This window comes from Streptomyces sp. NPDC047853 (genome assembly GCF_043204535.1).
In the GTDB taxonomy this organism is placed as follows: Bacteria; Actinomycetota; Actinomycetes; order Streptomycetales; family Streptomycetaceae; genus Streptomyces.
In genome coordinates this window covers 1-54,229 of the sequence record NZ_JBIDCI010000033.1, presented here as the reverse complement: position 1 = coordinate 54,229, position 54,229 = coordinate 1, and the positions used below count along the sequence as shown (strand labels likewise).

General features: G+C 70.0%; 58 protein-coding genes and 2 pseudogenes. 24 read left to right on the top strand and 36 right to left on the bottom strand.

Annotation, left to right across the window (positions count from 1 at the left end):
- Window positions 1-229: 229 nt before the first annotated feature.
- The 6 genes from ACGF5T_RS34910 to ACGF5T_RS34885 all read left to right on the top strand — a co-directional run bounded on the left by ACGF5T_RS34910 (window position 230) and on the right by ACGF5T_RS34885 (window position 7,177).
- Window positions 230-1,135 carry a universal stress protein gene (locus tag ACGF5T_RS34910; RefSeq protein WP_366768975.1) on the top strand — a complete coding sequence of 302 codons (906 nt, stop codon included), beginning with the start codon at window positions 230-232 and terminating at the stop codon, window positions 1,133-1,135.
- 38 nt (window positions 1,136-1,173) lie between these two features.
- On the top strand, window positions 1,174-2,196 hold the full coding sequence (adhP, locus tag ACGF5T_RS34905) for an alcohol dehydrogenase AdhP (protein ID WP_366768974.1): 1,023 nt from the start codon (window positions 1,174-1,176) through the stop codon (window positions 2,194-2,196).
- Between the two features lie 5 nt (window positions 2,197-2,201).
- Window positions 2,202-3,065, top strand: a complete 864-nt coding sequence (locus ACGF5T_RS34900; RefSeq protein ID WP_366768973.1) for a universal stress protein — start codon at window positions 2,202-2,204, stop codon at window positions 3,063-3,065.
- A 148-nt stretch (window positions 3,066-3,213) separates the two neighbouring features.
- On the top strand, window positions 3,214-5,910 hold the full coding sequence (locus ACGF5T_RS34895) for a GNAT family N-acetyltransferase (protein ID WP_366768972.1): 2,697 nt from the start codon (window positions 3,214-3,216) through the stop codon (window positions 5,908-5,910).
- Between the two features lie 12 nt (window positions 5,911-5,922).
- Entirely contained in the window at window positions 5,923-6,654 is a 732-nt protein-coding gene (locus ACGF5T_RS34890) for a CBS domain-containing protein (protein ID WP_366768971.1), read from the top strand.
- A gap of 16 nt (window positions 6,655-6,670) precedes the next feature.
- Window positions 6,671-7,177, top strand: a complete 507-nt coding sequence (locus ACGF5T_RS34885; RefSeq protein WP_366768970.1) for a flavodoxin domain-containing protein — start codon at window positions 6,671-6,673, stop codon at window positions 7,175-7,177.
- 92 nt (window positions 7,178-7,269) lie between these two features.
- Here the strand turns inward: ACGF5T_RS34885 and ACGF5T_RS34880 are convergent, their stop codons facing one another.
- From ACGF5T_RS34880 to ACGF5T_RS34870, 3 genes are all read right to left on the bottom strand, one after another.
- A complete protein-coding gene (locus ACGF5T_RS34880; protein ID WP_366768969.1) occupies window positions 7,270-8,058 on the bottom strand; it encodes an alpha/beta hydrolase in 789 nt (262 codons plus the stop codon).
- A 168-nt stretch (window positions 8,059-8,226) separates the two neighbouring features.
- Entirely contained in the window at window positions 8,227-8,598 is a 372-nt protein-coding gene (locus ACGF5T_RS34875; RefSeq protein ID WP_366768968.1) for a hypothetical protein, read from the bottom strand.
- The gene (locus ACGF5T_RS34870) at window positions 8,592-8,798 is read right to left on the bottom strand and encodes a hypothetical protein (RefSeq protein ID WP_366768967.1); all 207 of its coding nucleotides are present in this window, start codon (window positions 8,796-8,798) and stop codon (window positions 8,592-8,594) included. The genes ACGF5T_RS34875 and ACGF5T_RS34870 overlap by 7 nt, the downstream gene beginning before the upstream one ends.
- A gap of 344 nt (window positions 8,799-9,142) precedes the next feature.
- Between ACGF5T_RS34870 and ACGF5T_RS34865 the strand changes: the two genes are divergently transcribed.
- Both ACGF5T_RS34865 and ACGF5T_RS34860 read left to right on the top strand, forming a co-directional pair.
- The gene (locus ACGF5T_RS34865; RefSeq protein ID WP_366768966.1) at window positions 9,143-10,210 is read left to right on the top strand and encodes an alcohol dehydrogenase catalytic domain-containing protein; all 1,068 of its coding nucleotides are present in this window, start codon (window positions 9,143-9,145) and stop codon (window positions 10,208-10,210) included.
- 156 nt (window positions 10,211-10,366) lie between these two features.
- Window positions 10,367-10,852, top strand: coding sequence for a pyridoxamine 5'-phosphate oxidase family protein (locus ACGF5T_RS34860; RefSeq protein ID WP_366768965.1), 486 nt, complete (start codon window positions 10,367-10,369; stop codon window positions 10,850-10,852).
- Between the two features lie 103 nt (window positions 10,853-10,955).
- Here the strand turns inward: ACGF5T_RS34860 and ACGF5T_RS34855 are convergent, their stop codons facing one another.
- Together ACGF5T_RS34855 and ACGF5T_RS34850 are read right to left on the bottom strand one after the other, a co-directional pair.
- The gene (locus ACGF5T_RS34855; protein WP_366768964.1) at window positions 10,956-11,621 is read right to left on the bottom strand and encodes a CBS domain-containing protein; all 666 of its coding nucleotides are present in this window, start codon (window positions 11,619-11,621) and stop codon (window positions 10,956-10,958) included.
- Between the two features lie 156 nt (window positions 11,622-11,777).
- Window positions 11,778-12,233 carry a cyclic nucleotide-binding domain-containing protein gene (locus ACGF5T_RS34850; RefSeq protein WP_366768963.1) on the bottom strand — a complete coding sequence of 152 codons (456 nt, stop codon included), beginning with the start codon at window positions 12,231-12,233 and terminating at the stop codon, window positions 11,778-11,780.
- A 436-nt stretch (window positions 12,234-12,669) separates the two neighbouring features.
- Here ACGF5T_RS34850 and ACGF5T_RS34845 point away from each other — a divergent pair, with 436 nt between their 5' ends.
- Both ACGF5T_RS34845 and ACGF5T_RS34840 read left to right on the top strand, forming a co-directional pair.
- A complete protein-coding gene (locus ACGF5T_RS34845; RefSeq protein ID WP_366768962.1) occupies window positions 12,670-13,368 on the top strand; it encodes a CBS domain-containing protein in 699 nt (232 codons plus the stop codon).
- A gap of 128 nt (window positions 13,369-13,496) precedes the next feature.
- Window positions 13,497-14,555 carry an Acg family FMN-binding oxidoreductase gene (locus ACGF5T_RS34840; protein WP_392890269.1) on the top strand — a complete coding sequence of 353 codons (1,059 nt, stop codon included), beginning with the start codon at window positions 13,497-13,499 and terminating at the stop codon, window positions 14,553-14,555.
- A gap of 554 nt (window positions 14,556-15,109) precedes the next feature.
- On the opposite strand, the gene ACGF5T_RS34835 is transcribed toward ACGF5T_RS34840, so the two are convergent.
- The 6 genes from ACGF5T_RS34835 to ACGF5T_RS34810 all read right to left on the bottom strand — a co-directional run bounded on the left by ACGF5T_RS34835 (window position 15,110) and on the right by ACGF5T_RS34810 (window position 20,056).
- A complete protein-coding gene (locus tag ACGF5T_RS34835) occupies window positions 15,110-16,081 on the bottom strand; it encodes a D-alanine--D-alanine ligase (RefSeq protein ID WP_366768961.1) in 972 nt (323 codons plus the stop codon).
- Between the two features lie 103 nt (window positions 16,082-16,184).
- A complete protein-coding gene (locus ACGF5T_RS34830; RefSeq protein ID WP_366768960.1) occupies window positions 16,185-17,324 on the bottom strand; it encodes a protein-L-isoaspartate(D-aspartate) O-methyltransferase in 1,140 nt (379 codons plus the stop codon).
- Between the two features lie 21 nt (window positions 17,325-17,345).
- Window positions 17,346-18,209 carry a radical SAM protein gene (locus ACGF5T_RS34825; protein ID WP_366768959.1) on the bottom strand — a complete coding sequence of 288 codons (864 nt, stop codon included), beginning with the start codon at window positions 18,207-18,209 and terminating at the stop codon, window positions 17,346-17,348.
- A gap of 133 nt (window positions 18,210-18,342) precedes the next feature.
- Window positions 18,343-18,786: an ATP-binding protein gene (locus ACGF5T_RS34820; protein WP_366768958.1), complete on the bottom strand. Its 444-nt coding sequence runs from the start codon at window positions 18,784-18,786 to the stop codon at window positions 18,343-18,345.
- A gap of 275 nt (window positions 18,787-19,061) precedes the next feature.
- Window positions 19,062-19,751: a hypothetical protein gene (locus ACGF5T_RS34815; protein ID WP_366768957.1), complete on the bottom strand. Its 690-nt coding sequence runs from the start codon at window positions 19,749-19,751 to the stop codon at window positions 19,062-19,064.
- A 56-nt stretch (window positions 19,752-19,807) separates the two neighbouring features.
- The gene (locus ACGF5T_RS34810; protein ID WP_366768977.1) at window positions 19,808-20,056 is read right to left on the bottom strand and encodes a DUF6415 family natural product biosynthesis protein; all 249 of its coding nucleotides are present in this window, start codon (window positions 20,054-20,056) and stop codon (window positions 19,808-19,810) included.
- Between ACGF5T_RS34810 and ACGF5T_RS34805 the strand changes: the two genes are divergently transcribed.
- Window positions 20,021-20,167 (top strand): hypothetical protein, encoded by a 147-nt coding sequence (locus ACGF5T_RS34805; RefSeq protein WP_392890274.1) that lies wholly within the window; start codon window positions 20,021-20,023, stop codon window positions 20,165-20,167. The two genes, ACGF5T_RS34810 and ACGF5T_RS34805, sit on opposite strands and share 36 nt — an antisense overlap.
- A 41-nt stretch (window positions 20,168-20,208) precedes the next feature.
- Here ACGF5T_RS34805 and ACGF5T_RS34800 read toward each other — a convergent pair whose 3' ends face one another.
- The 16 genes from ACGF5T_RS34800 to ACGF5T_RS34725 form a co-directional block, all read right to left on the bottom strand.
- A complete protein-coding gene (locus ACGF5T_RS34800) occupies window positions 20,209-20,628 on the bottom strand; it encodes an ATP-binding protein (protein WP_366768955.1) in 420 nt (139 codons plus the stop codon).
- 315 nt (window positions 20,629-20,943) lie between these two features.
- Entirely contained in the window at window positions 20,944-21,456 is a 513-nt protein-coding gene (locus tag ACGF5T_RS34795; RefSeq protein WP_366768954.1) for a hypothetical protein, read from the bottom strand.
- Window positions 21,456-22,235 (bottom strand): aldo/keto reductase, encoded by a 780-nt coding sequence (locus tag ACGF5T_RS34790; protein ID WP_366768953.1) that lies wholly within the window; start codon window positions 22,233-22,235, stop codon window positions 21,456-21,458. Before ACGF5T_RS34790 ends, ACGF5T_RS34795 begins: the two co-directional genes overlap by 1 nt.
- A complete protein-coding gene (locus ACGF5T_RS34785; RefSeq protein ID WP_366768952.1) occupies window positions 22,232-22,828 on the bottom strand; it encodes an AAA family ATPase in 597 nt (198 codons plus the stop codon). The genes ACGF5T_RS34790 and ACGF5T_RS34785 overlap by 4 nt, the downstream gene beginning before the upstream one ends.
- Window positions 22,825-23,427: a 3'-5' exonuclease gene (locus tag ACGF5T_RS34780; protein ID WP_366768951.1), complete on the bottom strand. Its 603-nt coding sequence runs from the start codon at window positions 23,425-23,427 to the stop codon at window positions 22,825-22,827. The genes ACGF5T_RS34785 and ACGF5T_RS34780 overlap by 4 nt, the downstream gene beginning before the upstream one ends.
- Window positions 23,424-24,617 carry a radical SAM protein gene (locus ACGF5T_RS34775; RefSeq protein ID WP_366768950.1) on the bottom strand — a complete coding sequence of 398 codons (1,194 nt, stop codon included), beginning with the start codon at window positions 24,615-24,617 and terminating at the stop codon, window positions 23,424-23,426. The genes ACGF5T_RS34780 and ACGF5T_RS34775 overlap by 4 nt, the downstream gene beginning before the upstream one ends.
- A 26-nt stretch (window positions 24,618-24,643) precedes the next feature.
- A complete protein-coding gene (locus tag ACGF5T_RS34770) occupies window positions 24,644-25,696 on the bottom strand; it encodes a nucleoside-diphosphate kinase (RefSeq protein ID WP_366768948.1) in 1,053 nt (350 codons plus the stop codon).
- Entirely contained in the window at window positions 25,693-26,715 is a 1,023-nt protein-coding gene (locus ACGF5T_RS34765) for a thymidylate synthase (RefSeq protein WP_366768947.1), read from the bottom strand. The genes ACGF5T_RS34770 and ACGF5T_RS34765 overlap by 4 nt, the downstream gene beginning before the upstream one ends.
- Window positions 26,716-26,803: 88 nt before the next feature.
- Entirely contained in the window at window positions 26,804-27,271 is a 468-nt protein-coding gene (locus tag ACGF5T_RS34760) for a DUF6082 family protein (protein ID WP_366768946.1), read from the bottom strand.
- A gap of 89 nt (window positions 27,272-27,360) precedes the next feature.
- A complete protein-coding gene (locus tag ACGF5T_RS34755) occupies window positions 27,361-28,023 on the bottom strand; it encodes a hypothetical protein (RefSeq protein ID WP_366768945.1) in 663 nt (220 codons plus the stop codon).
- A complete protein-coding gene (locus ACGF5T_RS34750) occupies window positions 28,020-28,217 on the bottom strand; it encodes a DUF5999 family protein (RefSeq protein WP_366768944.1) in 198 nt (65 codons plus the stop codon). Before ACGF5T_RS34750 ends, ACGF5T_RS34755 begins: the two co-directional genes overlap by 4 nt.
- Window positions 28,218-28,269: 52 nt before the next feature.
- The gene (locus ACGF5T_RS34745; protein WP_366768943.1) at window positions 28,270-28,701 is read right to left on the bottom strand and encodes a DUF6302 family protein; all 432 of its coding nucleotides are present in this window, start codon (window positions 28,699-28,701) and stop codon (window positions 28,270-28,272) included.
- Window positions 28,689-29,162 carry a DUF6415 family natural product biosynthesis protein gene (locus tag ACGF5T_RS34740; protein ID WP_366768942.1) on the bottom strand — a complete coding sequence of 158 codons (474 nt, stop codon included), beginning with the start codon at window positions 29,160-29,162 and terminating at the stop codon, window positions 28,689-28,691. The genes ACGF5T_RS34745 and ACGF5T_RS34740 overlap by 13 nt, the downstream gene beginning before the upstream one ends.
- 32 nt (window positions 29,163-29,194) lie before the next feature.
- On the bottom strand, window positions 29,195-29,737 hold the full coding sequence (locus ACGF5T_RS34735) for a hypothetical protein (RefSeq protein ID WP_366768941.1): 543 nt from the start codon (window positions 29,735-29,737) through the stop codon (window positions 29,195-29,197).
- Between the two features lie 172 nt (window positions 29,738-29,909).
- On the bottom strand, window positions 29,910-30,050 hold the full coding sequence (locus ACGF5T_RS34730) for a hypothetical protein (protein WP_366768940.1): 141 nt from the start codon (window positions 30,048-30,050) through the stop codon (window positions 29,910-29,912).
- A 216-nt stretch (window positions 30,051-30,266) separates the two neighbouring features.
- Window positions 30,267-31,490, bottom strand: a complete 1,224-nt coding sequence (locus ACGF5T_RS34725) for a helix-turn-helix transcriptional regulator (RefSeq protein WP_366768939.1) — start codon at window positions 31,488-31,490, stop codon at window positions 30,267-30,269.
- Window positions 31,491-31,660: 170 nt separating this feature from the next.
- On the opposite strand from ACGF5T_RS34725, the gene ACGF5T_RS34720 reads away from it, so the two are divergent.
- Window positions 31,661-32,293 carry an HAD-IA family hydrolase gene (locus ACGF5T_RS34720; protein WP_366768938.1) on the top strand — a complete coding sequence of 211 codons (633 nt, stop codon included), beginning with the start codon at window positions 31,661-31,663 and terminating at the stop codon, window positions 32,291-32,293.
- Between the two features lies 1 nt (window position 32,294).
- On the opposite strand, the gene ACGF5T_RS34715 is transcribed toward ACGF5T_RS34720, so the two are convergent.
- From ACGF5T_RS34715 to ACGF5T_RS34705, 3 genes are all read right to left on the bottom strand, one after another.
- Window positions 32,295-32,639 (bottom strand): toxin Doc, encoded by a 345-nt coding sequence (locus ACGF5T_RS34715; RefSeq protein WP_366768937.1) that lies wholly within the window; start codon window positions 32,637-32,639, stop codon window positions 32,295-32,297.
- 39 nt (window positions 32,640-32,678) lie between these two features.
- Window positions 32,679-32,918 carry an antitoxin MazE7 gene (locus ACGF5T_RS34710; protein WP_366768936.1) on the bottom strand — a complete coding sequence of 80 codons (240 nt, stop codon included), beginning with the start codon at window positions 32,916-32,918 and terminating at the stop codon, window positions 32,679-32,681.
- Window positions 32,919-32,986: 68 nt separating this feature from the next.
- Entirely contained in the window at window positions 32,987-33,262 is a 276-nt protein-coding gene (locus ACGF5T_RS34705; RefSeq protein WP_366768935.1) for a hypothetical protein, read from the bottom strand.
- A gap of 1,347 nt (window positions 33,263-34,609) precedes the next feature.
- Here ACGF5T_RS34705 and ACGF5T_RS34700 point away from each other — a divergent pair.
- Both ACGF5T_RS34700 and ACGF5T_RS34695 read left to right on the top strand, forming a co-directional pair.
- Window positions 34,610-35,258 (top strand): annotated as a pseudogene (locus ACGF5T_RS34700) (DUF2637 domain-containing protein); the annotation flags it as partial.
- 1,404 nt (window positions 35,259-36,662) lie between these two features.
- Window positions 36,663-37,046 (top strand): SH3 domain-containing protein, encoded by a 384-nt coding sequence (locus ACGF5T_RS34695; protein ID WP_366769228.1) that lies wholly within the window; start codon window positions 36,663-36,665, stop codon window positions 37,044-37,046.
- A gap of 224 nt (window positions 37,047-37,270) precedes the next feature.
- Here the strand turns inward: ACGF5T_RS34695 and ACGF5T_RS34690 are convergent, their stop codons facing one another.
- The 3 genes from ACGF5T_RS34690 to ACGF5T_RS34680 all read right to left on the bottom strand — a co-directional run bounded on the left by ACGF5T_RS34690 (window position 37,271) and on the right by ACGF5T_RS34680 (window position 41,632).
- On the bottom strand, window positions 37,271-40,651 hold the full coding sequence (locus ACGF5T_RS34690) for a LysM peptidoglycan-binding domain-containing protein (RefSeq protein ID WP_392890265.1): 3,381 nt from the start codon (window positions 40,649-40,651) through the stop codon (window positions 37,271-37,273).
- 76 nt (window positions 40,652-40,727) lie between these two features.
- A complete protein-coding gene (locus ACGF5T_RS34685; RefSeq protein WP_392890263.1) occupies window positions 40,728-41,174 on the bottom strand; it encodes a pilus assembly protein TadG-related protein in 447 nt (148 codons plus the stop codon).
- A complete protein-coding gene (locus ACGF5T_RS34680) occupies window positions 41,171-41,632 on the bottom strand; it encodes a TadE/TadG family type IV pilus assembly protein (protein ID WP_366769231.1) in 462 nt (153 codons plus the stop codon). Before ACGF5T_RS34680 ends, ACGF5T_RS34685 begins: the two co-directional genes overlap by 4 nt.
- A 112-nt stretch (window positions 41,633-41,744) precedes the next feature.
- Here ACGF5T_RS34680 and ACGF5T_RS34675 point away from each other — a divergent pair, with 112 nt between their 5' ends.
- From ACGF5T_RS34675 to ACGF5T_RS34655, 5 genes are all read left to right on the top strand, one after another.
- The gene (locus ACGF5T_RS34675; RefSeq protein WP_392890261.1) at window positions 41,745-42,869 is read left to right on the top strand and encodes a tyrosine-type recombinase/integrase; all 1,125 of its coding nucleotides are present in this window, start codon (window positions 41,745-41,747) and stop codon (window positions 42,867-42,869) included.
- A 1-nt stretch (window position 42,870) separates the two neighbouring features.
- Complete coding sequence (locus tag ACGF5T_RS34670; RefSeq protein ID WP_366769233.1) at window positions 42,871-43,299, top strand: helix-turn-helix transcriptional regulator; 429 nt, start codon at window positions 42,871-42,873, stop codon at window positions 43,297-43,299.
- A 626-nt stretch (window positions 43,300-43,925) separates the two neighbouring features.
- The gene (locus tag ACGF5T_RS34665) at window positions 43,926-45,167 is read left to right on the top strand and encodes a hypothetical protein (protein WP_366769234.1); all 1,242 of its coding nucleotides are present in this window, start codon (window positions 43,926-43,928) and stop codon (window positions 45,165-45,167) included.
- Between the two features lie 609 nt (window positions 45,168-45,776).
- Window positions 45,777-45,899: a hypothetical protein gene (locus ACGF5T_RS34660; protein ID WP_366769235.1), complete on the top strand. Its 123-nt coding sequence runs from the start codon at window positions 45,777-45,779 to the stop codon at window positions 45,897-45,899.
- Between the two features lie 322 nt (window positions 45,900-46,221).
- Window positions 46,222-47,517: a helix-turn-helix transcriptional regulator gene (locus ACGF5T_RS34655; RefSeq protein WP_366769236.1), complete on the top strand. Its 1,296-nt coding sequence runs from the start codon at window positions 46,222-46,224 to the stop codon at window positions 47,515-47,517.
- A gap of 133 nt (window positions 47,518-47,650) precedes the next feature.
- Here the strand turns inward: ACGF5T_RS34655 and ACGF5T_RS34650 are convergent, their stop codons facing one another.
- Window positions 47,651-48,367, bottom strand: a complete 717-nt coding sequence (locus ACGF5T_RS34650) for a hypothetical protein (protein WP_366769237.1) — start codon at window positions 48,365-48,367, stop codon at window positions 47,651-47,653.
- Window positions 48,368-48,748: 381 nt separating this feature from the next.
- Between ACGF5T_RS34650 and ACGF5T_RS34645 the strand changes: the two genes are divergently transcribed.
- The 4 genes from ACGF5T_RS34645 to ACGF5T_RS34630 all read left to right on the top strand — a co-directional run bounded on the left by ACGF5T_RS34645 (window position 48,749) and on the right by ACGF5T_RS34630 (window position 51,473).
- Window positions 48,749-50,020, top strand: a complete 1,272-nt coding sequence (locus tag ACGF5T_RS34645; RefSeq protein ID WP_366769238.1) for an ATP-binding protein — start codon at window positions 48,749-48,751, stop codon at window positions 50,018-50,020.
- Window positions 50,021-50,105: 85 nt separating this feature from the next.
- Window positions 50,106-50,252 (top strand): hypothetical protein, encoded by a 147-nt coding sequence (locus tag ACGF5T_RS34640; protein WP_366769240.1) that lies wholly within the window; start codon window positions 50,106-50,108, stop codon window positions 50,250-50,252.
- A 331-nt stretch (window positions 50,253-50,583) separates the two neighbouring features.
- Window positions 50,584-50,775: a hypothetical protein gene (locus tag ACGF5T_RS34635; protein ID WP_366769241.1), complete on the top strand. Its 192-nt coding sequence runs from the start codon at window positions 50,584-50,586 to the stop codon at window positions 50,773-50,775.
- Window positions 50,772-51,473, top strand: a complete 702-nt coding sequence (locus ACGF5T_RS34630) for a restriction endonuclease (protein ID WP_366769242.1) — start codon at window positions 50,772-50,774, stop codon at window positions 51,471-51,473. The genes ACGF5T_RS34635 and ACGF5T_RS34630 overlap by 4 nt, the downstream gene beginning before the upstream one ends.
- A gap of 81 nt (window positions 51,474-51,554) precedes the next feature.
- Here the strand turns inward: ACGF5T_RS34630 and ACGF5T_RS34625 are convergent, their stop codons facing one another.
- Complete coding sequence (locus tag ACGF5T_RS34625) at window positions 51,555-51,977, bottom strand: SAV_6107 family HEPN domain-containing protein (protein ID WP_392890273.1); 423 nt, start codon at window positions 51,975-51,977, stop codon at window positions 51,555-51,557.
- A 366-nt stretch (window positions 51,978-52,343) separates the two neighbouring features.
- Window positions 52,344-52,622, bottom strand: a pseudogene (locus tag ACGF5T_RS34620) (helix-turn-helix domain-containing protein); the annotation flags it as partial.
- 1,244 nt (window positions 52,623-53,866) lie between these two features.
- Here ACGF5T_RS34620 and ACGF5T_RS34615 point away from each other — a divergent pair.
- Window positions 53,867-54,187, top strand: coding sequence for a hypothetical protein (locus ACGF5T_RS34615; protein WP_366769243.1), 321 nt, complete (start codon window positions 53,867-53,869; stop codon window positions 54,185-54,187).
- Window positions 54,188-54,229: the final 42 nt, after the last annotated feature.

Sequence of the window (54,229 nt, the reverse complement as noted above, 5' to 3'; positions counted from 1 at the left end):
GCCGGGAACGTCTTCGGGCTGGGCCGGCTGTGGGCGCGGCTCCCGATCGTCCGCGACCACGCGTGGCTGCGCTGAACACGACTGGTGGGGGCGGGACCACCCCAAGGACCCGCCCCACCAGCCTGTCGGCAGGGACCGTCGGCCCCACTCCGGGACCTCAGGCCCCTGCCCCGCGGGACCGCCCGAAGAGACGCTGAGAACAGAACCAATGACACAGGAGGTGGCCGGCATGGCCCGCACGATCACCGTAGGACTCGACGGCTCGTCCGAGAGCCGGGCAGCCGCAGAGTGGGCGGCCCGCGAAGCCGCGCTGCGTCAGATGCCCGTACGACTGGTCCACGTGTGGCAGCCGGTACCGGAGCCCATGACCCAGGCCCCGCTCCTCGGCGCCGAAACACACCAGCACTGGACCGAGCGCATCCCGCGGGAAGCCGCCGAGGGGCTGAGGCTTCGACACCCCGGCGTCGAGGTGACCACCGAGCAGCGGGCCGGGACCCCGGCGGAGGTGCTGCTCGAAGCCGCTCGCGACGCGGAACTGCTGGTGCTGGGATCGCGTGCCCTGAGCGGCCTCACGGGCTTCTTGATCGGGTCCGTCGGCCAGTCCGTGGTCGCACGTGCCGAGGTGCCGGTTGTTCTCGTCCGGGCCGGTGAACAGGCCGCCGACGAACACGTCAAGGACCCCACTGGCATACCGTCCGCCGCCACCGGCTTCCGGCCCGTGGTCCTGGGGCTGGACACTGACAGCCCCGACGAGACGGTCATCACCTTCGCGTTCGAGGAAGCCCGGCGCCGAGAGGCCACGCTGACCGTCGTCACGGGCTGGAGCCTGCCGCCCTACTACGTCTACAGCCTGGCCGCCGGCGTCGACCCCCGCGAGGACATCATCCGCGAGCAGGCCGCCGCCCTCACCGAAGCGCTCCGGCCGTGGCGGGAGAAGTACCCGGACGTCGAGGTGACCGAACAGTCCAGGCTCGGCAGCCCCGCCAACCACCTCGTGGACGCGGCCCACGAGGCGTCCCTCGTCGTCGTCGGCCGCCGCATCCGCCGCAGCCCGTTCGGCATGCACATCGGCGCCGTGGCCCACGCGGTCATGCACCACGCCACCACCCCCGTCGCCGTCGTCGCGCACGACTGACGCGGCCCGCCGAAGGCAAGCACAGAAGGAGCAGGACCATGAAGGCAGCGGTCGTCCGGGAGTTCGGCAAGCCCCTGGTCATCGAGGACAGGCCCGATCCGGAGCCCGGTCCGGGGCAGGTGCTCGTAGCCGTCGAGGCATCCGGCCTGTGCCACACCGACATCCACGCCGCGCACGGCGACTGGCCGGTCAAGCCCACCCCGCCGTTCGTCCCCGGGCACGAGGGCGTCGGCCTGGTCGAGAAGCTGGGCGCCGGCGTGTCCCACCTCGCCGTCGGACAACGCGTCGCCGTGCCCTGGCTCGGCAAGGCGTGCGGACGGTGCGAGCACTGCCGGTCCGGCTGGGAGACCCTGTGCGAGGACCAGGTCAACACCGGGTACGGCTGCGACGGCGGGTACGCCGAGAAGATGCTGGCCTGGGCCGACTTCGCCCAGCCGGTGCCCGAGGGCGTCAGCGCCCTCGACGCCGCCCCGCTCACCTGCGCGGGCGTCACCACCTACAAGGCGCTGAAGGTCGCGGACGTCCGGCCCGCTCAGCTCGTCGCCATCTCGGGCGTGGGCGGACTCGGGCACCTCGCGGTGCAGTACGCGAAGATCGCCGGAGCCCGGGTCGCCGCGATCGACGTCACCGACGACAAGCTGCAACTGGCCCGGGAACTCGGCGCGGACATCGTCATCGACGCCCGCACCCAGGACGTCGGCGCCGAGCTGAAACGACACGGCGGTGCGCATGCCGCCCTCGCCCTCGCGGTGAACCCGGCCGCGTTCCAGGCCGTCAACTCCGGTCTGCGGCGCGGCGGGAAACTCGTCATGGTGGCCCTGCCGGCGCACGGCACCCTCCAGGTCCCGATCTTCGACACCGTCCTCAACGGCACCTCGGTCATCGGCTCCATCGTCGGCACCCGGCAGGATCTCGCCGAGGTCTTCCAGCTCCACGCCGAGGGCCGCACGAAGGTCATCCGGGAGACCCGTCCGCTCGCCGCCGTCAACGACTGCATCGAAGAGGTCCTCGGCGGCCAGGTCAAGGCCCGGATCGTGTTCGATCTCAACGCGGGAGGCTGAGAACGATGTACCTGCCCATGGTCGTCGGAGTCGACGGCTCCGAGTCGAGCTTGCGGGCCGTCGACTGGGCGGCCGACGAGGCCGCCCTGCACGGAGTACCCCTGCGGATCGTCCACGCCTACCGCTGGGACCGCTACGAGGGCGCTTCCCTCGCCCGCGAACTCGGTAAGCCGTCCGGTCACGTCACCTCCGACGACATCCTCGTCGTCGCCACCCGCCGAGCCCGTCGTCACCATCCGGACCTCGCCGTCACCACCGCGGCGGTGGCCGAGGAACCGGAGTACGTCCTCCTGCGCGAAGCGCGCAACGCCTCCGCCGTGATCGTGGGCACCCGCGGGCGCGGCGATCTCGCCGACCTCCTGCTCGGCTCCGTCAGCCTGGCCGTGGCCACCACGGCGGACTGTCCGGTCATCGTGATCCGCGGAAACCACGACAACCGGGCCGCCGGCGGCCGGCGCGGCCGCATAGTCGTCGGCGTGGCCGACGCACCCACCGCGGCGGTGCGCTTCGCCTACGAGGAGGCCCGGCGGCGCGGCGCCGCCCTGGACGCGGTACGGGCATGGCGATGCCCCACCCACGACACGGTCGACCACCCGCTGCTCGCGGGCAGGCCCGAGCGGGTGCACGAGGAACGGGCGGCCAAGGAACTGGAGGCCGCGCTCGCCGACGCCCTGGCGGACGTACGCCTGCGCCGTCACACGGCCGAGGGACCCGCCCGCCGAGTGCTGCTGACCGCCTCGCACGAGGCGGACCTGCTGGTCCTCGGCCGACGGCGTCCAGGGCAGTTCGGGCACCGCCTCGGCCGGGTCGCCCACACGCTCCTGCACCACTCTGCCTGTCCGGTCGCGGTCGTACCCGACACGGCGTGATCGCCCGGAGGTGCCGCCCGGGACGACCGGCGGGAGACCGGGGACCGACCGGCCCTGCGGGCATCCCCGGTCGGTCCCTGGGCGCGAGCGACGTCGTGACAGACGCTCGACAGGCCAAAGGACCCGAGCGGCTCGAAGGAGAACCGTCATGAAGGACGACACGCCACACCGCCCCGCAGTCCACGCGCTGCTCACGGACGGCACCACCGTCCGTATCCGGGCCGTCGAGCCCGGGGACCACGACCAACTGGAGGGGCTCTACGCGGAGATGTCACCGGACAACCGCCGCCTGCGCTTCTTCTCAGCCGGCTCCCGATCCGCCGGCCTGGCCGCGGACACCGTGTGCGCGCCGGCCCGGCGCGGACACCGGGCCCTGCTCGCCGAACGCGCCGGACAGGTCCTCGGCCTCGTCGAGTACCACGCCGCCGCCGACGCGCCGCACACCGCCGAACTCGCCGTCGCGGTCGCCGACGGCCTGCACCACCGGGGCGTAGGAACCCTGCTCGTCGAACACCTCGTCTCGGCCGCCCGGACCGACGGCATCACCGCCTTCACCGCCGACGCCCTCAGCGACAACCACGAGATCATGCGACTTTTCGCCGACCTCGGCCTCACCGCGACCCGGCACTTCGACGGTCCCGAGGTGCACTGCGCCATCGACCTGCACGTCGACGAGACCTACCTGGCGGCCTCGGAGGCTCGGGGACGGACCGCCGACGTGGCCAGCCTGGAGCCGCTGCTGAAGCCGCGCTCCATCGCCGTCGTCGGGGCCGGCCGCCGTCCGGGCTCGGTGGGACGCGCCCTGCTGCACCACCTTCACGAGGACGGCTTCACCGGCCGCCTGTTCGCGGTCGATCCCGCCACCACCGGCACCCTCGGGGTGCCGTCCTACCCCTCTGTCGGTGCCCTTCCCGTCGTCCCTGACCTGGTCGTCGTGGCGAGCCCGGCCGGGACCGTGCCGGCCGTCGCCGAGGAGTGCGGCAAGGCGGGCGCACGCGCCCTCGTCGTGGTCTCCGCCGGACTGGACACGGAGCAGGCCGAGGCCCTGCTCACCGCCTGCCGGACCCACGGGATGCGCCTGGTCGGCCCCAACTGCCTCGGCGTGTCCAACACCGCCCCCGGGTACCGTTTCGACGCCACCTTCGCCGCCGCACACCCCCGCGCCGGGGCCGCCGGGGTCGCCGTACAGTCCGGCGGCATCGGCATCGCCCTGCTGGAGGGACTGTCCCGGCTGGGCATCGGCGTCTCCACGTTCGCCTCGCTCGGCGACAAGTACGACGTCAGCGGCAATGACCTGCTCCAGTGGTGGGAGAGCGACGGCCACACCGACCTCGCCGTGCTCCACCTGGAGTCCTTCGGCAACCCGCGGGCCTTCTCCCGCACTGCCCGGCGGGTTACCCGGCGCATGCCGGTACTGACCGTCGATGCCGGACGCACCGACGCCGGCCGCCGCGCCGCCGCCTCGCACACCGCCGCCGCGGCCACCGGGACGATGACCCGCCAGGCACTGTTCACCCAGGCCGGCGTCACCGCGACCCGCTCCGTCGGCGAGCTGCTGGAAGCGGCGGCCCTGCTGCACGCACAGCCGCTGCCGGCCGGCACCCGCGTCGCCGTGCTCACCAACGCCGGCGGCGCGGGAGTCCTGGCCGCCGACGCCTGCGCCGAAGCGGGCCTGACCCTCAACCCGCCCAGCCCCGAACTGGCCGACGACCTGCTCGCCCTGCTGCCCGCCGGCGCGAGCGCCGGCAACCCCGTGGACGCCACCGCAGCCGTGACCGAGGACGCGTTGCACACGTGCGTCGAGCGGCTCGCGGGCCACCCGGCCGTCGACGCGGTCCTGGTGGCCCTCGTCCCCACCGCGGTCGCCGCCGCGACGGGCGACGACCTGGTCCGGGCCGTCACCCGAGGGCCCGGCCGCCGGGCCAAGCCCGTCATCGTCGTACGCCTGGAACAGGACCTGCCGGTCACCCTGCTTCCCGTCACCGACGGCGAGGCGATCCCCTCGTACGCCGAACCGCAGGCGGCGGCACGGGCGCTGGCCCACGCCGCCCGACGGGCCGCCTGGCTCGCCCGGCCCGTCGGCACCGTGCTGGCTCTGGACGACATCGTCACCTCCCGCGCGAACGCCCTGGCCAACGACTTCCTCGGCCGGCGACCGGAAGGAGGCTGGCTCGACCCGCGTGCCTGCGCCGAACTCCTCTCCTGCTACGGCATCCCTCAGCTGCCCTGGGCCTGGGCCGAGACCGAGGACGACGCCGTACGCGCCGCCGAGCGCCTGCGCGGCACCGACGGCCGAGTGGTCCTCAAGGCACACTGGCCCGGACTCGTGCACAAGAGCCTCCAGCACGCCGTACACCTCGACCTGCGTGACGAGGCTCAAGTACGCACGGCCTTCGAGGACCTGCGAACCCGCTTCGAAGGACTCATGACCGGAGTCGTCGTCCAGCCACTCGCATCCCGCGGCACCGAGCTGTTCGCCGGCGTCGTCCAGGACGGCGTCTTCGGCCCCCTCGTCGTCTTCGGCCTGGGGGGCACGGCGACCGAGGTGCTCGCCGACCACGCCGCCCGCCTCGCCCCGCTCACCGGCCAGGATGTGCACGACCTGATCACCGCCCCGCGCTGCGCCCCCCTGCTCTTCGGCACGCAAGGCGGCGGCCCCGTCGACCTGGAGGGGCTGGAACAGGTACTCCACCGGCTGTCCAGGATGGCCGTGGACCTGCCGCAGCTCGCCGAAGCCGATTTCAACCCGGTCCTCGCCACACCCGGCGGGATCACCGTTCTCGACGCGCGGATACGCCTGCTGCCCCGTCGGCCGCAGGACCCCTATCTGCGCCGACTGCGCTGAGGAGGAACAGACATGAGGAACCAGAAGGTCGGCTCCGTGATGACCACCCAGGTGATCCGCGCCGAGTACGGCACCCCCTTCAAGGCCGTCGCCGGGCTGCTCTCGGAACACCGCGTCAGCGGACTGCCCGTGGTGGACGACGACCAGCACGTCATCGGTGTCGTCTCCGAGACGGACCTGATGCTCCATCAGGCCGCGACGCCGCTCGCCTACGAGCCGCCCCCGCGGTTCCGCCTCGCACGGCTGACACCGCGCGCCCGCCGGCAGGCGGCCAAGGCCCGGGCGCGCACGGCCGGCCGCCTGATGACCGCGCCCGCCGTCAGCGTGCACGCCGAGGACACCGTCGTGGAGGCCGCCCGCACCATGGTCGAGCACCGGGTGAACCGGCTCCCGGTACTCGACGAGGACGACCGCCTGGTCGGCATCGTCACCCGGCACGACCTGCTGCAGACCTTCCTGCGACCCGACGCGGAGATCCGCGAGGAAGTGATCCGCGAGGTGCTGCAACGCGGACTGTGGCTGGTCAACGGCAGCGTCGACGTCACCGTCACGGAGGGAGTCGTCACGCTGGAAGGACAGCTGGAGCGGAAGAGCGAAACCGAGATAGCGGTGGCCATGACCCGCAGGACCGACGGAGTCGTCGACGTCGTGGACAGGCTCACCCACCGCTTCGACGACATCGAGTTCCGGAACGACACGCGCGTGCCGGGCGGCGTCGCGGATGACTGGCTGCGGCGCCTGTGAGAGGAGGCGGACCACCATGGAGCAGAAGGTGCTGGTCGCCTACGGGACAGCCAACGGATCGACGCAGGAGATCGCCGAGACCGTGGCGGAGGTGCTGCGGACGACGGGGATCACGGCCGAGGTGCTGCCCGCCCGGTCGGTGACGGATCTGGACCGCTATGAGGCTGTGGTGGTCGGCGGAGCCCTGTACGCCGGGCGCTGGCACAAGGACGCCAGGCGCTTCGTACGGCGGCACCGCGGAGCTCTGGCGCACCGGCCGGTGTGGTTCTTCAGCTCCGGACCGCTCGACTCGACGGCCTCGCAGCGGGACATTCCGCCCGTTCCAGGTGTCAAGAGGGCCATGGCCAGGCTCGACGCCCGCGGGCATGTCACCTTCGGCGGTTGCCTCACCGAGGGCGCGCAAGGCCGCATCGCCCGCATGATCCTTCGCAATGGCAAGGGCGGTGACTTCCGCGACTTCGCCGCGATCGAGCACTGGGCAGCGGGCCTGGCGCAGGAACTCGGTGCCATGGCGCACCGGTGAACAACAATGGCGGTACGGCATGGCGTGCCCCCGACGTCCGGTGTCGCGGCGTCGGGGGCACGGTCATGACCACGAGCCGACGGCGTGGATGCTCAGGCGCGCCTGGCCACATGGTCGGTGAACCAGCCGGTCGTCAGCCACAGGACGTGGTGCAGGGCAGCGTCCGAGGAGACGGGATCGGCGACGCCCGGTATCTCGACTACGCGGTGGGGACAGCGCAGCCAGTCGGCGGCCAGGCGATTACGGCTGAGCAGTGGCTGGTCGAGGTCACCGGTGACCAGCAGAACGGGAATGGACACCCGTACCAGCGCGGACGGGCAGGCAAGTCCTGGCCGCCCGCTGACGGAGACCACCGCACGCAGGGTGTCGTGTTCCGCAGCGGCCTCAAGCGCTGCGGCCGCCGACGTGCCGCTGGCCGTACACCCCACGGGGAGGCTGGTGCGCTCGTGCAGCCAGTCGCAGGCCGCACCCAGGCGGCGAGCCACCATGACGACATCGAAGACGTTGCGCCTCTCTGCCGGCCGCCCTGTCTCCCACAGGCTCAGTGACAAGGTGCCCAGGCCGGCGCGGTGCAGCGCGGCGGTGAAGTCCTGCCTGGCACAGTCACCCGTGAGCAGGACCACGCCCCGGGCCGCCACGGGCACGGCCAGCCACCCGGTCAGTTCCGCCGACCCGGCGGACACCGTCACAGCGTGGTCCCGCGCAGGGTAGCGGCAGGGAGCCTGCTCGATGGCCGGTGAGTCGACGGCGGTCGTCGCGCGGACGTCATTCAGGGCGCAGTGGCCTCCCTCATGGCGGTCGCGACCGTGCGCGGGAATCACAGTGCGCTCGACATCGACGGGCCGATAGGTCGGGCCGCCCGTGGGGGTGTGGTAACGCATGCGCCGCCACCTCCTCCGTACTGCGGCGGCGTTGTGGGCTGCGCCGCCCTAGTACCAGTGCAACGCGCCGCCGCGGCCCGCACCAGAGGCGACCGGCCCTCGGGGACGAGGGCCGGTCGGGCCTTGCCGGGGGCCGAGAGGACAGGGCACGTTCCGCCCGCCGACGGTTCAGCCCGCTCTCTGGCTCCACCGCGGACCGACAAGCCGCCACTCCGCGTCCCACTGGGCCATGCGCCGTCGGTCGAGGCGCCGCCGGGCGAGGGATGCCGTACCGAAAGCGGCACCGGCGAGGACGAAGGCAGAGCCGAGACCGAGCAGCACGGACGAAACGAGGGCGTCGACCGGTCCGGCCGGCGGGGAGGCGAGCTTGTCGCGGGCGTCGACCCAGACCGTGACGTGCGCGCCGGGCCGTACCTGGCTGCTCACCAGCGTCCGGCCGATGCGGTAGGTGCCGTCCGAGTGCGGCCAGCGGACGGTCGCGGAGGTCCGGTGGGACGAGCTTTCGTCCGACGCGGGGCCGCGCACGGCGTTCGTCAGCACGACGGCCCGTACGGGGTCCAGTTCGGCACGCTCCCGGGCGAAGCCGTCTGAGCCGTCACCAGTCCGGCGACAGCTCCTCCGCCCACGATGACCGCCCACGTCACCAGCACCATCCAGGCTTCGATGACGTCGTCGTGCCGCCGCAGGGGATTGCTGCGCCAGCGCCACAGCCACTTCCGCGCAGTTCCGTACACTCCCATCAGCTCCACCTCCTCGTCCGTAGCTCCTCCGAATCTGGCAGTCGGCCCGTGCCGATGTCATGGGCCGTCCGGTGCCTCCAGAGACCGACCGGCCTGCCTCGCACGCTCGCGAAGGGATCCCCGAGAGATGCGTGTACGGGCACGTGACCGGATGAGTGGCCGGTGAGCGGACGGGACCGGCCGGCGAAGCGCGGGGGCCGTCCGGCCCAAGCCACGGCGCAGGGAGAGAGGCACGGTGGGAAGCAAGAGCCGAAAACCCGTGATGACGGCGACCCGTACCGCATCTGCTGGCGCCGTTCGCAGTCTCCCGGTTTCCGCCGCGGACAGCGAGAGGGTGAGAACACATGAAGGCATATGTCTTCCACGGCCCTGGAGAGGCCGCCTGGGAAGAGACAGCCGATCCGGTTCTGAGTGATTCCACGGACGCGATCGTGCGGGTCGATGCCGTCACCGTCTGCGGAACGGACCTGCACATCCTGAAGGGCGACGTGCCCGAGGTCCGGCCGCGGACGGTCCTCGGCCACGAGGCGGTCGGGGAGGTCGTCGAGACCGGCCGGGACGTCCGTTCGGTGCGACCGGGGGACCGGGTACTGATCTCCTGCATCAGCGCCTGCGGACGGTGCCGCTACTGTCGGGAAGCCATGTACGGGCAGTGCCGGGGCGGTGGCGGCTGGGTCCTCGGACACCTCATCGACGGCACCCAGGCCGAGTACGTACGTGTGCCGCACGCGGACTTCTCCGTGCACCCCCTGCCCGCGAACGTCACCGACCAGGACGCCGTGCTGCTGGCGGACATCTTCCCGACCGGCTACGAGGTGGGTGTGCTCAACGGCCGAGTCCGTCCCGGGGACACCGTCGTGGTGGTCGGCGCCGGCCCGGTGGGTCTGGCCGCCATCGCCACGGCCCGGCTTCTGGCACCCGAGCGGATCGTCGCCGTGGACGTGGCCACAGCCCGGTTGGAAGCCGCCCGCAAGGCCGGGGCGGACGCGGTCGCCGCTGCCCAGGAAAGCCCCGAGCAGCTGGTCGCCGACCTGACCGAAGGGCTCGGTGCGGACGTCGCCATCGAGGCGGTGGGGGTGCCCGAGACCTTCGAGATGTGCACCCGCATGGTGCGGCCCGGAGGACGCGTCGCCAACGTCGGCGTCCACGGCAAGCCCGTGACCCTGCACCTCGAAGACCTCTGGATCAAAAACGTCACCATCACCACGGGTCTGGTGGACACCCACTCCACGCCCACGCTGTTGCGGATGGCGGCCGCCGGCCGCCTGCCCGCCGCCGGGCTGGTCACCCACACCTTCCCGCTCGACCGCATGCAGGAGGCGTACGACGTCTTCGCCCGCGCCGCCGACACCGGCGCACTGAAGGTCGTGCTGGGCGGACCACGACGTGAGGTCGTCGAGGCCACCGCATAGTGAACGCGGCACCGGCGGATACGTCGGAGGGCGGGCCCACAGGGACGAGGGCCGTCCCGCGACAGATCAGGGACTGATGGCCCTCGCCGCCGGCCGCTCACGCCGTGAAGGATGGGAGTCCGCGCACCGGACGACACACGGAAAGACGACCGGCTGATGTACCGCAACGACGGATTTCGCGAACTGAACCGGCAGGAGAGCCTGAGCCGGCTGGCCACAGCGGTGGTGGGCCGCATCGTGCACACACGCGAAGCCCTGCCTGCCGTCCTGCCGGTCAACTTCCTCCTGGAGGAGAGCGGTGCCGTGCTGTTGCGCACGTCGGCCTCTTCTGAGCTGGTCCGCGCCATCGACGGCGCCGTGGTCGCCTTCGAAGCCGACGAGGTCGACGCTGCGGCGCACAGCGGCTGGAGCGTTGTCGTCACCGGCCCGGCCTCGGTGGTGACCGACCCTGACGAGCATATGCACCTGGTCCGCATCGGCCCTCGGTCGTGGGTGCCCTGGCCCGTGGAAGTCTTCGTGCGCATCGAGCCGGAACTGGTCACCGGCCGGGAGCTGGTCGGCGGGCGCACTCTTTACGGTATGGACATGCCGCCGTCGGTTTCGGCGCGGACGTCCGAACCACCGACGACGAAGGAACACTGACCCTGCGGGCCGAGGGCTGGCTCCCGGTCGAAGCACTCGCGACGCGCCTCCGAATACCCTTGATCGGAAAGCGCGTCGCGCGTCCTGCTTCGTGCCCGGCGTGTCAGTCCGCCTGACGCACCACATCGCCGTTCGACGGATCGAACTCGACACCGACCACTCCCTCGACCGCGTGGACCAGGCGGGCGGCCACGGGCACCAACGAGGTGTCCCGCATGCGGCCGCTGAGCGTCACCCTGCCGCCGGAGACGCGGACCTGGACAGGTTGCCCAGAGGCGGCGAAGAGGGGGGAGACGATCTCCTGGCGGATCTCGGCGGCGAGTTCCTCGTCGGACCGCAGGAAGACCTTCAGGAGATCGGCGCGACTGACCACGCCTTCGAGAAGCCCCTCGGCGGTTGTGACGGGCAGCCGCTTGACCTGCCGCTGTGCCATGACCCGGGCGGCTTCCGCCAGTGTGGCGTCGGCGTGGACGGTGACGGCCGGTGTACTCATCAGTTCGCCCGCGGTCAGTGCGCCCGCTTTGGCCAGGTCGGGCAGCCGCCTCAACTGCGTGAAGCGGTCAGGGTCGCTGTCGCGGAACTCTTCTTTGGGCAGCAGATCTGCCTCCGACACGACACCGACGACACGCCCCTCGCCCTCCAGCACGGGCAGGGCACTGATCTTCCACTGCTGCATGAGCTCGACGATCTCTTTGAACGAGGCGCCGCGGCCCACGGCCACGACGGTGTGCGTCATGACATCGCTCACGAGATGCGGACCATGTGACATGAGGTTCCTCCTCGATGCGCCGCGTGTGCCGACGACGGTTTCTGTAAGGCTTCGTTTTCCGGGTTCAGCAGCCGCGCTGGTCCAGGACCGAAGCGGTGGACACCCGGTGTCTCCGCGCGCCACGACCGGCTCGGCTGACGGTGCAGGGCGACGTACTCACACCCGGTGCCCGCTGCCGTAGGGCGCGTACAGATCGAGCAGGCGAATCCGCGCTGCCTGCAAGCGGTGGGCGACCACGGAGCCGACCCAGGCGGCGACGGCCCGCCCGAACTCCGGATCGCGGGCGCACAGGGCCCGCACGGCCTCCGCGTCGAATTCCCAGGCCCTCACCGGGCTCAGCGCCTGGGCGCCCAGCTGCCACTGGTACGGGGGAAAGTGCCAGGACCAGCCGAGGAGTTCCCCGTGACTCACCGACTCGATGGCGGCGGCCCGCCGGCCGGGAACCCGCGAGTCGAGCGTGACGGTGCCGCTGCGGATGACCCAGAACCGGTCGGCCGGCCGGCCCTCTTCGAACAGTCGGGTGCCCGCCTCGAAAGAGACTTCGCGGGCAGTGCGCATCAGCCGGTCTCGGTGGCCGACGGCCAGAGCCGTGGTGATGTTGTTGATCATCATCCTGTCCCCTTCGCCTCGTGTGGCTCGTAGTTCGGTGACGTGTGACCAAGCACTCGCCGTGACGGTGCGCGTCATGTCGAGCGCCCAGTCCGGCTCGAGACCGGCGAGAGCTGCCGGAGGTGTATTCCCGGCCTTCCTCAAGGCTCCTGCTTTGAGCCTGTACGACAGGCGGCTGCTGCGGCACGGGTCACCCGGGCCCCATCGCAGGGTCAAACGGCCCCCAGCGCTGGCCTGCGACGAAAAGCGCAGGCTCATGTGCCGTGAGTGTCAGGCGGCGAAGAGCAAGAAGGGCAGGACGGAGAACCACTTCTCACGGACCGAGGGACGGCAGGGCGGGTGGCCCTCTGATACGGCCCATTCGGCCCAAGCCGCCGCAGGTTGGACAGGCCGATCCTGGACACGTGGAGAACACCGCCCACACGTGCGGGAGGAAGCGATGTACGGCTCCGTATACACCGTGAGTGACGTCATGACCCGTTCCGTCGTGGCGCTGGCCGCCGGGGCGAGGTTCAAGGAAATTGTGCGGACCATGCGAACGCAGCGGATCAGTGCGCTCCCCGTCATCGACGAGAGGAACCGGGTGGTCGGCGTCGTCTCCGAGGCCGACCTGCTGCGCAAGGAGGAGTTCCGCGACAGCGACCAAGACGTGCACCCGAGGACCGGGCCCGTCCCGGCCCACGACAAGGCACGCGGGGTTACCGCGACGGATCTGATGACGTCCCCCGCCGTCACGGCGCGCCCCGACGAGACCCTGGCCGGGGCTGCCCGCGTCATGGCGCGGCGTGGAGTCAAACGCCTGCCCGTCGTCGACGCCGACGGCGTGCTGCGGGGGATCGTGAGTCGTGGCGATCTGCTCAGGGTCTTCCTCCGGCCCGACCCGGAGATCGCTGAGGAGGTCCGGCACGAGGTCGTCGGCGGCCGCCTTCCGGACGGTATCGGTCCGGTCCGGGTCGAGGTCCATGAGGGCGTGGTCACACTGGCCGGACGGGTCCGCGACACGTCGGTCGTCCCGCTGGTCGAGCGGCTGGTGCGCTCGGTCGAGGGCGTGGTCGACGTCCGCTGTGAGCTGGCCGGGTCCCGCCACCGGCCGGCGCTCGAGCCCGACCTGGCGGCCGATCGGCCGAGCGGGCCGTGACAGCGCTCCCGCGACGCGGCCCGCAGGCAGCGACGGTGGCGGCGCCAGTCGCACCCGCGGAGGCAACGGCGGCCGGGCGCCTAGCAAGGTCTCGCCCGGTGACGAACGGACTCAGGAGATGGATACCGGTGAACGTTCGACCACCATCCGACGAACACGTGATCAGTCTGGTCGGTGACGCTGTCGCCGCGCCCTCGATGCACAACGCGCAGCCGTGGCGTTTCCGCTACGTGCGTCAAACGCGTACGTTCGAGTTGTACGCCGACTTCGAGCGCGTCATGCCGTACTCCGACCCACGCGCCCGCGGCCTGCACATCGGCTGCGGCGCCGCCCTGCTGAACCTGCGGGTAGCCGTGGCCCACGACGGCTGGCACGCGGAAACGCGGCTGCTGCCCCGCCCCGAAGATCGGGCGCTCCTCGCGATAGTGCGGCTGACCGGCCCGGGAGGCGACGACAGCGACCTCGCCGCGCTGCACCCGGCCATCACCGAGCGGCACAGCAGCCGTTTCCCGTTCGAGGAAAAGCGCATCCCGGAAGACCTGCGCGGCGAGCTGGTCGAGGCCGCCCGTCGCGAAGGCGCCATCCTGACCTTCCCCGCCCCCTGGCATCTACAGCATGTGCTGGATCTCGTGCGGGAGGCCGGGGCACGCGGTCTCACCGACCGCGCGTCCGAACGGGAACTGGCGGAGTGGACCCGCACCGACGCTCCGTCGGTGAACTGTACGGACGACGGCGTCCCGGACTACGCCTTCGGCCCCGTCAGAAGCGGGGGTCGGGCGCCCCTGCGGGACTTCGCGGGCACACGCCGCGTGGCGGGGCGGGGCACCGCGGTCTTCGAAGCGGCACCCCAGCTGGCTTGCGTCAGCACGACTCACGACCGCCCGGAGGACTGGCTACGGGCCGGCCAGGCCATGGAACGTGTTCTGCTGCTGGCCACAGCCGAAGGTCTGGTCGGTTCCCTGGCCACACAGCCCCTTGAACGGCCCGACCTGCGATGGCTCTTGCGCGATCCGGTGACCGGTGCCGGCCACCCGCAGATGCTGCTACGACTGGGATACGGCCCCAAAGGACCTCGGACGCCCCGGCGGCCGGTGTCGGATGTGCTCGACGTGCAACCCCGGGCACTCCAAGGAGAGGCGCGATCGGAGACCGACGACGACTTTGGCCGGCGAGGGCCGATGCGCTGAATCCGAGGGCCGTCCGCTTCTTGCGTTCCCTCGTCGCACGGTGCGTGGTCTCGCTAACTCCTCCGCAGGCCGCTCTTGCATCCGGCGCATCTTCACAGTCGGTGGTGCCCTACGGGACGCTGTAGCCGTCGTCCGACTCGTCATGCGGACTTCGTGGCGGTGCTGCCGCACGCGGACGAGAGCAACGCCGTTCGTCTCGCGCCGTCAGCCGCCATCCCGCCTCCCCCTCCCCGCGAACGGGTCGGGGAGGCGAAAGGCATGTTCAGCTGGGCGAAGGCACGTTGCCTACGGCGGCGTGGTCGAAATGGTCGACTGACAGGAGGGTGTGGTGACCGCACACTCTCCGGCGGCTAGGCCGGGGACCATCGTCTGGGCGGTATCGGGCGCAACATAGACGTTGATCGCCGGTTGGCCAGACCGGCGAGAATGGCGACCCTTGAGGGAGTTCATGTTCACTGGGTGGTGAACGCCGGTACCAGCGAGGCGGACTCCCACTGCGAGTAGTAGGGGACGGGGTGGAGGATCACCGGGACGCTCATGCGTCCCAATCTTTCCTACGGGAGATACCCGGGTTTGGTGAACGCGGTCCTGACGAGGTGTTGCATCAGGTCGGGGTACGGGATGCCCCCGGCGCGCGCCATGGTGGCGAGGCTGCCGTACTCGGACAGGCCGGGCAGCGTGTTGACTTCCAGCACCGTGGTGCGGTGGTGGAAGCTGGCCAGGAAGTCGACGCGGAGCACACCGTGCGCGCCGAGGAGGTCGAACGCGCGGCGGGCGAGCGTCTGCAGGTTCTGGGTGGTCGTGTCCGGCAGGATCGACGGGCGGCGCTCGACGCGCAGGTCGGGGATGTGCTTGGCCTCGTGGTCGTAGAAGTCGTTCTTCGGCTCGATGTCGTGTACGGGGAGCGTCACCAGATGTCCTTCGACCTCGATCAAGCCGACCGTGCAGGGGATGCCTTGCACGCATTCCTCGACCATGTACTCGCAGTACGGGTCGTCCTTGGTGGCCTCGATCATCGTCCGCAGCTGTGCTTCGTCGTGTGCGATGCCGGCGGCGAGGCTGCCGCCGCCGGAGGACGGCTTGACGAAGGCGGGGAAGCCGAGGGAGTTCCGCACGGCCGCCAGCGTCGACTCGATGGAGGTCTTCGGGTCGATCACGATCCAGGCCGGGGTCTCGATGCCGGCCTGGAGGAGGAGTTTCTTGAAGGTCGGGTTGTGCATGCCGAGGGCGGATGCCAGGACACCGGAGCCGGTGTAGGGGATGCCGCGGATTTCCAGGGCGCCCTGGATCTTGCCGTCTTCTCCGCCCAGGCCGTGCAGGCCCAGGAGGGCGACGTCGAACCGGTTGCGGAGGCTGGACAGAGGGGTGTCCGCGAGGTCGATCAGGTCGGTGGTGAGGCCTGCGTGGGTGAGAGCCTTGGCTGCTTGCTCGCCGGAGGCGAGGGAACCGGGCCGTTCGGGGGAGTTGCCTGCGCACAGGACACCGATCCGTAAGGTGGTGATGTCCGGCACCGTTGGCGCTGTCACGTCGTTCTCCTTTGCACGCGAGAGTGAAGCGGTGGTGGACCGGCGCGGCGGCTGCTTCTTGGCGGGGGCTGGCCGTCGCGTCGGCGCCGTAGTGGTGGAGGGTCTACAGCGTGGCCGTCCACGGTCCGCGGGCCAGGGTGGTGGTCCCGTCGGGGGCGATGGTGACGCTGGCGCCGTAGACGGGCAGGGCGCCTTCCCGGTTGAGGCGGTTGCGGATCCTCTCCAGGTTCTCCCACAGCCGTCGTGGGCCGCTCTGGTGCACGGTCGGCGCGTTGAGGTGCCCGGTGGTTGTGGCGCGGGCCCAGGAACCGTCGGGGTGCAGCAGCCACACCGTGCGGGTGTCGCCGTCCTCCTGTTTGCGGTACTCGATACCGGGGAGCTGCAGCTCGAGCATCGACATGACGTCCCAGGCGTCGGGTGGGTAGAGCAGTGGGTAGCGGCTGGTTGCGATGTCCTGGCCGTCGTCTTCGGCGGCGCTTTCCCACAGGTTGTCGGCCGGCTTGGGGTAGTCGTGGCTGTGTCGGGTGCGCATGAAGCCGGCACGGTCCCATTCGATGCGGCCCATGGCCCCGCCGTCGGCGGTCTTGTCGGCGGTGAGGATCAGACCGGTGCCGGCGATCGTGGTGACGAGCCGGCCGCCGGTGCGCAGCGCTGTCAGCCAGGAGGCAGGTATGGGGCGCACCGACACGGTGGAGATGATGCGGTCGAACTTTCCGGGCAGGAGGGGGCCTGTGATGTCGCAGACCTCCAGCCGGGGGGTTTCGCCGAGGAGCAGGAGGCGTTCTTCGGCGAGGCTGACGAGGTGCTCGTCGATGTCGATGCTCGTGACGTGGTCGCTGCCGAGTCGTGTGCAGGCCAGGGCTGTGCCGTAGCCTGATCCGGTCGTGACGAGGACCTGGTTGCCCTCGTCGATCATGGCGTGCCGGTACATCTGGACGACGAGGCTGGGCAGCGTCGACGACGAGGTCGGCGTACCGCTGTTGTGGACCTTGTCGATTCCGGCCGTGTCGGCGTGGCAGGCGCCGACCTGTGTCACGAGGGTCTTGTCCTGGTACGCCTCCTCGAGCCAGAGGCTGGCGTCTTCGAGGCCGGTGCGCAGGCGCCATACGCCACCGTCCGGCTCCCACCACCGGGGCACGAACTGGTGCCGGGGCACACTGGCCACGGCCGTATGCCAGCGTGATTCCGGCCGGGCGACCTGGTGGGCCAGGCGCCGGGCGTGCGGCAGCCACTTCACGGTCATCGGGTCTTCGCCCCTCTCGTCCTAGTAGGCAGGATCACAGGCCGGCGTGTTCGCCGGGTCGCAGTCGTTGGAGTCGGCCGGGGTGCAGCCGGCCGTCGGCACGGGCCGCCGGGGGATCCTCGCCGCGGTGTCCGCCCAGGGCTGTCCGCTGAAGACGTTGGCCAGCCCGTCCGTCTTCGCGTTCCCCGTACCGAGGAAGCGGCCCAAGACGCACGGGGTGACCGTGCCGTCCGGCATGACCGCGGCCCGGCCCTTGTCGCACCGGCCGCACAGGTCCGCGGTGCTGGGGACGTGGACCTCGCCCCGGCCGACGCTGCGGACACGGTCGATGTTCACGGTGCGCACGCCGAGCGCGAGCAGCTCGTGGCGGGCCTGCGCGGTGCGCTGCCCGTCGAACACTTTGACGATGCCCACCTGCAGCGCGATGTGCCGGTGCACGGCCTGGACGATGTTCGCACGGGTCGCTGCGTGGGAGCCCCTGTGGCCGGTCACCCGCTCGTGTTCCTCGGCGAGGTCGCTGTAGTAGGACGTCGCCAGGGACACCTTCGGATGCGCGAACAGAACCCAGTGCTCCAGCTTCACGCGGTACAGGTTGCTGTAGACCTGCACGTCGAGCCCAAGGGCGAGGGCTCGGTGCATTAGGGCCTCGAAGTCGGGGTGCATGGTCGGCTCACCGCCGATGAACTGCACCTTCTTCACGCCGATGCTGGCGGCTTCGCTGATGAGGAGCTTCCAGTCGTCGGTGGTCATGCTGCCGTGTCCCTCGGTGGGGCCGGCCTTGGCGTAGCACAGGGACGGACAGGTGAGTTGGCATCTTGCGGTGATCTCCAGCTCGAGGAACTCGGGTACCGCTGTGTGGGTCGGGGACTGGGGACTGATCGTCATGGTGCCTCTCCTTTGGGCGGGTGCTGCTGAGTGCCGTCGCGGGCGGGGCTTGGCCGTCGGGGGAGCACAGTCGGGGCTTGCCTCGCGCCGGTGCCGGTGCCGCCGCCGGGCGCGAAGGTGGGAGCGGCGGTGATTACGGGGGCGAGGGTTCGGCGGTGATGGTGGCGCGTACGGTTTTCCCACCGCACTGGGGTGTGAGGAACCAGCTGAGGTGGGCGCCGTGTTGCCTGACATGCCACAGGCTGCGCCCTGAGCGGCTGTTGACGGCGTCGGTGAAGTGTTCGAAGACGGGGCGTGGGTCGGCGACGTCGATGATGAGTTCGTGGGCTTCGGTGACGCGGAGCCAGGCGCGGATCTCGCGGAGGCGGCCTGTCGTTTCGGGGGTGTGACCGTGCTGGAGGGCGTTGTCGACGAGGTGGCCCAGGACGTCGGTCGCAGCATGGATGTTGCCGGGCCAGTCCAGCACGGTGAGCAGAGTGCGGCCCATGATGCGTGCCATGGTCATCGCGCCGGTGTGGGTGGGCAGCTTCAGGGTGGCTGTGCGTACGACCGGTGCGGTCACCGCTTGGGCCTTCACGTGTGGAACTCCTCTACACCGAAACGAGGGGAGGGGGTCTGGGGGTGGCGCTGGGGAAACGCTTCCGTGTGGCGGTAGCTGGGTGGGGCGGGTCCGTGCAGAGGTGGAGTCGGGGGAACTCCGCGGACCCGCCCCTGTTCACCGGCCGCCTGTCCTTCGCGTGGCCGGCCGGTGAGTCTTTGAGGCCCTGCGCTGCCACGCTCCTGGGCGGTGGGGGCAGCAATGCCTGGATCCCGGGTCGGGACGGCGGCCGTGCCGGCCTGGCTGGCAGGGCTTCAGCGGTGAGCCGCCGGGTCACGGGCCGAACCGTGTGCGGCGTGGTCGGCGAGTTGGTGCAGAAGTTCGGTCATGTCGAGGACGCGGAAGCTGCTGAGGCGTCGGATGAGCTGGGAGGCGAGCAGGGTAGGAACGTTGGGGTGGGCGAAGGGCAGGGCGTGGTCGGGTTGGGCGACGACCCGCACCTGTGCTTGTGCGTCGAGGCCGTAGAGGGTGCCGTGCACGCCGTACAGGGGCGCACTCCGGGCCAGGAAGACCATGGGGTTCTGCTCCAGGTGGGGGCAGAGCGCGGCCGCGGCGCGGGCGTGCTTGGCGCACACCGGCGGCTGGTTGGTGAGGATCTCTGCCCTGATGGGGTCTTCGTCCCGGGGGCCGGTGAGGAAGATGAAGCCGAGCGGAGTGCGGGCGGGCCGTGCGCAGACCTGGCAGTGCAGTGCCTGCATGGTGAGCATCTGCCGGTAGGGATGCATGAGCTTCCACTGCGGGACGCCGGTCGGCATCTGCCGCTCGTCGACGGGGTTGAAGCCGCACCGCGCCCACAGAATGCCGCGCAGGGGCCGGTCCCTGGGGTCCTCGTCGCCGTAGTACAGCCGGGGCCCGGCCGCGTGCCGGTGGATGAGGAGGTTGTCCGGCGCCGCTTCCTCGCCCTCGCGCTGGGTGATGAAGGGGACCAGGCCCTGATCGGACACGGCATGCACGGTGCGGTTCTTCTCTCTCGTTGTGCCAGATGGGAGCGGGGGAGTCCTCATGCCGCCGCCCTGAGACATCCGAGGGCTGTCAGGCGCTCCAGGAGTTCGTTGACGGCCCAGGCCAGCCGCCGCAGTTGGCCCACCGTCGGCACCTGAGCGACGGACCTCCGCTGAGCGCACACGGCTCGGGCCTGCTGGACCAGTCGCTCCGCCTCAAGATCCTCTTGGTCGGCTTCGGAGGCGACGGCGATGTCCGCGAGCCTGGCCAGGTGCCCACTCAGGCGCACCGCAAGGGCAGCGAGCACATCCTGGTGTGGGAGGACGTCGTCCAGTACTGCGCCGACGTCATCGAGGACCGTGTCGCCGTCGTAGGGGGTCCACTGCCGCAGTTTGGCCAGGACGCCGGCCAGCTCTGACGTGCCCAGCGGCGCAGACCATGAGGGGGCGGCTAAGACAGTCACGGCTGTCCCTGCGGGGGAAGCGGCAGGCAGCACCACGTCTCTGCCCCGGCCTCGCTGGTTCCCCAGGTGCCGCCGTTCTCCTTGGCCACGGCGTCGACGAGCAGCAGACCCCGACCGGACTCCGCGATGGGACCGGGGCGCCGGGGTGCGGCGGGAGCCGGCATGCCATCTCGCACCCGCACCCGCAAAGCCCCGTCGGCGACGGTGATGACCAGGCTGATCTCGGTGGTGCCGCTGTGCTGCAGGGCGTTGGCCAGCAACTCAGAGACGATCAACATCACGTCATCCGTCATCGCCTCAAGCCCGCAGTAGCGCAGCCGCGCCGCCGCGATGCGACGCATGATCCCCACCCGCAAAGCGTCCTCGCCGCGTGGGGGCAAACCGCTGGGTGCGGAGACCTTGAAACGTTCACTCATCACGTCTCCGCCACGGGCCGGGAGCGCGCGAGTCTTCTGTGGGGCTGTCGTGGGACGTGGCGTTGCCATCACGGTCATCAGGACCTCTGGGTGCGGTTGTCGTGCGGCCGTACACGAGTGAACGACGCTTTGCCTTCTACGGGCAGGAAAAGTCCGTGCCATGTTTGTCAGACCCATCCGGAAATGTCTCGTTCGTTCCTACTGACAACGGCAACCCATTCATTGGCCACTCTGGGAGACGTGTCCGCGCCGTGATCCGTTACGTCAACTCCCGGGCGCGGCCGCCACCGATGCGGATGGCCGCGCCCGGGAAGATCACGCGCCGGGGACCGAGGGGACTGCAGCTCTGACGGCACCGTCCTCCAAGCAGGCTGTCTCTCCAGTAGCCAGGGCCTGGAGACTGACCAGGAGTCGTCTCCTGCTGGATGGCCATGCCTGGTCAAGGAACTGCAGGGTCGGCATGACGCGCACCGACGCCCGCGGGTCGCGGTATACCAGCCTCGTCACCGCATCGCGTGTCATGGGTGCAGTGGCCACGACGTGGATGATCACCTTCCTGCGTCGCGTCTGGACCCAGTCAACGGTGACTCGCCGCAGCAGCCGCAACTCGCCGGACGGGTCGTTGAGCGTGTGGTAGCCGGCTTCCTTCGGCGTCTGACCGTCGTATACGCCGCCAACGGGGAGCATCAGCATGCCGCTGAGGTCGGCGACAGTGATGCAGTCGGCCCCGACCGGGACCAGTAGGGAGACGCCAATCACTGGCGGCCGCCAGTTCTCGTAGGGGGCGGGAGGGTGGGGCACGGGTGCGAGGGTCGTTGCGGTGGGCATCAGGCCAGGCCGTCCTGCACGGCCGTCACGATTTCGTCGAGGTGCCGGGGCTGGGTGGTACTGGGAATGGGCGCGACGTGGGAGCCCTGAGAGAGAAGCCAGTTCAGCGGCGCGGCGGGCCCGTTGGCGTGGGCCAGGTTGCCAGCGTTAAGCGGTCGGTAGGCCACGTACGGGATGTTGAGGTCGCGGCACATCTCCACGGCCGGGTCATCGCGGTCGGTGGTGTTCAGCACGTTCTGCACCGCGGCGACGGGCCGGTACTTGAGGACGTACCGGATGTCCTCGGGCGTGACCTTCGACAGTCCAATGTGCCCGATCTTCCCCTCGTCCTGCAGGGCGTGCAGCACCGCGATCTGGTCGTCGCGCGAGACTTCGGGGTCGATGCGGTGCAGGTAGCACAGCTCCAGTCGCTCCACCTTCAACCGGCGCAGGCTCGCCTCGACGCAAGCTCGCAGGTAGAACGGGTTGCCGAGCGGCTTCCACTGGCCGGGCCCGGGCCGGACCATGCCGACCTTCGTGGCGATCAGTACATGGTCGGGGTAGGGGTAGAGCGCGTCGCGGACGAGGTGTTCGACGGTGTGTGGTCCGTAGGCGTCGGCGGTGTCGATGTGGCTGACGCCGTGGGTGTGCACGGCCTGGCGCAACACGGTGAGGGCCATGAGGCGGTCATCCGGGTCGCCCCACGTGCCGGGGCCGGTCAGCCGCATGGTGCCGAAGCCGAGTCGCGAGACGGTCTTGCCGGCGATGGTGATGCTGCCAGCGGGCGGAGCGGGGATCATACGAGCCCCTCGTTCAGGCAGCGCTGGACGGCGACGTCGATGGCGTGAGCTTGGTTGTCGGGGTCGCTGGTGACCCGCTGGTGGGGGATGATGTCGTTGGCGAGGAGCCGGTGCACACGGTCGTCGACGAGGCGCCGGAACGCGACGTCGTAATCGTGGCTGGTGTCGACGGGGACGGTCTCGTCGAGCACGGTCGCGAACAGCAGGTCGTACTTGGGGAGCTGTGTGGAGGCCAGGGTCAGCAGCCGTTCGCGTTCGAGCCGGGTCGGGGTCTCGGCCCGGAGCGCCGTCGCGGCCTCGAAGTAGGCGACGGCGTCGTGGGCGGCTCGGTCGATGAGGACGACTTCGGCGCCCTGAGCGGCGGCGTGCGTCTCGTCCAGGATGCCCTGCGCGATGACCCACTCGGTGGACTGGACGGTGTGGTGCTGCATCTTGGGTAGGCCAGCCGCGGCGGCGCGCTTGCCGAGGCGGCCGGTGCGCGCGACGGTGAGGCCGTGGCCGCGCAGCTCCATCTCTATGCGCTTCAGGAGTGTCGTCTTGCCCGTGGAGTGAGTGCCGAGCACCGCGATCCGCAGGGGCTTGGAGGAGGTCACCACAGGGTGGGGTCCTTTTCTGGTTCGGGGGCGCCGGGCAGGCCGGGCGGCACGGCCGCGGCGACCAGCTGGTCCCAGGTGTCGTAGCGGGAGGCCATGGCGATCAGGAGCTGCGCCGTGGCGTAGGCGTCGAAGGTGGCCCGGTGCCGGGCACCGGGCGCCTCGCTCAGGTCGGGTCGTACGTGCTCGATGAGCTTGTCCAGGCTGTATTTGCCGAGTTCGGGGAAGGTGGCCTTCGCCAGACGAAGGGTGTCCAGGACGCCGGCGGGCTCCCAGCCGGGCAGATGCGCGGCCAGCACGCGGTAGTCGGTGTGCGCGTTGTGCGCGCAGATCCACGCGTCGCCCAGGAAGGTGTGCACCTTCCCCGCGATCTCGGTCCATGCGGGCTTGTCGGCCAGGTCGGTGTCGGTCAGACCGTGCACACGGGTGGCGAAGGGGGTGACGGGGCGGTTCGGGCAGGTCAGCCACCAACCCGCGGTGCTCTTGTCGGGGCGTCCGTCCCGGATGGGCAGCGCAGCGACTTCGACGAGGTCGGGCGGGTTGGTGCCGTTGCCTTCGACGTCGACGACGAGCAGCGCGGGCCAGGTGGCGAAGTTCATGCGGTCTTGGGTCCGTCCTCCGCCTCCCAGCCGATGGGGGCCCGGCCGTGCTGGCGGTAGTGGTGGGGCTTGCTCCGGTCGTGGCACTGGTAGCTGAATCCGTGCTGCAGGTAGTAGCGGGGCGGCTCGTCCAGTCCCTCAACGACGATGGCACGGTCGTTGACCGCGATCTCGCCAACAGCCCCGAGCGCACGCGCTTCGTGCACGACGGCGTCCAGCGGCGGCTTAACCCACGCCTTCTTGCACAGGGCGATCTGTTCGGGCGGGCAGATGTCGCACAGCTCCCTGACGCCATAGTGGCCGTTGTAGTCGGCCTCGCCCCAGGCATAGGCCACGCCGCAGCTCGTCTTGCGGAACAGCGTTCCCCACTCGGCTCCACCTGCGGCCTTGTGCAGGTCGAAGGCGTCCAGGATGCGCTGCTCCGCCTGCTCGGGCATGATCTTGCGCCGGGCGGTGTCCTCGTACGGCGTCGGCATGCCGTGGCTCTCGTAGTACGCCTTGATCTCGTCACGGAAGAACAGGCCCGTGAAGACGGTGGCGTGCGCGTGCAGGGACAGCTCGCGGGCCCGCTCGATGTGCTCGTCGGAGTCGTTGAGGCCGGGCACGATCGGCCGCCAGTACAGGACGGTGCGGTAGTTCTCGGCGTGCTCGTACAGCATGCGGAGACTGTCGGCCGCGTACGTGGAGTTGACGGGCTCGATCTCCGGGTGGTCGATGCCGGAGTGGGTGACCAGCACCGTAAGGCGCAGGTTCTTGAAGGAGTTGAGGACGGCGCAGTCCTCGGCGCTCACCCGCCAGCGGGTTATGACGAGGACGTGGTTGGTCAGACCTCGCTCGTCGAGCAGGCGCAGGACCTCGAAGGTGTGGGGTTTGACCACTGGCAGCATCGGGTCGGTGGCCCTGTTGAAGATCTGGATGGGCGTCTTGTACGGCCGGAAGTAGGGGTGGCCGACCATCTGGGCGACGGCGTCTTCGTCGCTCATCAGCGCCCGCGGCGTCTTCATCTCGAAGTTGCCGAACAGGTGCCGAACGCAGTAGCCGCAGTCCAGCGGGCAGCCGACGACGTGGTTCAGCGACAGACCCGACTTGCGGTATTCGATCACGTCGGCGAGGCCGGGGTTGAGGCCGCTGATCTGCTCAGCGTTCAGGAGGGGCAGCGGGCGGCGACGCGGTATCGACGGTGCAGTCACGAGAGACCTCCAGGGCAGAAGAACGGTCAGCGGTCGATGTGCGTGGGCTGCAGGGGAACGCTGGACGACGGAGCCGTGAGCAGTACGCGCCGACGGGCGCCGTACCAGGTGCCGAAGTCGCGGCGGGCCGCGTCCGCGTCGTCGGAGGTGTGCACCAGGTTGTGCACGAGGCGCTTCTGGTCGAGCGCCGCCTTCAGGCTGTCGTTGCCGAGATCGCCGCGGATGGTGCCGACGGCCGCGCGGGTGGGGTCGAAATGCCCGATGAGCTGCCGCAGCCGGCCGTGGATGCCCGGCTCGCCGTACGCGAGGACGGTAGTGACCTGCTTGCCCGCGTACGCGTCGTCCAGATACGCGGGGATGTCCCGGTCGGGGAACCAGTCGGCATCCACCAGCAGGTCCCAGTAGTGCACGTGGGCCTGCCACGGCTGCACGGTGACGTCGATCCGGTTGGCAATCGTGGCGCCCGCGGCCGCGATCCGCTCCAGCACCGAGTCGACCAGGCCCCGCGCCACGGCGTCGGGCTTGCACAGCACGACCGAACAGCGGTCGAAGTCGCTGACATGCAGTCGGCGGCCCGGACCGTACCAAGTGCCGTACTCGCGGCGGGCCCCTTCCGGGTCGTCGGAGGTGTGCACCAGGTTCCGCACGAGCCGGTTCTCCCCGCGGGCAACGGCGAGACTGTCGTCGCCCAGGTCGCCGCGGATCGTCCCGGGCACGGCGCGGGTGGGGTCGGTGTGGCCGATGAGCTGCCGCAGCCGGGCATGGATGCCGGGCTCACCGTGCGCCAGGGCCAGCGTGACGGGCTTGCCCGCGTAAGCGGCGTCGACGTACGCGGGCAGGTCGCGCATATCGCGGCGCCCGGTGTCGGCGAGCAAATCCCGGTAGGTGACGTGGGCTTGCCACGGCTGAGCGATGACGTCCATGCGGTCGCTGACGGTGAAGCCCGCGGACGAAATCATCTCCAGGATGCGCGCGGTCAGCCCGCGCGTCACGGCGTCCGGCTTGCACAGGATGACGGCCCACCGGTCGAAGTCGACCCCGTCCACCACGGCGCCGTTCATGGGCTTGCCCGCGCTCACTGCGCACCGCCGTCGACCGCTGCGGCGCAGGCCGGCCACTTGCGGACCATCAGCCAGCGCAGGCCCGGGTCCAAGGCGTGCAGGAGCGCCAGGTCGACGGCCTTGACCTGGTCGTGCTGAATCTGCCGGTACAGCTCGAACAGCATCACGACCTGCTGCCAGTACGGATGCAGATCGAGACGGTTCTGAATGTGCGCGGCGGTGTACCGCAGCTCGTTGGTGCGCAGCGCCTCTTCGTGGACCAGGAGGCGTTCGAGCGTCGCCGCGGTGGTGTCCTCGGGCATCGCCGGGAACGTGAAGGTGACCGCAGGGCCGGTGGCGGCCTCCTCCAGGACTCGACGGACGCGGTCGGCGTTGTGGTCGTTGACGTGGGCGGAGCCGATCGTGTGGGTGTAGGTACCCAGGCGCAGGCCGAGCTGGATGGCCGCGTACTCCTGGATCATCGTGAAGGAGAACACGTCGGACAGCAGGCCGCAGTCGAGATCGTTCGCCCGCATGTTGCAGACCATGAGCAGGTGGCCGTCGCGCGGCAGCAGGTGGAGGCCGGCCAGGCACGCGACGTCCGGGTTGGCGCGGTCGGCGAGCTCGGACGCCGAGAACACGGGCAGGTAGCCGCGCTTGCTGTCCGGCTCGTTTAGCAGCAGTTCGGCGACGAGGTCAAAGGGGGACTGACCCCTGTCGGCCGGGTGGAAGAGGGTGTAGCCGTACGCGGATCCGCCGAGGTGGACGCCGTCCGCGCTGCTCGCACGCATGGACGGCGCGTAGTAGCCAATCATCTCCAGGTCGCGGCGCCCCGCGAGGTACCAGAGCGCTTCGGCGAACTGGAAGACCGGGTTGGCCTTGCGCTGAGCCAGGTACGGCAGCCGCTGCCGGGGGTCGGGCAGACGGAAGCTGACGCCGAGGATCTCGCGGGCCGCGTTGCCGCGCGCGTCGATCTGGTGCTCGGGTTCCTTCGTAGCGAGCTGCAGTAAGGCGACGTACGCGCCTTCCACGCTGGGAAAGGTCGGTGCGGTGAGCAAGACACCCTCCTGTTCAGGGGACGGTGGTGCGGTGGGTGGTTGGAGCGCCGACGGTCCGGGCGTGAGGGCACCGGGCCGCCGGCGGGTCTCATGCGGTGACCGTGTCCGCGGGGGCGACAGCGGTGTACTCGTCCGCCAGGACCCGGTTGATTGCGCGGTCGACGCGGTCCTTCGCCTCGGACTCCCGGAAGGCACCGAACTCGCGCCAGTACGCGCGGCCGAGCTCGCGTTCCATCAGCCATTTCGCCTGCACCTGCAGCGTGCGATGGTCAAGCAGGCCCGCCCGGAACTCCGAAGAGAGCAGGCTCACCTGCCGGTTGGCTTGTAACGAGGAGTGCGTATTTGCCGCTGGGCGATGTGTCCCGGTCCGGCGCGAACCATGCGGTTCGCAGCTCCTCGTTCGATGCGATCTCGGACAACCATGCCTGGTGCATATCGGTTGCGTGCAGGGCTGGCTTCCTGCGGTGGTATCGCTCGGCTTGCACGATCTGCACGATGCCGACCGCAGCGAGGACGAGGACCGCGCAAGAGGTCTTCGAGACTGTGGGCAAGGCACTCTCCTGGTCTGGAAGGGAAGGGAAGGGAAGAGAAGGGGCGGGCAAGCCGACGGTCCGGGCTAGGGGGAGGCGCCGGACCGCCGGCGGTCTATGCCGTAAGCGCCAGGAGCTTGTCCAGGTTCACGGGCTTGCAGCCGTGGAGGGAGACCACGTCGAGGTGGGCCACCGCCCACAGCAGCTTGAGAGACGTGTACGGCAGGAAGGTCAGTCCTCCGCGCCTGGTGGACGGGCGGGGCGCAAGGGTTGCCGGGTCGTGCAGCATCCCGGCGATGCCCCACGGCTCCGGGCGTTCCACGCGGGCGGCGACAGCACCCTCACGCAGGTGCGGACAGTTCCGCAGTGCCTCCGCGGCGCAGTCCTCATGGATGGGCGGGGAGGCGGTTTGCTCACCTTCGGTGATGGGCCTGCCCTCCCGTTCGGCCAGGAGGTAGAGGTGAGTTCCGTCCGCGCGACCGTAGGTCGCTGCTCCGCAGACCTGACAGAGCTGGCGAACCATGGCCTGCCGCTGGCGCTGCGAGTTGACCCCGGCGAGGATCGGCGTGCCGGCGCCTCGCACCGCACCCATCCGCAACCACAGGATGCCGACGTGTCGGTCGTACAGCCGGTGCTCGTCGACGTACGCGATGCCGCCGCCTCTGTTGAGTGGGCGCCTCTCGAGCCGGGGCTGTTCCCGGATCTCACCGGTCCAGGGCGCGATGTACGGCACCCGCACGCCCTTCCAGGTGAACATGGTCGGGATGGCGGTGCTCATGCGCTCACACCCGCAGGGACGGGCCGGTGCGGGGCAACGATGCGGCCGTCCGGGAGGACCTCGCCGGTGTCGTCGAAGCGGACGACACCGTTGCACAAAAGCACCCAGCCCTGTTCGTCGTGGCGGGCCCCTATGGCGGCCGCATCACGATCGGCCGCGTGCGCGGTGGGGCAGGGGCGTTCGTGCCGACACATGAAGGTTTTCCTTCCGGACGTGCAAGGCGGGTTGGGGGCCTCTTCGGCCGTCCTACGAAGCTGCGGGCGAAAAGCCGGAGGCAGCCGAAGAGAGGGCGTGGGGGTGGCCGGGGGACGTGAGGCCGTAGAAGGCCCGACGCTCGTCATCGTCCGACCACGTGGCTGGGGGGCGGTCGCCCCATTCGACGACGTAGGCGCTGTGAGGGGCGTCATGCCACGTGATGCGCAGATCGGGGAATCCACCGAAGGGCGTCAGGACGTCTCGGACGGCGAGTGCGATGGCAAGGTTGTCGACGCCGAAACATCCGCCGCGCCTGGTCCCGCCCGTTGGCATGGCGAGGAGCGGAATACGGAACACGCGGATGGCGATGCTGGCCGACAGCAGCTCGGGGGCGACGCGGGTGCTGAAGTAGTCGAAGTCGTAGGCCTCGGCCGGCGGCATCACGGTGATGGCTGGCTTCGTTATCGAAGTCAGGAGGGGCACGGGGTTGCCTCCGGCTCGTCGTCGGGCAGAAGGATCTCCAGCAGATCCTCGGCGGCGGAACCCAGTCGTCGGAGGTATCCGAGCGGAGCTCCGGCGGCGTCGGACACCATCGGCTGCGCCTTCACCTGTCGCGCTCGGGCGAGGCGCCGTTCTCGCTCGCGATGGTCGTTGCCGTGCCGCTGCCTCTCGACGGCGTCGACCAGGACGGCGAGGTGGCCGGGCGAGGTGGCGGTGCCCAGGAAACGTTCGATGAGGGCCGGGATTGTCTCCTCGGCCGGGGTGGATTCGTCCCCGACGACGGTCGCGACGTCGTCGAACGCCTTGTCGATGGGAAGGCCTGCGCGGAGCAGCGCGGCGATACGTTGCAGGTCCTCCTCCCGCTGCGTCCAGGACGGTCGGCGCCAGCTCGTGCCGGGTTCGCGAATGGCGATGCGCTCTGTGGCTGTCGCGGCAGGCGGCATGGGGCCGGTTCCTTCGGGGGGTGAGGGAGAAGTCATCGCGCTACCGCCGAAGCGAGGGGGGCGGGCCTGGCGTGCGCGATGAAGCTGAAGTGGTCGGAGAGCCAGCGCAAGGTCTGTTCGTATGGCTCATCCGCGGTCGACACCGCGGACCGGCCTTCGGTCACCACGCCCTGCGCGAAGCCTCCGCGGAGCTGACGGAGGACCTTCGGCCACTCCTCGCGCGTCCACGGCTGCGTGACCGTGGTGGCGTCGACGAAGCGACCGACCACGCGCCACCCACGGTCGTGTGCGTATGTCTCCGCCGCTGCGAGGGCGTGGGCCGGCTCGTCCACCATGGTGTTGGCGTACAGGAGGACCTTGTAGGGGGCTTCCGGGAGCGCGATGGCGGCGTCGAGCGTCGAGCGATAGAGCTGGACGAGACGCGTCTGTCGGTTCGCCGGGATCTTCGACTCTTCGGTGAAGTCCCACCAGGAGTCATTGAGGCGACTGCTCGCAAGGGCTGGCCAGTTGGGGGAGGGGATGCCGTCCAGGTAGGCGGCGAGCCGCTCGGCGAGAGTCTGGGTGGGGGTGGTCATCTGCCCTGCCTCCCGGCCTCCGGCTCGCTGAGGGAAGCGAAGAGTTGTCTGCGGCGACTCCGCTGCAGGGGAAGACGGTGCAGAGTCGGGGCCTCCGGGGACGCGGGGGCCATAGCCGCGTCGGCCAGGGCGAGACGTCGGAAGCGGTCGCTGGCTGTACGGCGAGGGCCGGTCATGACGCGGCCTCCGCCGCCGGGGCCGGGTTGGCCACACAGCGCGGGTAGAGGATCGCGCCGATCTCCTCGTAGAAGGCTTCCATCTGCTCGGCCGTGAGGACGAGCGCCGTGTCTTCGACTCGCTGCGTTCCGCGCATCAGGCTGAGCGGGACGGCGATTCGGCCGGCCTCGGTGTGGTGGAGCGGAGTGCCCTCCGCGCGCTCTACCCGCAGAGTGGGTAGGGACGCGGCGGAGGCCTCATTCGCAGGGTGACCCTTCGTCATGACTCAACAACGTAGGGCCATTTCCCCAGGTCGCCCCTGAATCCAATTCAGGGCTGACTGGGGTTCAGGGTCGGAACGGCTTGTTCAGGGTCAAGCCGCGATGCCCATGTGGGTGGCCACTTTGCGTAGGTCGTCGCGGAACAGAGGGCGCTCACGCTTGAGCAGGTCGGTCACGGCTTCCCTGACCAGTGGTGAGAAGACGATCTCCTCGGGTGACTGCTCCAGCAGCTTGGTGAGCACGTGCACGGTGGCGTAGTCGTCACGCTGGATGCGGTTGCAGTTCATGACCTCGATCAGGTACCGCGTACGACGCTCCAGCGGCAGCTCGGGGTTGATCTCCACCGTGTCCGCCAAGCGCAGGGCTTCGCTCGCGTTGCCCTCTTCGGCGGTCAAGTGCACTTCGTGCATGGCCACGTTGGTGGGGCCGAAGCAGGTATGCCAGTCGTTGCGGTCCGAACCGACGCGCTCGGCCGCGGCCTTCGCTCCACGGTAAAGATCCCAGGCGGCGGGCCCCTTCGTGGCGCGCACCGCGGCGATGGCTGCCTGCAGATGCAGTGCTCCGTACGCGGACCAGTGCGCGGTGTGCGAGTCGTCGTTGGGAGCGCAGTTGGCGATCGTCGCCCGCGCGAGTTCAACGCTGTCGTGGACTTCTCCGGCGGAGGTGAGGACGCAGGAGAGGTTCCAGGCGGCGGCTGCGATGAGGGCAGGGTCGCCGGCGTTGTCGGCGAGCGACAGGCCTCGGTCGGCGGCGATGCGAGCGAGGGTCGGTTCTCCGACGCGGCGAAGCCAGATTTGATGGAGCCCGTACAGGCTGACGAGCTGGCGCAGCGCCACGTGCTCGTCGGGGCCTGATGCGTCGCGCAGGGCCGCATGCCCCTGGCGCAGAAGTACGGGGAGGCGGGCGCCCACGTCCTGGTACCGGCCTTTGGACTGGGTCTCGTACACCTTCCACGTGTCGGAGACGTCCTTCTTGAAGTCGTCGACGGAGACCGAACCGACAGCAGCGGGCAGCAACGACGAGGGCAGCGACAGTGCACTGCGGATCTCGGGGACGTGCTCGTGCTCCGTGTCCAGGCCGGCACCGACCCCAGACAGGAACCCGCCCGTGAGGTCTTCGAGGGAGCAGCGCAGGACCCTTGCCAGGTCGAAGAGCAGGGACAGCTTGTCGATCGGGATCTGCTCGTGCTCTACCTTGTAGACCCAGTTCTCCGAGCGGCCGATCAGCTCACCCAGACCCTTTTGGGCCAGTCCGCGCCGCTCGCGGTAGTACTTGACCCGTTGGCCGATAGTGAATAAATCCCGTGCATGCAACATTATTTGGCCTGTTCTCCGCAGGGGTAGGGCGCTCGAAACCAGCGTAGGCCGGTTGGCCGTCTAGAGGGGGGATACTGGATGTCTCTCCCCCTGCGGGAGGGCCCTCAAAGGTTCCTTGCCGAATACGGCAGGGATCACCCTTACGACGCGCGTCTCGCAAGGAGCCCCTCTTGTCCTCCTCCTACCGCGGCCTGATCCTCGACTTCGGCGGAGTCCTCACCACACGTATGCGGTTGAACGGCCAGGCCTTTGAACGGTCCGAAGGCCTGGAGCCTGGCGCCTACTTCCACGCCCTCAACGAGAACCCCGAGGGCGTGGCCGTGTACTCAAGGCTCGAAGTCGGCGAGGCCACCCAGGAGGACTGGAACCGGGTGATCGGCGGCATCCTCGGCATCGACCCCACCGACCTGATGCGCCGGGCGCTGGCCAACCTCCGCCCCGAGCCGGCGATCGTGGCGGCCGCGGACCGTGCCCGTGCTGCGGGGATCAAGGTGGCGATGCTCTCGAACAGCTTCGGCCTGGAGCCCTACAACCCGTACGAGGCCCTGGGGATGTGGGAGGACGCGTTTGACGCGGTGATCCTCTCCGAGCGGGAAGGCGTCCGGAAGCCGTCGGCGTTCATCTACCAGCGGGCGCTTGACGCTCTGGGGCTGACGGGTCCGGAATGCGTGTTCGTCGACGACCACGCTGAGAACCTGCCGCCGGCCGAAGCACTCGGCATCCGCACCATCCACCACACGACGGACCCGGAGGACACGGCCGCGCAGCTCGACGCCGCGCTGGAGCGTACGGCCGCAGCGTGAGCTACGGCAGCCGCAGGGAGCGCAGCCGCTCGGCGATGGAGAAGGAGTCGAGACGCAGGGCGCGGGTGTCGGCGATCAGCTCACGCCACAACTCGAACTTTGCGTTCACACGCTCGTCGTGCATGGACAGGTAGGCGAGAGCCACGGTGTACCCGTCCAGCTCGTTGCGGGTCGGCAGCGGCCGCAGCATCATGCACTCCTCCAGCTTCACCGCCGCCCGCCAGAACGCGTCAGGGCGGTGCTGGCCGTGGCGGGGCGGGTCGACCTTGTGGCGGGCCGCCAAGCCGACGAACACGGAGTAGTCGTTGACCGTGAGGTCATGCAGCAGTTCTTCCTGACGTTCCAAGAACCACCGGTAGTCGACGTATTACTCGGCAGGCACAGGTCAGGCCGCCCGCGGTGTGTGCGCGACTTGCGCGGGGCCGCCGTACTCGGTGTCGAACGCAGCGACGGTCTCCGGGTCGGAGATCACTCGCCGGAATGTCTCGGCGCCCTTGGCCAGCGCGCGCTCGCGCTGCTTCTCCTCGGCCACCCGGTCGAGGTAGACCTCCAGGGGAAGTCCAGCGTCGTCCGCCAGAGCCTGCAGCGTGGCCACAGTGGTGTCGTCGATTTCGATGCCAGCCATGCATCGAGTATGCCGACTGAGACCGCACCAGGACCAGCGACCGGAAAATAGGGCTCTGACCTGCGCGTTCATGGTCTATCCAACGCGGCCTGGTCCTCGAAGGCCCAGAGCGGCACGGCGTCCAGGGGGTCGTCCTTGCTGGTGTCGATCGTGCCGTCGGGCCGGTTGTAGACGTCGTCAGCGAGGGTGAAGTCCGGCGTCCAGTCGCCGGCGGTGTTGCGGTCGGCGAGCGGGACCAGGGCCTCGGCAATGTCGGTGTTCGGGCCCGCGCGAAGGCTGTGGGAGGTGACCTTGAGCCCGTTGATCAGCGCGACGCCGGCGTTCTCGGCGCGGGCCTTGACCATCTCGTTGACAGCCCGGCCCGTGACGAAGACCCCCTGGGCGGTCGCGTTCTGCCGCCGCTTCAGAATGCCGGTGGCGGCCAGGGCCGGGAAGAGCGGCTTAGCCGGCTAATAGCCAGGCTCGCCGTCCGCGAGATTCTTATCGTGCTGGTTAGGCTATCCGGAGATCAGCGAGCCAGGCCCGCACGCGGGCGACGATCGCAGGTAGGACCGGTCGCGGATGAAGCACCACCGTCCCGTTCCCCTGCGCCTGGTCTTGCTCTTCGCGGTCCACACCCGTACGCAGTCGGTGTCCACGCGGATCTGCTTGACCAGAGCATCCCGTACGGCAGGACGAGCATGACCCGGTCGCGGCGCCCATGGGGGTGCTCTCGTTGATCTTGGCGAGTAACCTTGACTAGGTACTTCAGGGTGAGGTCAGCGGACTGCCCCTTCTCCCCTCCCGCCGGGATGCACTCCTCCAGCCGGTAGTCCTCGATCATCTCGCGGACCAGGGAGGCGTCCGGCCGCTCCCCCTTCGCGTATCAGGAGACGATCCGGGAGCATTAGGCGGCCGTCCGTCTTCCCCCTCTCCACGGCGTGGCCGAAGTACGCGGCGACGTTCGCCGTGGTGGTTGAGGATTGGGCGAGCCGCCCTTCCGTCACGCCCCATTGATTCGAAGCGCGTGCGGTCGCGGTTGACTCGGTTGTGCAGGCGCCGCGCGCGGTGATCCGCCGCTTCAATAGAGGCGGACGGTGAAGTCCTTGGCCGGGCCTGTGCTCTGCCACCTTCAGACACGACCGACACTGATCGACTGATCCGCCCGCGACAGGCGTCAGGCCTTGGCCGCCGACCTCCATGGGAGTGGGGGGCCGCACTTGGGTTTCGCCGCACGTCTCCAGGGGGCCGTGCGGCTCTGCTGTACCTCCGACGCGGTCTCGCAAGTGCACGCTGCCTGGAGCGCCTGTGTAGAGCTTGGCCTGGACGACGGCGCAGAGGTGACCACCGTCCGAGACAATCCGAGCTCGCTCCTCACCGAACAAGGGGTGCTGGACCAGGTGCAATGCACGATGCGGCCCTGCGCGACGCTGCGTGCTGGCAAGCCTGCGGGGCGATGAAGCGGCTTGCCGGCACGCATGCGCTCACCGGGCTGCTCACATGGACGGCAGAGTTCTGCTTCCGGGCAGCGCTCGGTAGCGATCGCTTTTCGCCAGGCAACGGGGCCGGACCGGGGGTCACAACGCGTCGTGTGACATGACAGTGTGGTACTTGCTCAGTTGTGAGAGGCGAGTTGTCAGGAGGAGTGGGGCGTGGCAGCGGGGACGGGTGGGGTGCCTCAGCTGACCCGGGCACATCGGGTCCTCATCGGCATGGTCGTCTTCGGTGCCGTCATCATCGCCGGGATCGGCTTCGCCGGTTCGTACGCGGCGGTGCGGGAACTGGCCCTGCAGAAGGGCTTCGGGAACTTCAGCTACGTCTTCCCGATCGGCATCGACGCGGGCATCTGCGTCCTGCTGGCCCTGGACCTGCTGCTGACCTGGATCCGCATCCCGTTCCCGCTGCTGCGCCAGACCGCGTGGCTGCTGACGGCGGCGACGATCGCGTTCAACGGCGCCGCCGCCTGGCCCGACCCGCTCGGCGTCGGCATGCACGGCGTGATCCCCATCCTGTTCGTGGTGTCCGTCGAGGCCGCCCGGCACGCGATCGGCCGGATCGCCGACATCACCGCCGACAAGCACATGGAGGGCGTCCGCCTCACCCGCTGGCTGCTCTCGCCGGGGCCGACCTTCCTGCTCTGGCGCCGCATGAAGCTGTGGGAGCTGCGCTCCTACGAGCAGGTGATCAAGCTGGAGCAGGAGCGGCTGGTCTACCAGGCCCGGCTGCGCTCCCGCTTCGGGCGCGGCTGGCGCCGCAAGGCCCCGGTGGAGTCCCTGATGCCGCTGCGCCTGGCCCGCTACGGCGTCCCCCTGTCCCAGACCGCCCCGGCGGGCCTCGCCGCCGCCGGCATCGAAGAGCCCTCGGTCGTGTTCACCGCCGAGCGGATCCCTGCCCCCGCTCACCAGCCCGACGACACCATGCCCAGCGCCGCGCCGGACGGTAAGCCGACGCCGGCGGAGGTCGCGCAGGTACGCCCGGCAGGGCATCCGGCAGCGACGCCTGAGGGACTTGCCGGCGCAACGGTCGTCTCGGGGGCAGAGGCCGAACGGTTCGCGGACGCCTACCAGGCGTTCCTTGCACGTTATGAGGTCGAGCCGACCCCCATGCAGTGGGCTTCGTGGCTGCGCGACGTGTACGGCATCACCACCGCGGCAGGAAACCCCCTCGCCGACAACCAGGTACAGCCCCTCCTCCTGGCCCTTCGGCAGCGCTACGCGGTACCGGTCGGCTCTGACGGGTCGGGGCCGGGCGACGAATCCATCGACTGGCACGACTACTTCCACAGCGCCTGGCTCGCCTACGCCGATGAGTACGGCACCTTCCCGGACGCCGAGGCCCTGGCAGCCTTCGTCTACCAGCGGGACGCCATCACCGGGGACGGCGGCCTGCCCATCACCGGCCACGACCTGGTCGACTTCGTCAACCGCTTCCAGCAACAGGGAGCCGCCGGCGGACAGGATGCCGGAGGACCGTCCGACCATTCCGACGGTCAAGACGCGGACGAAGCCACCGTACCGCAGGCGCTCGAGACGTCCGCGGCCGGTGCGCAGGCCGCGAAGGAGAGGCGCAGCCCTCGGGTGGATGCACTCATCGACGACCCGCCGCCGGGACCGGAATCATCACCGGAAAACGCCGTCCTCACCACGGCCGACCGCTACTACCTCGGATGGATGGAGTACCAGGCCGAGCACAATGCCGAGCCCACAGCCGAGGAACTGTCCGCCCACCTCGCACAGCACGGAACCTACGGTCGCGGCGGAAAACCGGTCAGCCCCGCCAACCTGCGCCGCTATTTCCTGCCCGCCCGCGTCTACCACGTCTGGGCCGAACACCGGACGGCCAGTGAGAACCCCGCAGCGGACGCCGTCGCGCAGCATTGCACGGCCCAGGGAATCACCGGTCAGTACAACAAGCCCATCACCACCGCCTACATCAACGAGCATGCCGAGGAATTCGAGCGACGCTGGCAGGCCCTCACCCATCACCACGCCAACGCCCAGCACGGTTGACGCCCCCGGGCTGTTGATCAAAGTGTCTGACGTCTCAGTTACGTTGACTCAGCGTCATCCGGACTCCCCAACCGGAACGGGCCACTCCCCGTTCCGGTTGAGGAGTTCTCGTGTGTCAGGCGGCTGTTCGCCCCGATGGCGCTAACGTCGTGCGCGGCACCGGTGTCTTTGAGCGGTGACACCGTTCGGCCGACCGGGCCTGCTCCTCCGTACGTGTTCCGCACCCAGAACCGACGACGCAAGGGGAACCGATTCCATGACCGTCCCAGCAGCACGCCGCACCATGTCACTGCGTCGCGCCACCGCCCGCACGGCAGCCGTGGCGGCCCTGTCCGCCGCCGCGCTCCTCGGCGGCGGTCTCACGGCCCAGGCCGCCGCACCCGCCCGCACGACGGGAGCGGCCGTGGAGCTTGCGCCGACCGGTGCGCTCGCCACCAAGTGCTACTACAGGGTCAACGCCAGCGGCGGTCTGCTGATCCGCAGCGGTCCCGGCACCGGCTACTCGGTCGTCGGGTCCTACTCCAACGGCGCCACGATCCTCGCGTCGGCGTCCACCACCAACGGCTTCCGCAACGTGGGCACCAACCGCTGGGTCTCCTCGGCGTACACCGTCCGCATCACCAGCTATCCCTGCGAGTGACAGGGACCCGCGCCGAGGACACCGCTCCCCAGCCCTTCAACGGGCCGTCGGCCGCCGGGAGATTCCTGTGGCGGTCGACGGCCTGTCCGCTGCCTCCGACCGGCCTCCGAATTCATCACTGAGCTTCTTCAGCGTTGCAGCTCACGACTGCTTGCGCACTGCCCGCAGCTGGGTTGACCCCACACTTGATTCGGACAGTCCGCAGCTGGCCGCCGGAGCGGCGATCACAGGATCTTGCGGGCATCAACGCCGGCGTCGTTGAGCAGTTCCTTGATGAGCTGTTCGGTCTCCGCCTCCATGGAGCAGTCGAGTTCCCGGTTGACCTGTTGGATGCGGGTGATCGCGGTGTGCAGTCCCTGCCGGTTCCCGGCCGTGTGCTCGAGGCGGCAGAAGTCGCGGTAGAGGAGTTCCGCGGTGTGGTCGACGTCGAGGCCGGTGACGAGGGCCTGGCGGGCGGCGCTGAGGTCCTGGTGAGGACCAGGCTGGGTGCGGTAGGTGGCCACGGTGTGCGCCACGTCGACGATCCGGGTGGTCATCTCCTGCTGGTAGGGCTCGGCCCACGGCAGCGGGGCGCTACCGAACGGCCTGCCACGTACCAGTGAGAGCGCCTTCTCCAGATCGGGCAAGCCGGCGGGACCTGAAGGCAAGGCGCGTTCGACGAGCTGCAGGAAGCGAGTCCAGTCGCAGCGCACGGCCGGGGAGAGACGATAGGGGTCTTCGCCCGTCCTGCGGCGCGGCACGTAGGGGTTGCCCTCGGGATCGTTGCCCAGCGAACGCCGCAGGCCCTGCATCCGAGCGTTGAGGGTGTTCAAGCTCCAGGGGTTAACGGGGTCCATGTCGGAACACAGGACGTCGGAGCCGCGCCCGGGCCGGAAGAACAGCAGCGTGGCCAGCTGCGCGAGCCGGGGACCGTGGCCGGTGCTGGCCACTCCCGTCACCTCGATGGGACCCAGGACCCGGATCTCCGGCGCGTGCAGGTCACGGGCTGCTTCCTCGACCGCTCCCGACTGCGCCGTCGCCGCCGGGTTCGCTGCGTTGGCCGTCTGCCCGGTGCCGGGCTTGTCTGCGACGGTGCCCGGGGAAGGCGTGGTGCGGGCGGCTGGAGTGTCCGTGCATGGGGAGCTTTCCCTCTGTGCCTGGGGGCTCGGTGCGGGTGCGGGTGCGGGCAGCAGGCGCAGGCTGGCCGGATCGGTGGCGGCGGCGAGCAGGGCCGGAAAGACCCCGCTACCTGCCTCTGATTCCTGCGCCCCCGCGTCGACTGGATCCGTAACGGGCCCGGGCGCGGCCGGCTGCTCCTCCTGCCCGATCTGGTTCACGCTGGTGGGTTCTTCCGGGACGTCCTTCCACGCGCCTTCGGCCTGGTGGGCGGGTTGTGCGGCCACCTTCAGCGCGGTGGTGATCTGGAGGTAGGCGGCGTGTGCCAGGCGCTGGACGGTGACCTCTTGGCCGGTGGACTCGAGGGGCTGCGGGGTACTGAGGGAGGCGTTGACGATCTCCGCGTCGGGAAAGTGCGGGGCGGCCATGCTGGCCGGGGCGACCAGGGTGACCGGGATGTCGCCGGCCTTGTCGATGACGTCGGCGAACTCCCAGGCGGTGTCGGCATCCAGGACCGACGCGCACAGCAGCAGGTAGGGCTGGTGGACTGTGTCGGGCAGTTGGTGGGCTTCCAGGAGCCGTTCGGTCAGGTCGCGCAGCGCGTGCGCGGGCTGGCGCATGTGGGCGATCCGCGCGGTCGGCAGCAGCTGAGGCAGATCCTCACCGAAGCCGACGGTGACCACCTCAACGTCGCCCGCCCACGGGCTCATCCCGAACTCCAGGGCGAGCGACGTGCACACCTCCGTGATGTGCACCGGGTTGCCGTCCAGCAGCAGAGCAGAGGCCCGGGCGAGATTGAGCAGCACCAGGTCCCCCTTCTCGGTGCAGCCGATGGTGACCAGGCCCGGGCAGGGAGCCGGCACGTCACGGGCGGCGTCCTCGTCCAGGAGGACGGCATCCGCGTCCAGATCCCACCACCCGTCCTTCCCCGACACGAACGGCGCCGGCGGCTTGTGGGAGAGGTCCTCGGGCAGCACGTGGAGGGTGCGGGCCCCGATCCGCGCAGCACGCACCACCGGCACCCCTGCCTCACCCTCCTGCTGGGCTGCCTGGTCGGCCATGGTCCGCAAGGCCACGTCCAGGCGCGCGGCACCGCCGGGTTCCGCGGCCGCCGTCAACTGCGCCTCGGCCGGGGACGTCTCGGCTGCGATGGCGATCGTCTCGCCGGGCTTGCGGCGGCGCCGCTGCAGCGTGCGGCGCAACGCGAGCGCACCGGTGACGGCGGCGGCCATCAGCGCCCCGGCCCCCAGCACTATCCGCAGGTTCAGCGGACCGTCGGCCCGGGCTGCCGCCGGCGCGGCGGGGTCGGTGGAAGTGGCTGCGGTCTCGGGCGTCTGCGCCGGCGAGGTCGGCGGGGACGGCGTGGGCGGGGGAGCACTGGGGATGGGCTGCGGCGCCTGCGGCGCCTGCGGAGTTGTGGCGGAGGGGGAGCGTTCTGGGCTCGGCTGTTCGGCAGGCGGGCTGCCCGGCGTGGCGGGAGTCGACGGGGTCGCGGGTACCGGGGTGTGCTCTGGTGGGGGTGCCTGCCCGGTGTCCGGCGTCTGTTCGCCCTCGGGAGCCTGAGTGGGCGGGGGAGTGCGCTCCTGGTTGTCGGACTCGCCGGGCTGGGGCGGCGTCTCGACGTTCTGCTGCTCGGGCACGGTGATCTGCTGGCCTGCGTAAATCACATCGGGGTCGGTGACGGGGAGCAGTCCGTCGGGCTGCGGCTTGCCGCGGCTGGCGGCGAACAGGTCGGGCCACTTGTCACTGTCGCCGAGCTCCTCCTCGGCAATCTTCGACAGGTTGTCGCCCTCGTCGACCGTGACCACGTGCACGCTCGCCTTGTCGTCGGCTGCCGAATTGGTGGTCAGCTGGGTGCGGTCGCCGCCCGCGAAAGCGTGGTTCGAGGGCATCTGCAACTGCCAGCCGGCTCGCAGGAAGCTGTTCGACCGGAAGACCGTGCCGTCGGCCATCGCGCGGCCCTCGTTCAAGGCGGCGACCTGGCGCCACCTTTCGCCGTCCCCGAGTTCCTGTTCGGCGATGCTCCACAAGCTCTCGCCCGCCCGGACGGTATACACCGACACGGCCGAGCTCGTCCCGGAGACTGCCTGCACCTGCTGGGAGGACGACGGCTCGGTGGCAGGTTGCTCGCTGACCTGGCCGGGCAGTCGGGCCGCGGTGGCGCTGGTCGCCGCTTGGGCGTCCGAGGCGAGGGCCGAGCTGGTGGGCAGGAGCACCAGGATGCCGCCGATGAGCGCGGCCGCGGCCCGCTGGGAGGCGCCGAACCCGCGCGGTGCCCTCCACGTGCGGCCCCGCAGTTGCGCGACCAGCTCCCGCACCGTGCAGAACGCGAACTGGACCCAGCCCATCCAGCCGACGACGAGCAGCAGCGCCAGGAACGCGGCGCCGGTGTCCTGCCGGTCCAGCAGATGCGCCAGGTCGTCGTGCGTGGCGGCCCAGATGACCGGAGTCGCCCAGGCGAGCAGCAGCGGCAGCCCGACCAGAGCGCCGGCGAGGATGAGCAGGCTCACGATGCCTGTGATCACCCGGGCCGGGGTGCGGCCGGTTGCGGCAGGAGTGTGGGCGTGGCGCATCAGGGGTCTTCCTCTACTCGGGTGCGGTGACGCCGTGCAGGAGCGTGGCGGAGCCGTGGCCGGTGACCGGCATGGACCCGACCCCGACCACCGGCAGGAACCTCGTGGCATAGACATCGCTGGTGTGCACGGTGAGCCTCTTGCCGTCCGCGGAGACGCTCACCGTGCCGGTAGCGCCGACAGACCGGAGATAGGCCTGCGCCGCGGCGACGGCATCCTGCGGCCTGATGATGACGCTCTCGCCGCTAATGGCCGCGGTCGGGTCGATGGCCTGCCCGCCAGCCCGGGCGGCTTCCCCCGCGACATGGTCGGCACGCTCGGTGGCCCGCATCTTGCCGCCCCCGTCGACAGCGACACCGATGATCCCGATCAACGCGACGACACAGACCGCCACGAACACGGTCACACCCCCGCGGTCGTCCCACCTGTGCGCGCGTGCGTTCACCCAGGTCATGGTCATGAGGAACGGCCTCTGAAGGCATCGACAACGGACGTGGCCGTCGAGCTGAGGCTCCTGGCCCCGGGCACGCCGGGCAACAGGAGATCTGCGAGGCTCACGGTGCAGTTCACGGTCACCGTGACCGTGCCGACCTGCCCTACCGGCACGTTCAGTCCGCTGGTGTCGATGGCGACGCTGTTAGACGCGCAGGCAATGCCCTGGTCATCGAGGGATTCGGCGGCCGCCGCCTGGGCTGCGGCCTGGGCGGAGGCGGCCGTGCGGTGAATAGACGCTTCCCGGGCAGCGTCCTCCGCGGCGGCGTCGATCTTCGCACCGGAGGTGACCAGACGGCCGCCCGCGAGCGCCAGGCACACGAACATGATCAGCGGTGGGATGACGATGGCTGCCTCGATGGCGACGCTGCCCTCATCGCCGCCCTGCGTTCCGACCAGACGTCGCATCACCCTGGAGATGGTCATCACGGTACCTAATGGGCCAGGTTCGGGCGGGTGTGGTCGTTGCTGGTCGGGGGTGGTGGGGTGCTGGTCAGGGGTGTGGTCGGGTTTTCGTGATTGGTGAACATTCGTCGGGATGTGGGGTGGTGGGGGTCATGCTGGTGGGGTGAGTGTTGATGTGGGGTTGGGTGGGTTGGGGTGGGTGGATGAGTTTGTGCTGGCGTTGGCGGCTCGTGGTGCGACGGATGGGTGGGTTGGCCGGCAGCGGGGGTGGGTGCTGGGGTTGCTGGCGTTTGCGGGGGTGCCGGTGTGGGGGGTGGGTCCGGGGGATGTGGATGGCTGGCTTGCTGCTGCGCGTGCTGGGGGGACGGGGCCCAGGACGAGGGGGGAGATGGCGCGGGCTGTGCAGCGTTTTTATGTGTTTGTTGAGGTGCGGCATGGGCGGGAGGTGGAGGCGGTGACGGGTGGGCCGGTGGTGCAGCCGGTGGATGAGTTCAATCGGCCGGCGGGTCTTGCCCGGGTGGGGGTGCGTATTCCTCCCTCGCCCGGGGAGGTGGAGTTGTTGTTCGGGGGGTGGCGGGCGAGTCTGCCGGGTCTTGGGGGGAGGGGGTTTTTGGCGGGGGCGCGGGATTATGTGGCGGCGTCGTTGTGGCGGCGGGTGGGGTTGCGGATCAATGAGAGTGTCCAGTTGCGGGTGGGGGACTGGTATCCGCGGGCTGGGGTGTGCGGGATGTTGCATGTGCGGTGCGGGAAGGGTGCGCGGGGCAGTGGGCCCAGGCAGCGTCTGGTGCCGGCGATCGATGGTGTGGACCGGCTGCTGGCGTGGTGGGTGGGGCAGGTGCGGGGGCAGTTCGGTGATGATCTGGATGGTGGGCGGGCGGTGTTGCTGCCCAGCCGGTGCCACAGCGCGGGGGGTGGTGGGCTGCGTGCGGCGTGTGCGGTGACGCTGCGCCAGGGGCTGGCGCGGGCGGTGGGGTGCTGGTTGCCGGGCTGGTCGGGCCGGCTGACGCCGCATCCGCTGCGGCATTTCTGTGCGTCTCATCTCTACCGGCAGGGGATGGGTCTGGAGGCGATCGGGGCGTTGCTGGGGCATTCGTGGATTTCGACGACGGCCCGGTATGTGCATGTGCCTGCGGAGCGGGTCGAGTGGCACTGGCAGCAGGCCAACGCCCGTCTCACCGGGCGCCTGCTGCCCCCTGCACCGCCCGCACCGGCTGCCGGCACCGCGGGCGACGTGGACACCGTGGGCGGGGGGTGGTGAGGTGCGGTGGCAGTTGCGGCTGCGGGCAGCTGAGCGGGGTGTGTTCCGGGCGGTGGAGATGCGGCGGTTGCTGGCGGCGGCGGGTCTGCCGGTCAGTGCGGGCAAGATGTCGGCCCTGTGGTCGGCGACGGTGGCACCGGTGTCGGTGCGGCTGGATGATCTGGAGGTGATCTGCCGGGTCCTGGGCTGCGACGCGGCGGGTCTGCTGGTCCTGGACCCTGTACCCGGCACGCCCGCGCCCGCGCCCGTGGCCGCGGCCGCGCCCCTGCCCGGGCATGGGCCGGTGCCCGGGCAGGTGCCGGTGGTGCCGGTGGCCGGGGAGACCGGTGAGGGGTGGGCCGATCACGCCGGTGGGGTGGGGGTGTGGGGGTGCGGTGAGGGGGCCGGGCGGCCGGCGGGTGGCGTGCGGCCTTCGCTGCCGCCGGTGTGAGGGCGGTGGACGGCTCCATGGCATCGGGCACCGGGCCGCCGTCGCCGGCGGGAGCGGGGGCGGGGGCGGGGGAGCGGGTGCGCCTGTTCGTGCGGCATCGTGGCCGGCCTGCGGTGTGCGGGGGGTGCGGGGTGCGGCCGGTGGCGTACTCGCTGCCGCGGGTCGAGGTCTGTTTCGTGTGTCTGCCCGGTGGCCCGCATACGCCGCCGCCGTGTCTGGTGTGCGGGCGGCAGGGGTTCTTCTACCACCAGGGTCTGTGCACGGCGTGTCATCCCTTCTCGCCCGAGCGCCGCGGATCGTGTCCGGACTGCTTCGCCTGGGGCACGGGCAGGGAGTCGAAGTGGCGGTGCTGGGGCTGTCTGTCCTGGCACCGCAAGTTCTCGAAGTCGGGGCCGGGCGGGCCGTGTGCGTGGTGCCGGCGCACGGTGGCGGTCAATCACGACCGGGTGTGCAGGATGTGCTGGACCCAGCGGTGCCGTATGCGCCGTGCCTCGGGTGACCTGCACCTGTCCTATGCCCGCGCGCTCGAGCGCGGCTGTATCCAGCTGTCCTTGGCCAACACGCGTGCCCAGGAACGCCACCCCCGCCCCCGCGCTGCAGCCCCGGTACCGCCGAGGCCGTTCCCGGTGCCGCACCGTCACCGGCAGCTGACCCTGTTCCCCGCCCCCGAGCGGGTCATGAAGGCCGGCCTGCACGGCCGTTTCCTGCAGCCGCCGGATCCGGTGCTGGCGGGCCGGCTGTGTGAGGAACTCACCGCCTGGGCCCGCGAGCACGGCTGGAGCCCGCGCAAGGCGAGCAAGGCCCGCCACGGTCTGCGGATCGTCCTGGCTTTGCAGGAGACCCCCGGGGCCCGGGTACCGGCGAGCCTGATCGGCCGGCTCACCGACCTCGACCTGCCCGCCAGCCGCGTCCACGCCTTCCTGGCCGCCCACGACTTCACCGAGGACGACCGCACCCCCGCCATCGACCTCTGGTTCACGCGCGTCACCGCCCACCTGCCCCCGCCGGTGATCACCCAGCTCGCCCACTGGCTCCACGTCCGGGTGAGGGGTCACACCTCACCGCCCCGCAGCCTGCCCCGCTCCCCGGTGACCGTGCGCCACCAGCTGCACTTCGCCCTGCCCGTCCTGACCCGCCTCACCACCACCACCGGCACCGGCACCGGCACCGGCACCGGCACCGGGGTCGGCGGCCTCGGCGACGTCACAGCCGCCCAGCTGCACGAGGCCCTGGCCGACTGCCGCCTGAAGGGCACCGACTACGCCCACACCGCCTCCGCTCTGCGCTCGGTCTTCTCCACCCTCCACGCCCACCGGATCACCGGCCGCAACCCGGCCGTCCACCTGACCGTCGGCGTCCACTCCCGCACCGTCCCGCTGCCCGTCGACACCGCCCTGATCCGCGACGCCCTCACCAGCACCGACCCCGTCCGGGCTGCCGTCACCGCCCTGTTCGCCTTCCACGCGCTGCGCGCCGCCGAGATCCGCCGCCTGACCCTCACCGACGCCCAAGACCTCGATACGGGAGTGCTGCACCTGCCCGGGCGCACGATCCGCCTGGCCGCACCCGTCCACGTACGCCTGGACGCCTACCTCGCCCACCGCCACCGGCGCTGGCCGAACACCGCCAACCCGCACCTGTTCGTCACCAGCCGCAGCGCCCCGTACACCACACCCGCCAGCACTGCCTGGCTCCACCGCCAGCAGCCCCTCTCCAGCGACCTGCTGCGCGCCGACCGCATCCTGGACGAGGTCCTCGCCGCCGGCGGCGACGCCCGGATGATCTGCGAGCTGTTCGGGCTGGGTATCGAGGCCGCCGCCCGCTACGCCGCCGCTGACGACCCCGGCCTGCGACGGGGAACGCGGTGACGCTCACCGCCCTTCCCCCCGGGGGCGAGGGCACGGAGCCGGCCGGGGGAGTGCTGGAAGCCGGCCCGGGCTGGTGCCTGCTGCCGTCGGCCGGGGGCGGTCCGGCCTGTCGCCTGCCGCGGGGTGGCCGGTGGGCGGCCTGCGGGGCGGGTGTGCAGGCGGTCGTCGTGGGGCGCCTGTTGTGCTTGGGTAGGCGGTGATCGGGTGTGCTGCCGCTTACCTCCCGCGCGACGCACCGGGCGTGACGGACGCCACATCGGTGAGATTCGGTGAACCGGACGATGATCGTGACTGCGTCATACGACGTAGACGCCGTCCACCCCCTCAGGTCGCACGCAGGGTGACGGGCTGCCCAATCCAGCCCTCAACAGCGGCAGCACGGACGCATGTTCGCATTTCACGGCGATACCGGACGGTAATTACGTAAATCAACTACCCGTCAGGCGACCCCTCTTGTACCGAAGTTGGCACGAGGGTGGCCGCTGGGGGACCGGTGTTGTATGCGGGACCCGGTAAGCTCTTACCCAGCATCTTCTCTCGCGGCGTAACCGTCGATCGGGCGACCCGATCGGGGCCGATCGGCTCCGCGAGTGAGAGGAGGTGTTGCGTATGGAGAACCCGCCCACGGGCGGGGAGCGGAAGAACCGGAAGATCGTCAAGAAGGCGTTCGGCTGGCTGACGCTCCAGGCACTCGGTGCCTGGCTGCGTCATCTGATCGAGAAGTTCTTTTAGACGCCTAAGGCCCCCTGCTGCAACAGAGGGCCTCCCGGGACAGTCGCTCCCAGACGCTAGCCCTGTGCCTCCAACAACGGCGTCTAGACCCGTGGAGGTGCAGGGCTTCTTCTTCTTTAACCAGTGCACGAGGACCGCGGTCCCCAAACCATGCGGCCAACAGCGTCTACCGTCGCGCATTTCCGCCTCAGCATCCACCAGTTCTGCCACTAAAAGATACGGCAACCCTGGTCACGGGCGAAAATGATCGTTGCTGACAACCCGGCCGTGGTCCCCCGATGGTACCCCTAAAATGGTCCCAGAGATGAGGGAGAGCAGGCCGATGACACGGGGACAGAGCCACTTCAGCCCCTCCCGGCTGCGGGCGCACCGCACCAACGCTTTCGGGCGTCCGGACCGGACCTATCTGACAGCGCAGCAGCTGGCACAAGCCGTGGGAGCCACGAAAGCCCAGGTCCTCGCTTACGAGAACGGGCACCGGGTGCCAGACCCCGTACGCGTCCGCGCCCTCGCTGATGCACTCGGCATCCACCCGCCGATGCTCATGGACCACCGCACCATCCAGGACTGGACCCTGGCCGACCACCGCCGCGCCGTGGGCCTGCGCGCCCAGGACGTCGTGGACAAGCTCGGCATCTCCCCCAAGAACTACCGCCGCTTCGAGAACGAAGGCATCGTGCCCAGCCGGCGCCCCCAGTTCATAGACGAAGTCGCCGCAGCCCTGGGCATGTCACGCGAGAGAGTCGAGCGGGCCATAGACCGCACACCGGCCGTCCGCGCCCGCCAAGCCCGCGCCTTCCACCTCGTCGTCGCCATGGCCGACCGCTACATCCCCCAGCCCGGCGCCTGGCGCGGCCCCGCCCCCGACGACCCCGACCTGACCGAACTCGCCGCCTCCTACGGACGCCCCGTCCAGCGCATACGGCGCGTCCTCACCCACGAACTGGGCGAACTGCGCCAAGCCCACGTCCGCGCCCAGCGCGAACGCGTCATCGCCGACTTCGACACCGACCTCGCCCGCCAGGCCAACGCCCGCTATGCCTACGAACGCTGGCAGGACATCTTCGACCGCGACCTGCAGCGCATACCGCGCCGACTGGAACGCTTCCACCGCACCGCCCAGCCCTCCGACGCGTGGCAGCTCCTCGTCGACCTCTACAACATCGACGCCATCACCATCCGCCGCGACGTCGGCAACTGGGCCGTCACCAACCTGCTCACCAACAAACCCGAGACCCTCCCCCCGTACCTGGTCGTGCACGGCCAGGTCGACGACGTCCGCGTCTGCCGCCTGTCCGCCGAAGGCACCACCCACGTCCACAGCTACGCCGGCCTGTACGCAGCCCTCTTCCCCGGCGTCCGCCGCCCCATCCGAGGCACCAACCGCAGCAGCTCCAAGCCCCGCCCCACGCCCGGGCAGGAGACCTTCACCCTGCCCAACCGAACCGAGCGCCTCGCCGTACCCCAGCCCTTCCTGACCACCACCCGCATGGTGGCTGCCGACACGAAGTCCACCCTGCCCATCTCCCTCAGCCCCACCTACGTCCTCACGGTGGGCGCGAGCTCCATGTCGGCCAGCACCTTCGACATCCTCTACCCCGGCGACGAACCGGACTGACGTACAGCGGTTACCGGCACAGCGCACCGCCCTGAGGCCCGTTGTCCGGTGCCGGGCTGAGGCGGCAAGTCCGGACAGGCCCAAACCGCGTGAGACAGCCGGAAGGCCCTCCTGTTCCCGCGGGAGGTGCGCCTTACGGGAGGCGACGCAGGGCGCCGGCGGAGATGGTCGCGACAAGCAGACAGGCGATGTGCACGGCCTGCTCGGCAGCCTCCTGGCTGATGGGTGCACTGGTCGGTCCGCCCTCGTGCCGATCGCGCTGACCGTGCCACAACAGTCCCACCAGAGCCGTGATGGCTTCGATCGAAGCGGGCGCACCGCTTTTGTCCGAGATCACCATCGTGTACTTGTCCGCAGACTGCTGCAGGTGAGCGCGCACCTTGCCCAGAGTGGGAACCTGCTCCCGCGGAAGGAGGAGAGGGCACGCCACATCTTCGACAGCGGCCACTGCATGCCGATAGCCAGCTCCCGGATCCGGATGCCTTCCGTAGACAGCTGCCCACGCCTTCTGAAGCCGCTCCGACGCTGCGGTCCGGCCTGTCTCGCGCGCGGTTTCCGCAGCCTTGACCTGCGCCTCCTTCACCGTGGGGTCTACGCGACGCTGCAGTCCGTCAGCAGCTTCCGAGACCTCCCACGCAGACCCTGCATCGAGGAAGATCTCGTCGAGATCAGCGATCTCGTATTCGTCCAGAGGCTCCACCCCGGCAGCCATGAAGTGCAGGACAGCATCGGTAATGTCCAGCCACCAGTCATCGCTGCGCCGCGCGATAGAGACGGCCGTCTCCCAGCCGGCGGGGTGCTTGGCGATACCGAAGCGCAGCGCGATCCGGCGCCAGATGTTTTCACCCATCGCGGCTCTGGCCCACTCGCTGAGCGCCGCCTCAAGGAAGGGCGGGCAGTCCTCACGCAATGGCTCAGGTATGTCCGCAGCCCCCGGCGCGAGCAGGCGGGAGCTCAGAGGGCGCCAACCATCGCTTCTCATCGTCGAGGGCACTGTGCTTCGAGATGAAGGAACATCACTCATGCAGAAGAAGGTACGCACGCAAAAGCGTCCGCTGTAGCGAGATTCCACCGGCCCGCGTGCGCTGAGTGGGTTCGGGCGGGGCGGGGCCTCAGATTCGGTGCGAAGCAGGTGTACACCCGAATGTCAGCCCTCCTCCGTACTCTGGCCCTCAGCCGTCTGGGCTACGGCCCGTACTGGGCCTTGGATCGCGGGAAGCGGGGCCGTGCAGTGACGTCGATCTACCTCTCCTCCGACAACCCCCGGTGGATGCCGAAGACCGAGGCCGACCTCCAGGCCGCCATCGACGGCGGTCTGTTCGAGGAAAGCCATCACCTCGATCTGAAGAAGGCCCCCAGCGGCAAGAGCGACAACAAAGAGCTCGCACGCGACCTGTCCTCGTTCGCCGTCGACGGCGGCACCCTGATCATCGGAGTGCACGAGAACAAGGAAGCACGCACCTTCGAGCTCGACGCTCAGCCCCTCAACGGTCTGGCAGAGAAAATCGAGCAGGTCGCCCGGTCGATCCCCGATCCGCCCCTGACCGTCCTCACCCAGGAGATCCCCGCCGCGGACGCCGAGGGAGTCGGCTACCTCCTCGTGCACATCCCAGCCAGCCCCGTTGCCCCGCACATGGTCGACAACCGCTACTTCGGCCGCGGCGACAAGACGAAGTACCAGATGGGTGACGCCGAAGTCGTCGCGCTGCATGCCCGCCGCCGCAACATTGAGGCCGACACACTCACCCTGCTGCACAAAGAGATGGACGAAGACCCGCTGCGTCATGTCGGGTCCCAGTCCCACCTCTTCCTGGTTGCCCAGCCCACAGCCGGACGCCGGGACATGTGCCTGTCCATCACCGGCGCCCCCGACTGGAACATGCGCCTCACCACCATGATCCGGCGTATCCAGGCGAGCCAGAACCTGCACCCGGCACTCGCCATCGGCTTCGACCCAAACCTTAGCCACGCCCACCAAGGACACCGGCGTGCCAGGGGCGTGGCACTCAGCTCCCCGAACCTCAAGCCGGACCGCACGCACGCCGCAGACGGCAGCTGGGGCGAGGAGCATGTCCTTGAAATCCAGCTCTTCGAGGACGGCGGGCTGCGCCTGTTCATGACCCGTCTCTCCACCGGCATCGAGCCCCGCCAATACCAGTCCCAGGACGAGGAAGAACAGGTCCTCTTCGACGACGGCGCTGTCCTGCACACCCGATACATGTTGGAGCTGATCCGCCTGGTCTCCGATGAGGTCGGCTATCACGGCAACTGGGCACTAGCCGTCGGGGCTAACCGACTCCGTGGCCGCCGCCGGTACAGCGGCCAGTCGCACTGGCCGAGCAACGACAGGTACAGCGCTGACACCTATGAGGAAAGTACGGAGGCCACCCGGGCGGAGCTGAGTGGCGCACCGGGCACAGTGACCCGCAGGCTGCTGGGACCTCTGCTCCGCTCGCTGGGCTCTGAGCAGCTGTTCGCCGATGCCCTGACCGACGCCGGATGAGCCTTGCGGCCCCACAGAGAGGTGCCGGTGGGACCGGCTGGCAGCCGTAGCCGCCGCCCAGGGATTGTCGCTGCGCGCCTTCCTTATGCGGTTCGCGCAGACGCTGCTGGCGCCGGCCGAGCGGGCACGCGCCGCACTGCATGACTGGAACGGCTACGCCCCCACGACTGCCCGGGAGCGGGACCTCGACCGTGAGCTGGAGAGCCAGCTGGCCCGGGCGACCGCCACCTGAACGACGAGCGGCGCGCGAAGCGGCGGAAGGCCGGCACGCGGTAGCGGCGCTGCCGCCGGTCACCCGCGCCCGACAGACCTGTCGTCCCGCGCAGGCGCCGGATGAGGCCGCCCCCGCGGCTTGTCCGACCTGGCCTGTTCTCCCCTTCCTTGATCACCCGGGGTGCTGATCTTCTGACGCGTTGTCAGTGGCTGCTGTCAGCATGTCCTGGTGTGGGGGAAGTTGTGACGAGGGGGAGGCTTGCATGCCTTGGGTACGGCCGTACGTGCGCTCCGACGGGACAGCGGTCCGCGGGCATTCGCGGTGGGCGCCGGGCGCCCGGCGGGAAACGATGATCTTCAGCGTGGTGGCCCTGGCCGTCGTCGGCCTGGGCAACAGCAACATCTCCACCGGCGACGGGACCACTCCCCGGCCGCAGACCACCGTCCAGTACCCGGTCCGCTTCGAGGACGCCCCCGCCGCGCGGGCACCGCAGCCGCGTCCGCGGCCGACGGTGTCGTACCCGATCCGGTGGGAGCGGTGACCCGCCGGCGGCCGCCCACGCGGCGGCGCACCCGGCGGCCCTCCCGCAGACAGCAGCAGCGCGACGCCCAGCTGCTCCTCTACGCCGCAGCGGCCGCGGCCGGCATCACGCTGGTCGTGACGGTCGTCAACTGGCTCCTCACCCACTGGTGGGTCCTCGCCGCCCTCCTGGTCCTCGCCGTCCTCGCGGGCGCCGGCTGGCTCTACCACCGCCAGCAGCAGGCCCAGTGGGAAGCGGTACGGGCCCAGGACCTGCGCTACGGCCTGTCCCAGCTGGACGCACTGCACTACAGCCACTTCGAGGACGCGGTCCGGGAGCTGATGCACCGCGACGGCTGCCAGGACGCCCGGCGGGTCGGCGGCCGCGGCGACCTCGGCGCCGACGTGAAAGCCACCGACCCGTTCGGGAGGCGCTGGGTGATCCAGTGCAAGCACCGCCGCAACGGCGCCCAGGGCACGCCCGTGGGCACCCCGGACCTCCAGGTCCTCAACGGCACCGCCCGCCAGGTCCACGGTGCCGACATCGCGGTCATCGTCACCAACGGCCGGGTCACCGCTCCGGCGGTGACGTTCGCCCAGCAGCAGCGGCTGCACGTCGTCGACCGCCAGACCCTCGCCGTCTGGGCATCCGGCTCACGGCCCCTGTGGGAGCTCTTGCGGGCGGTACCGCCCCCACGCCGCCCCACCTCGCTGAGCTAAGCCGCCTCCCGTACTCACCGGGCCGCGACAGCCAGAGCTGCAATGCCCGCCCGCACGAGGTTGTCCCGTCCGGGCGGGCTATCAAGCAGCCAGATTCTCTCTGGTCGGGAGCAACAGAATCCGCTCCACCAGGCGAATGAACATCCCAACGTCCCGCACAAGCTCTTGTACCTCTTGTGGGGACGCTGCATCTGAGACGCCTGCCTCGGCGCGAGCCCTTTGCATGGATTTTGATGCGAACAACGCCGCCCAGGAACTGAGCTCAGGAGCGACCTCAGGCAGGACTTCCCAGGCACTGCGAATGCGGCGCCTGCCGGATGTCGCTTCTGGACGGCCCCGCACGGCCAAGACTGCCGCGGCTGTGCGCAACGCCGCCAGGTGCGCGGTAGCGAAACGCTCGTTGGCCGTGCCTGCACGAGCTTCCCGTAGCCCCCTGCGGGCATGGTTCAGCAGCTCCGCGGCCGCAGGCGGGGGTGCCGCCCGGTTGTTTCCGCGACTGGTCATGTGTACACGCGACCACGCGCTGAGCCAGTGCTGAGCCTCCAGCGGGGTGAGACCCAATGCCAGAAGGTAGGTACGGAAGAAGTTTTCCGAAGGCAGCTGAGTGCCACGCAAGACATCCGACAGCGTGCTACGCGCCAGTCGGCACCCCAGGTCACGCCGTGCTCGTCGCTCAAGGTCCCGGAAAGTGGGGTTACCTCGATTGATGCGCAGCAGTCGCATGGCTTCGATCAGGGCTGCCGGCGTCCCGATGAGGTGGGGGTTCAGTCCCGGACGAGCAGCATGGGCGGCTGCTCTCGGAGGACGAGGCTGCTTCTTTTTGATCAGCGAGGCTTCGAACCACAACTTCCTCGCAGGCCGCACGTCCGCCCCGCAGGCATCCAGAAAGCCTGCCACGGTCGCCCACCGAACAGAACTGCTGCCACGCTCTGCCCGACACAGCGAGGGAGCCGAACACCCTGGGCGCCCCTCCAGCCTCGCAGCCAGCGCGCGCAGAGAGAGGCCGGCCAGCTGCCGTTGCTCCCTGAGGTGAGCTCCCAGTACGGCGTAGGCGTCCGGTCCCGACTGCGCAGAACCTCGCTTCCGCAGTGCCCTCTGTACCAAGGAAGGCGGTATCTGGGGCCCCTCATCGAACCTCGGGGCACCCATCAGCGCCCCGATCGGGAAGCAGCGATCAACTCCCGAACGATCCAGATGCCCAGTCCAGCGCCCACTGCAACGACCGTGACGACGCTCTCCAGGGGCATCCCGGACCAGACAAGGCCGGCCACAACCAGAAGCACGGTCATCACGATGAGCGCTGCTGTCAGGGGTACCGCAGTCAGTGCGGAACGGGGGTTACTTGCCGCGCTGCTGGCGGCCTTTCTTGCATGGGGCATGCCGGGCTCCACTTCGGTTCACCACTCGACGAGGCCACCCACATAGATCCCAACTGAGTTCCAGCCCAGTTGAGTTGAGCGACCATCCGCCATGGTTCCGGGCACGTAGGGGCTAAGTCCAACGGGCACAGGAAGCTGTTTCATCCTGTCCGGCCTAAACGGCTGAATCCAGGGCCCTGAAACACGCTGGCCTCGTGTGAAACACGCAGCTCAACGACGAGAAAGCCCCGGACAAGCCCCCAGAGCGGTGCCAGACCAAACGAATGCGTCCGGTCGCCGCTATCCCTACCTTCTGACCCTCGCCATACTCGACCTTGCGGCTTCGCATCTCGAATCAACCGCACGGCCCCCGGTCATCACCACTCGACAAACAGGGGACTTGAAGCAGGAACTGTTCCAGCAGACCTGCTTCGGTGGTTGGGGGCACCGCCCCCAACCACCGACGACGACTCACCAGGAAACTGGTCGCTCCCCGACAGCCACAATGGCGAGATCATCAGCCTCACCGGCCCCGAAGAGGCCTCCGGCGCGAAACCGTGCTGGACGACAGCAGTCGCCAGCCCGACACCGCCATGCCCGTCAAGCACCGGCAACCCTGCACCGCCCTCGCCGACGACATCGCATAACAGCGCATCGACCCGTTCGACGGCACCAAAGTCCTCAGGACACCACGGCACAGCCCGCACAGACGCCCCCTGCGCCACCATCCAGCTCGCCCATCAAACGCCCTTTAGGCGTGGTGGCGGCCCAGGGTGCCACACGGCGGGCCGGGGGCCGTCCGGGAGCGCCCTGCGGGCTCTCCCGGACGCGACGCGCGCCTTCGCTGCGCTCCCTCGCGCTGCGGTCCTGCGCTGCGCGCCGGGCGGACCGCCGGGGCCGGCGCCCTGCGGGCGCACCCGCGGCCCCGGTCGACGGGCGCCGCGCAAGCGCGGTCCCGCCGAGCCCCCGCCCCACCGCGCGGCCTCCTGGTCACCACCACGCCAGAACGAGGACCGAAAGGCGGGCCACCCCTTCATGGACCCGATCACCTGCGCCCACACCCACCCCTACACCGCCCAGCCGGACGGGACGTTCGCCTGCGCCTGCGGCCAGCTCCTGGAGGTCACCGACATCGAGCCGGACACCGGCCGCGTCTGGACGGTCGACAGCGCGGGCGTCCTGGTCCTGCTCGACGATCCGCGCGCAGCCCTGCACGCGCTCCAGGGCGCCGTACGCGATCTGCGGGAGGCCTCGGAGTGCCCGTGCCCGCAAGCCGCCCGCGAGCACGCCACGTCGGCGTTGAGGGGCGCGCTGGGGGTACTGCGCGAAGCGGCAGCCCACGGCATCCGCCCCTGAGACACAAAAGCGGCCGGTGCCCTCAGTCCGCCGAAGCGGGTG

Coding starts and splice junctions, on each gene's coding strand:
- ACGF5T_RS34910 (WP_366768975.1), top strand. CDS start 230: ATGGCCCGCACGATCACCGTAGGACTCGACGGCTCGTCCGAGAGCCGG.
- adhP (WP_366768974.1), top strand. CDS start 1,174: ATGAAGGCAGCGGTCGTCCGGGAGTTCGGCAAGCCCCTGGTCATCGAG.
- ACGF5T_RS34900 (WP_366768973.1), top strand. CDS start 2,202: ATGTACCTGCCCATGGTCGTCGGAGTCGACGGCTCCGAGTCGAGCTTG.
- ACGF5T_RS34895 (WP_366768972.1), top strand. CDS start 3,214: ATGAAGGACGACACGCCACACCGCCCCGCAGTCCACGCGCTGCTCACG.
- ACGF5T_RS34890 (WP_366768971.1), top strand. CDS start 5,923: ATGAGGAACCAGAAGGTCGGCTCCGTGATGACCACCCAGGTGATCCGC.
- ACGF5T_RS34885 (WP_366768970.1), top strand. CDS start 6,671: ATGGAGCAGAAGGTGCTGGTCGCCTACGGGACAGCCAACGGATCGACG.
- ACGF5T_RS34880 (WP_366768969.1), bottom strand. CDS start 8,058: ATGCGTTACCACACCCCCACGGGCGGCCCGACCTATCGGCCCGTCGAT.
- ACGF5T_RS34870 (WP_366768967.1), bottom strand. CDS start 8,798: ATGGGAGTGTACGGAACTGCGCGGAAGTGGCTGTGGCGCTGGCGCAGC.
- ACGF5T_RS34865 (WP_366768966.1), top strand. CDS start 9,143: ATGAAGGCATATGTCTTCCACGGCCCTGGAGAGGCCGCCTGGGAAGAG.
- ACGF5T_RS34860 (WP_366768965.1), top strand. CDS start 10,367: ATGTACCGCAACGACGGATTTCGCGAACTGAACCGGCAGGAGAGCCTG.
- ACGF5T_RS34855 (WP_366768964.1), bottom strand. CDS start 11,621: ATGTCACATGGTCCGCATCTCGTGAGCGATGTCATGACGCACACCGTC.
- ACGF5T_RS34850 (WP_366768963.1), bottom strand. CDS start 12,233: ATGATGATCAACAACATCACCACGGCTCTGGCCGTCGGCCACCGAGAC.
- ACGF5T_RS34845 (WP_366768962.1), top strand. CDS start 12,670: ATGTACGGCTCCGTATACACCGTGAGTGACGTCATGACCCGTTCCGTC.
- ACGF5T_RS34830 (WP_366768960.1), bottom strand. CDS start 17,324: ATGACCGTGAAGTGGCTGCCGCACGCCCGGCGCCTGGCCCACCAGGTC.
- ACGF5T_RS34825 (WP_366768959.1), bottom strand. CDS start 18,209: ATGACGATCAGTCCCCAGTCCCCGACCCACACAGCGGTACCCGAGTTC.
- ACGF5T_RS34800 (WP_366768955.1), bottom strand. CDS start 20,628: ATGAGTGAACGTTTCAAGGTCTCCGCACCCAGCGGTTTGCCCCCACGC.
- ACGF5T_RS34795 (WP_366768954.1), bottom strand. CDS start 21,456: ATGCCCACCGCAACGACCCTCGCACCCGTGCCCCACCCTCCCGCCCCC.
- ACGF5T_RS34790 (WP_366768953.1), bottom strand. CDS start 22,235: ATGATCCCCGCTCCGCCCGCTGGCAGCATCACCATCGCCGGCAAGACC.
- ACGF5T_RS34780 (WP_366768951.1), bottom strand. CDS start 23,427: ATGAACTTCGCCACCTGGCCCGCGCTGCTCGTCGTCGACGTCGAAGGC.
- ACGF5T_RS34755 (WP_366768945.1), bottom strand. CDS start 28,023: ATGAGCACCGCCATCCCGACCATGTTCACCTGGAAGGGCGTGCGGGTG.
- ACGF5T_RS34750 (WP_366768944.1), bottom strand. CDS start 28,217: ATGTGTCGGCACGAACGCCCCTGCCCCACCGCGCACGCGGCCGATCGT.
- ACGF5T_RS34740 (WP_366768942.1), bottom strand. CDS start 29,162: ATGCCGCCTGCCGCGACAGCCACAGAGCGCATCGCCATTCGCGAACCC.
- ACGF5T_RS34735 (WP_366768941.1), bottom strand. CDS start 29,737: ATGACCACCCCCACCCAGACTCTCGCCGAGCGGCTCGCCGCCTACCTG.
- ACGF5T_RS34730 (WP_366768940.1), bottom strand. CDS start 30,050: ATGCGCGGAACGCAGCGAGTCGAAGACACGGCGCTCGTCCTCACGGCC.
- ACGF5T_RS34725 (WP_366768939.1), bottom strand. CDS start 31,490: ATGTTGCATGCACGGGATTTATTCACTATCGGCCAACGGGTCAAGTAC.
- ACGF5T_RS34710 (WP_366768936.1), bottom strand. CDS start 32,918: ATGGCTGGCATCGAAATCGACGACACCACTGTGGCCACGCTGCAGGCT.
- ACGF5T_RS34705 (WP_366768935.1), bottom strand. CDS start 33,262: ATGGTCAAGGCCCGCGCCGAGAACGCCGGCGTCGCGCTGATCAACGGG.
- ACGF5T_RS34695 (WP_366769228.1), top strand. CDS start 36,663: ATGACCGTCCCAGCAGCACGCCGCACCATGTCACTGCGTCGCGCCACC.
- ACGF5T_RS34685 (WP_392890263.1), bottom strand. CDS start 41,174: ATGACCATGACCTGGGTGAACGCACGCGCGCACAGGTGGGACGACCGC.
- ACGF5T_RS34680 (WP_366769231.1), bottom strand. CDS start 41,632: ATGACCATCTCCAGGGTGATGCGACGTCTGGTCGGAACGCAGGGCGGC.
- ACGF5T_RS34675 (WP_392890261.1), top strand. CDS start 41,745: ATGTGGGGTGGTGGGGGTCATGCTGGTGGGGTGAGTGTTGATGTGGGG.
- ACGF5T_RS34660 (WP_366769235.1), top strand. CDS start 45,777: ATGGAGAACCCGCCCACGGGCGGGGAGCGGAAGAACCGGAAGATCGTC.
- ACGF5T_RS34655 (WP_366769236.1), top strand. CDS start 46,222: ATGACACGGGGACAGAGCCACTTCAGCCCCTCCCGGCTGCGGGCGCAC.
- ACGF5T_RS34650 (WP_366769237.1), bottom strand. CDS start 48,367: ATGGGTGAAAACATCTGGCGCCGGATCGCGCTGCGCTTCGGTATCGCC.
- ACGF5T_RS34640 (WP_366769240.1), top strand. CDS start 50,106: ATGCGGTTCGCGCAGACGCTGCTGGCGCCGGCCGAGCGGGCACGCGCC.
- ACGF5T_RS34635 (WP_366769241.1), top strand. CDS start 50,584: ATGATCTTCAGCGTGGTGGCCCTGGCCGTCGTCGGCCTGGGCAACAGC.
- ACGF5T_RS34625 (WP_392890273.1), bottom strand. CDS start 51,977: ATGACCAGTCGCGGAAACAACCGGGCGGCACCCCCGCCTGCGGCCGCG.
- ACGF5T_RS34615 (WP_366769243.1), top strand. CDS start 53,867: ATGGACCCGATCACCTGCGCCCACACCCACCCCTACACCGCCCAGCCG.